The organism is Enterobacter cloacae complex sp. HYC003_NIDB, from assembly GCF_056673375.1.
In genome coordinates this window covers 3,611,604-3,664,037 of record NZ_CP114220.1, presented here as the reverse complement: position 1 = coordinate 3,664,037, position 52,434 = coordinate 3,611,604, and the positions used below count along the sequence as shown (strand labels likewise).

Genomic DNA, 52,434 nt, shown 5'->3' with positions numbered 1-52,434 from the left:
TGGGCTACAACTACGCCCGGGATCAGCACGACCTCAACTGGCAGCTCTCCGGCGGCGTGGTAGGGCATTCAGACGGCATCACATTCAGTCAGCCGCTGGGCGATACCAACGTCTTGATCAAAGCGCCGGGCGCGTCAGGCGTGAGCGTCGAAAACCAGACCGGCGTCAAAACAGACTGGCGTGGCTATGCGGTGATGCCGTACGCCACGGTGTACCGTTACAACCGCGTGGCGCTCGACACCAACACTATGAGCAACAACACCGACATTGAAAATAACGTTTCCAGCGTCGTGCCGACGAACGGTGCGCTGGTGCGCGCCAGTTTTGACACCCGCATCGGCGTGCGTGCGCTGCTCACCGTGAAGCGTGATAACCAGCCTGTACCGTTTGGGGCGGTGGTGCGTGAGACGCAGAGCGGCGTAACCAGCATGGTGGGAGATGACGGTCAGATTTACCTGAGCGGGCTGCCGCTGAGCGGAGAACTGCTGATTCAGTGGGGAGACGGGAAACAGTCCCAGTGTCGTGCGCCCTACAGCCTGCCAGAACAAAGCCTGCAACAGGCGATCACACTTAAGGGGATCCGCTGTGAATAAAATCCATTATCTGGGGCTATCCCTGCTGGCGTTTTTTCCGCTATCTGAGGCCTTCGCCACGGTCTGCGTCAATGAAAATGGCGTGCCGACGGAGGTGTATTACGACCTGACGGATAAATTTAACAGCTCCAATAACCAGGTGGGGCAGATTGTCACGCTCAGCGAGAAGTCCCAGTGGGTGGGCGTCAACGCCGTCTGCCCTAAGGGAACGTCCGGGAACACCACCAAGCGCAGCTATGTTACCGATTTCCCTGTTACGGGCACCAGCGATGGCTACCAATATCTGAAGCTAAACGACTATCTGGACGGGGCGATGAAAATTACCGACAGCTACGCTGGCACGTTTTATCCGCCCAAAAGCTACATTCAGATGGGGAGCCACCCGAATGTGTCTAAAAACAAACCGTTTGGCGTACAGGATTCCAGCCTCGTCTTCCGGCTTAAAGTGACCCGACGCTTTATCAATATGGTGGTGATCCCCCGGGCGACCATGTTCCGGGTTTACGTCACCACGACCTCCTCGGATCCGCTCACCACGCCGGTTTATACCATCAGCTACAGCGGGACTATTCAGGTGCCTCAGAGCTGTGAAATCAATGCCGGGAATGTGGTGGAGTTCGATTTCGGAGACATCGGCGCCTCCCTGTTCAGTAAAGCAGGCATCGGGAATAAGCCGGAGGGGATCTCAGCGCAAAGCAAAACCATCGCCATCAAATGCACCAACGTCGAGGCGAACGCCATGCTCACGATGCGTGTTGAAGCGGAGAAGGTTTCAGGCAGTGCGCTGGTTTCCGATAACGCGGATGTGGGTTTTGTGATTGCCAACAGTAATGGCGTGCCGCTGACGCCCAACAACCTGACCAGCAAAATCCCGTTCCGTCTGGACGACAGCGCTCAGGCGCAGGTGGGGATCCGCGCGTGGCCCGTCAGCGTAACCGGTAAAAAACCTGCCGAGGGGCGTTTTACCTCTCGCGGCTATTTACGCGTCGATTACGACTAAGGAACAGGTATGCGAAACGGAATGCGGTATTTAGCCGTCGCTCTCTTTGCGCTTTGCTCCCCTGCACACGCAGAGACGGCGCTTGGGGAAATTAACATTCAGCTCTACGGCAATATCGTGGATTTTACCTGCGTGGCGGAGGGGGACGACAGCAATAAAACCGTCACGCTCGGCACCTGGCCCACGAAACAGCTTCGCACAACGGGGAGCCGGACGCAGCCTGTACCGTTCACCCTGAAGCTGACCGGATGTCCGCCGGGGGCGGCTTCGGTCACATTTACGGGGAAGATGGACGGGCATGATAACAGCCTGCTGGCGCTGAATGATGCCAGCGCGGCCAGCAACGTGGCCGTGGAGATCCTCGACCGGGATAAAACGCGCCTCGCGTTGCAGCAGACCAGCCAGACGGTGGCGGTAGATGCGCAGGGAAATGCCGAACTGTCGTTTTATGCCAATTATATCGCCACGGCGGATAACCCGCAGCCGGGACGGGCTGACGCCGATGCAACTTTCATGATTAATTATAATTAATCGTATCCACTCTCCCTGTAACGGTTATATGTTGCAGGGAGAGGGTAGGATTATAGTAATTCGTGCGCTTTCGCGTAATCAATTAATTCAACGATACTTTGCACGCCCAGCTTGGAAAAGATATTAGACTTATGGGCGCTAATTGTTTTGTTGCTAAGTAATAATTGATCCGCAATCTCCTTATTAGATAATCCGTTCGCCAGATATCGCAGAACCGTCACTTCACGATTCGATAATGGCATATCCACGGCGGCGCCCGTCCGCGAGCCCAGATGGTTTATAAAACTCAATGTTTCTGAGGGGAAGAAGGAATAGCCCGTCAGGATCATTTCCACCGCGTTATAAATTTCCCCCAGATCTTTTCGCTTACTGACAAAACCATTTGCCCCGGCGCGGATGGCGCGTCCTGCGTAGAAGGCTTCAGATTTCGAAGAGAGGAAAAGAACCTTAATGTCTTTATTTAAGTTCCTGATTCTTTTCAGTAATACGAACCCATCCGTGCCCGTCATTTCAATATCGAGAATGACCAGGTCAATGGGGTGGTTGCGTATACAGTCAAGCACCTCGTGGCTGTCGCCTGACTTCAGTTTGACCTGGATGTTTTTATTTTTCTGTAGCAGGACTTCTATCGACATTCTGACGATAGGGTGTTCGTCCATAATGATAACGGATGCCGGTTTCATTTTTTATGCCTCAGATTGTTAAAAGCGTTATGCTGAGTTTTGTTAAAACTCTCGAAAAGCCGGAAGGATAATTGCGCAGATCCTTGTACGGTAAATGTCCCTGGGAAGAGCGAAAGCATCCTTGTTTACGTAGTGGTGATATCAATGCCTCAGCGCAGTTATCTCATAAGGCTGGTTATGGCAAAATGATTTTTCTTATTCGCGTGTCAAACACGTCTTATTATACCGTTTAAGTATTGTCCGAAAAGCCTGTAAATTAATATCCATATATTGCTGATTATTATGTTCTGGATCTGAATCACTAACTTTTTAAAATTAGCAAAAATGTCCTGATATTGCATTTACCACACACTTTCATCTTTATGTAATAACAAAAAATAAACGATTTTACTGTATGTTAAATGAATGTTAACAGCGAGCAGGCTGTGACAACCAGCATCCCGCCTGCCTGCCATCCCTGAAATCCGCCATTTCGTGCGTCATCTCTCCGTTTCAAACGCCTCCTGGCAAATTGCCGTTCCCAACAACAGAACAGTACTATCTGCTGTTTTCTTCACCTCTCATCGCATTCTTTTACAGGTGAATCGCTTGTTTTTACACCATTATCATCCTGTTAACTGAAGCGCCAGAACCTTAACGCATGGATAAAATCACTCTCGTTGAGCGTACCGGCAGCATTTCGCATGGTTTAAGACCTGGAATTAGGAATAGTTATAAAATCGAAAGTTTTGTTAAAAAACACAAAAATTTAACATATATCCTAAGTAATTTCCTAAAGGTCTTTAGGAATTAAGAAGTTACTGAATACGTTAATACGTGAAATCTGAGAGGTTGTTGAGAAGATGTAGCAACTCATGACGATGATTCAGCCCAAGTTTCGCCAGGATGCAGCTGAGACGGTAAATAATGCGGCTGTAGGGGCGGTTTTGTAACTGCGCGATCTGCCGCAAGGAGCTCCCCTGCGACAGCGCCTGTAAGATCGGCCATTCATCCCGTGAAAACCACTCTTTGCGGTTGCCGGCGGGTGACGGTGCTTCCAGCAAGGTTTGTTGCATAGCCAGCGCCGTTAGCTGGCGTTCAAGCACATGAAAAGGGCCAGCCGCTTTACAAAACAGGCGAGCATCATAATCATCGGCGCGGACGAGCAGGTAGGGTGTCAGGTAGGGGGCGAACAGGCTGTGGCGGCGTAATCGGTCCAGCAGGTCGATGAGCGGCGAGGCGCGGCTCTCAATGTCTATTACCAGACGCGATGAAGGCCAGTGATTTAAATCACTGAGGGCGGCTTCCAGCGTGGAATAGTCGCAGCAATTGCTCAGGGGCGACTGCCCGCTCAGTAAACCGGAACGGAAAAAATTATCCTGTGTGACCAGAATGATAAAGGGAGCATCGGTTTTGCGGGTCTGGTTGATTGACTGGCTCAAATATTCGAGACGATCAAAAAATGGGAGAGCAAAAGGCGAGTGCGTAGAACCCAGTGAATCACTTCCTGTCCGACGACGCCGGTAACGGCGCACTGTCATTCGCATAGCTTCCCTCTTGGCGATGACCGTTCAGTCCTCCTGCCATCTCCAGGATGGCCAATAATATCCCTGACCGAAGCGCGCGCCAGCATGAAGCGCGCAAGTACGGTCCCGTTCTGTTTCAATGCCTTCAATAAGCACATTCGCAGCGATTTTTGAACAAAGGGTGACCAGCTGTGTCAGCGCCGGCGTTTCACGTAAACGCCAGAAAGCGATCTTATCGATTTTTATTCCGCTTAATGGCAGGCGGCAGGATAAAAATGCTTGTCCTGACGCTTCATCAATATCATCCAGCCAGATCCGGTGTCCTCGCGCGGTCAACTGCTGAAGCGCACAACTCACCCTCAGACGCGCCGGGTCTGAGAGTGTAAAGAACGAGGCAGGCTCCACGAGTTCAATGTTCAGCGGTGGGCTGTTAAGTTGCAGTAAACGCTGAAACATTTCCGGTATGGTCAGAACGGTTATCGGCAAATTTATGAAAAGGTTGTCACAGGGGAAGGGGTTTTTTAACGCGGCGATCTGTGCTTCCAGCAGCATAAGCGCCCGGGCGGCGGACCAGTCCTGGAAAAAGCTTTCGTTTTGCTGATGCGGCGACAGCACGCTGAGCACTTCGGCCCCCACCGTGCGCGAAGATGAGAGGGCGACAATGGGTTCAAGCTTAATGCCTGTAATATCGTGTGAGATGTGCTGCACGCACGAGGGAAAACCTGTCTGGTCTGGCGCTGTCACTCCGTCGTCCTGTTCACTTCCAGCCTCCAGGCGGCCGGGTTACCGCTGGACAGTGTGAAGGTGAAGTAAACAGGAAAACAGCAGGCGTTACTTAAAAGCGGCTAAGCCTTTTCGCAGCCCGTAAAAGAGGGATAAATGTTGAAAAAACAGCCGTATTTACAATCAGCTAGTCATTATCGCCAGAGAAGGCGGAAAAGGCATTGACTCACTACGCATTGACCGTATAATTCCAGGCGTTTCACCACCGCGAAGTACACTCTTCTCCGTGCGCCCTTAGCTCAGTTGGATAGAGCAACGGCCTTCTAAGCCGTAGGTCGTAGGTTCGAATCCTACAGGGCGTGCCATTTAAAAACAGGCGCTTACGCCAGTTTCAAGCCAGCCTGATTTTCTCCTTGTGTCGTATTTGTGTCATGGTTGCCAAAAATGGCATCAATTTTCCGTGCGTGTTCGCTTAAGTGGTTCGGTGCCAGGTGAGCGTATCGACGTACCATTTCGATGGACTCCCAGCCGCCCATTTCTTGCAGAACGGACAACGGCACGCCGGACTGAATTAACCAGCTCGCCCAGGTATGCCGGAGGTCGTGAAAACGGAAGTCCTCTATACCCGCTCTTTCTAGTCCAATGCGCCAGGCGACATTGTCATCCACTCGCATTTTGCGGACAGCCGGAGTGACGGTTTTATCCGGGCGCGTTGATGGCTTCGTGTGAACGAATACCCACCTGGAACTTTTCCCGATCTGATCCCTTAACACCCTGCATGCGGTATCATTCAGAGCCACGCCGATAGCCTTGCCCGCCTTCGCGTTCTCCGGATTTACCCATGCAACCTTTCTCTGCATATCGACCTGCTGCCACTCCAGATCAATGATGTTGGAGCGGCGCAGGCCGGTTGCCAGTGCAAATATCACCACCGGCTTTATCGACTCCGGCATGCAGGAGATAAGCCGTTCTGCCTCGTCCCTGGTCAGCCATCGGATGCGTTTGCTGATCGGCTTTTTCGTTTTTATAACCGGGGCCGTTTTAATCCAGCCCCAGTCATTAGCCGCAGCCTTGAACAGAGATCGCATGAAAGAAAGGTGCTGACTCTTTGTGGCCTGGCTTACCGGTTTCTCAACATACGGAGGCGGTTCCTTCCCCCGGCGTATAGCCGCGTCCCTGCGCGACTCCCAGACCTGAATATGCTTACGGTTGACCATCTTCGAAACAGCCTCATGAACCTGATCAGCTGTGATGGTTGAAATATCCCGGCCGGAGAAATGCCGCAGGAAGTATTCGATTTTGGTCTTATCGTCATCGAGTGACCGCTTATGCTCCTTCTCACGGATCCACCTGATGCAACATTCCTCAAACGTCCTCGTCGGCAGTTCCCCGATTTTATCAACCCGCCACGCTTCTGCCTTCAGCTTGTCGTGCAGCTCCTGCGCTTGTTTCTTGTCCCCCGTACCAAGAGATCGTCTAATTCTTTTCCCTGACGGCGTAACGAAATGACAGTGCCAGACGCCGCCTCTGAGGGTGATTGACATAAAATTTCTCCTTTATGTTCACCCGCGCTCGCGGAAACAGGATCGCGCGGGTCATGTAAATACGCAATACAGGCGACGTCGGTCGTTCGGTATTTGTTCCCGATTTTCTTCCCGGCCAGCTGCCCCGAGTCGATAAGACGGTAGACAGTTCTCGGTGAGACTTTCAGGAGTTTCGCTGCCTTTTGCGCAGTGAGTGGCTCTGCTGTAACCATCTCCCCTCCTATGACATTGTTTTATAAAACTGCGGGCCGTCGGGTGTTGCCGCGCGTAATTCGTTTTCCGCGTGCACTGAATAATTGCCGTCATCCCATCGCACCCAGGCTTTCGGGTGAACGCCTTCCGGTTCCAGTTGGCTATCCACCACGCCATGTATACCGCCGGTCTTCTTCTGGACTAATGCGCCCACATTAAAAGCAGCCATTGCACACCTTCCGGTTCGTGAAGAAATGAGATGAGAGCGCCCAGCACCATAAGTGCGGCGATGAGCCAGATAACGGGATTACCTTGCATCTCTGACCTCTTTGTAAATGTCGTGAGTTTCGATGCAGGATTTGAAGGCCAGTGCGCCAGATAGGAAGTGATACCAACTGCCATCTGCATATAGCATCAGATATGCAGCGCAGGATGCAGTAATGCCAGGGCGGAGAATCAGCATAATTAGAAAGCCAATCCACTTCGGAAGAGTTATTTGCATGGTGAACTCCCAAAAAGTAGCCCGGCGCGTGGCCGGGCAAAAGGGATAACGGGCTTTCGCACCCAATAGCCAGCTCATAACTGGCTATCAGTTGCGTCAGTCGTCCTCTTCTTCGTCGGAATCTGGATCCCATCCTTTCAATTCAATGCAAAGGCGCTTTTCCATTTCGTGATGATTTTTGCGATCGTCTCCGTTGATGTAGCGATCTACTGCTAATGCACCAGCCTGATATGTTCGATCACCAAAGAACCATCCCCCTTCGTCATAAAACTCATGGAAGAACATCAACTCAGGGAACCAAGTGACTAATTCATTGATAATTGGCTCGGGGATGCTCCAGGCTGTATCGAATTTAATGACCAGTTTTGAGTCGGTGTGCTCGACAATAGACATGTCGTAGGCGTTCCACTTCGTACCCCATCGCTTAGAATTAAATTCGTACCAATTACGGCCGGTTGACTCTTCCCGACTACCACCTGTTAGAGCGTCGCCAGTAAAAATGAATGCAGGCGCTGGAATAATTCGGTTGAAGTCGAACACATCAAACGGCTCTTGAGCTTCGAGATCAGCGATGCGCTCAGACCACTCTTTACGACTTTTTTCGTCAGCTTCTACATCATTTGCTTTCTCGTGCCAGAAATCAGGAACCTCACGTTTTTGTTTTCGGAAGCAGGCATTAAAAAGTTCAGACAAAGACTTCTCGTCACCTGTGATTGTCAGGCGATTTGTTACGTGATTAGGCATTGTTTATCCTTATGCCGCACGCTGGGCGCGCAGCGTAAAATTACTTCCGCCAGGCGAAGCTAATCGGCTCTGGCGTAATCCACAGGTGGCGCATGTTCGCCACGTTCACCACATCAGAATCCCGCGGATAAATCTCCACGGCATCCCGATCCCCATATCCAACGGCTGACTTTATCTCCTGCAACGCATCCCAGCTGATGCCATCCTTCCACCGGCCTGAACCTCCAATGCTGGTGGTGTTCACCGTCAGACGGATGACGCCGTCGTCTTCCTGAAACTCCTGGACCAGAAAGTAAGAGTTAGCCCACACGTTGCTCCGTTTGGGGTCGTGGCACCGTACCGGCCATTGCGATTCCGGTACCGACTTGAGTATTCCGATCACCTTTAAACTCCACTCTGCTTATTTTTTAGTTCGATAACAATTTGGCACTCCGCGCACGTCTGGCAGCCGGGAACGGCAGCGCGCCGCGGAGCCGGGATATCCTCGCCGCATTCAGCGCAATGCTCAGCCGATACGGCGTTACGGTTGAGCCGGTGAGCGGAAAGGGCTGCGTTACGCTGAAGCTCTTCAATCTCTGCTGCGGTGTCGATGATATCGGCCATGGTCAATGCTCCCGGAACTGTCGGTTAATACGGTTGAATGTGAACGCCAGCAATAAAAAAGGCCGACTTAGCGACCTGGTGATTATTGCCTTCATGCGGCACCGCCTTCATTCTTTTCGGCTTCGACAGCCATCTGCTCAAGCCGTCGAGATAGCTCGGCGGCCAGCGTCTGGAATTCTTCCTCGGTAGCCACCGGGATCGGCACAAAGCGAATCCCGATGTGTGCGAGGTGGTTGGCGATTTCGAGGCCTTTTCTCAAATCGACTGGCGATGCCCTGTTCATGCGGCTTTCTCCCCGGGTAATGGTTTCAGACCGTCATTCAGCGTGCGCTCAAGGTTGGACAATATTCCTCGCAACCTCTTTATCTCTTCATCCTCGGTCAGTCGGCGCATTGCTTCCCATAGTGTCCTTGTCAGAACATACATAGGGACATTTGGGTCGAGGCCAAGTGCTTTCGCCAGATCTTGCTGAGCGTCGGTTAACCTTTCCTCCGATTCCTCCCGGCGCTTACGTCGGCGTTGCATCTCCTCTTCACCTTCCTGGCGCAGGTTCTTCAGCCTTTCTTCGTTATCCCTAACATACTGCTCAAGCCGCTCTTTCGATCTATGCGCTCGACAAACAAGATCGGCGATTTCGCTGCCATGTCGCTTCATAAGTTTTTGTTCGCTGAGGTAGGTGTTGATTACGCGGCTTTTTATTTGGGTTCTCTCTGCCTGCCGGGTCATGCCATCCATAAGCAGCTTCATCCAGGCATCGCGAGGAAGGGTATCAATCTGGCGCATTGTCGGCCCCTTGAGGGTATGCCATCCAGTTTCCTTCCGGATCATCAAGCCGCAACCATCTGGGATGTCGCTTTTCTTGAGCATGCCTTCAGGAACTGCAAAAACAACGCCGCCTGCGTAGTTGAAGTATTTGGTGTATTTGCCTGCTGTAACGTCAGCCCGGAAATCACTTACGCTGACTTTTACCTCATAGACGACAGGGCAGAATTTGCTGTAGCTGTGAGCAATAGAGTAGACGTCCGGTCGACACGTACCGGCGGGCCCTAGTTGCATGTCCTCCCAGCAGATGCGCGCTGTGTTCTGGCGTAAATGCTCTGCAAGGTCATGAGCAAGTTCGTTATGACCCCATTTCTTTTCGATCATTGGGTTGCTCCTTTGAAAGCAAGAAAGGTTCCCATCGCCTTGTCGACCAGCTTTGTATTGTGGTATTTGGAGATCGACCAGGTGATGGCAAAGAGTATCCAGCGGAAGTGGCTGGTGTAGGTCTTGAATGTCAGCCCGTCGCAGACGTCCCACGCACTCCAACTTTCGGGCCAATCAGCGTTATAAACAGCCTGGTATGCTTCCCAATCATTGCTAAACCCACCGCGGCATAATTCACGGACTATCTCACGAACTTTGGCTTTATCACTGTCTGGAGTATCGTCTTCATCATCCCAGTCTTCGTCTTCCTGCTGGTCTTCTGGGGTATCTTCCAGATACTCGCTCATTGATTCCTTCAGGCTTCGGCAAAAAGCATCGTGATCGTACTCTTTCGCCAATAGCTCACACGCCGAATAGCCAGCGCCAGCCTCGAGCTTTTCAGACCAGTAACCGGTGTTAATCCCGTCTTGCCACGGACCGAAAAAGTCGAACATGTCCGCTATGCGAGAAAATGTCCAGGTGCCCATGTCGCCGGTAACAGTCAGATATCCCGGCCAGGTGATAATGTCGAAGTAATAACATGACGTGCCGGGCTGCTTCATTCGCAGGTGGCGGTAGAGCCCATCATCACGGATTATCTCCATTCGATGAAAGGCGGTATCAAGCAGAAATCGGGTTGATGTATCGATTTTTCGGCGAATCATTGTTCGGCTCCAAACCGCCCGTTAAGGCGGCCTGCGTAAGAGATGAACTCCAGGAGGCTAACCCCCAGAGGCGCAATTTGTTGGTGGTGTTTCCGGATGATGGGCGTCACTGTGGCGTTCCAGTTCGGCTTTGGCTTTTTGCGCATGGCCTGCTTAATTTCTTCGGTGCAGCGGCGGCAGGCTGCGCGGATGGCGTTTTCATTTGCTGGCGTCATGCGGCCTCCGTTTTCACAACATCGATGGCGTAGCCGGGTAGCAATTCAACCGCGGCGGTGTCGCACTGATTTCCCCAGTGATCCCAGCCCGGCGCCGCGCTGCGGCTAAATAGCTCAATGCGCGGCACATCACCGTAAAGCAGCTCCAGCCGGTGGCGAACTTCCCACGGCTTTTCGCTGTGTGCGCCGAGCGGGCTGTATACCACCTGCTTAATCCCGGCGTGCTGTCGCTCCAGCCCGGTGCCGCGGGTGGCAATCAGCAGGTCTTCAGTATTGGCCCGGGTGTGGTTGCCGCCGTTCATGCGCGTCTCGGCGTTAAGCAAATCGAGGAAGTAGTAAAAGTCGGTGACTTCACCCTCGGCCAGCGCCTTGTTGATGCGCAGTTCCGCGTTCTGATTCAGCTTCACCCAGGTAAAGCCCTTCATCGTGCGAACGGTAAAGCCCCAGGCCTCGGCCAGTTCGATAGCCTCCTGGTTATGCGTGCCGGTGTACCACATCGCCAGCACCGCGTTTTCGGCGGCAAGCTCCCACACAGGCAGGCGCTTGATGTCGATGAGTTTCATGGTGGGGTAGTGGTCGGCAGCGGCGCCGTTGCTGATGGTGTTGCCGTAAGACCAGGGCGGATCAGCGTATATAAGAGCGTATTTTCCGGTCATGGAATTACACCTCGAAAGCAAGTTGTGGTGTGAACCGATCGCGTTCTGCGTCGTAATTCAGCGAACTTGCAGAGTTAAAGGCTTCAATGCGTTCGACCAGCACCGCAGCGCGTGTTTCTTTGCTTGCCGGTGCGTAGGCTGATTTATCCCACGCCTTGTCGATTCCGATGTTGCGCGCAACGTTTGTACTATCGGCTGACGACAGCGGGATATGGCGGAAGATATCGGCGTTCAGCATGCGCAGGCCGTGAAGCTTTGTTATCGGATAACCGTTTACATCGACAATGTGACGGATGAGATCGCGTAACTTTGCCCGACATGAGCGCGGGCGCTTCGCGTCGTATTCACCCATGCTACCGATGCATACGCGCGGAAATTCCCGACACAGGCGGAAGAAACGTTCATCGGGCTCGTTCATGTGCCACACCGGCGCGCCGACTACTTTGCCGTGCGGCCACTCGGCGATTAACGCATCGTTCTCTTCACTGGTCCCGCCTATCACGTCAGGGATAACAGCAAAAGCAAAGCGAGGGTGATTCATCCAGCGACCTACAAACGCGTAGTAGTCATTCCAGTTAACAACGCGCTTTTTCGTCCAGAAGCTGAATGCGCCGTTATCCAGCGCGAAAGACTGGGTGACTTCGCTGGCCAGGGATAATTGGCCTGGGTTGGCGAAGGAGATGAAAGCGTGCCTGCCTTTCCATGCCTTCAGGGCGCATGTGTCCGGCGTGATTGGTCCACCATGGAAATGTATCAAGCCGCCTCCTGCCTTTCCCGATATTCCTCAGCGAGCCGCTGCGCCTTTAATGGATTGCTGACCACTTCACCCCATGGCATTAGCCAGCCGTTACCAATGAAGGGAAGGCACAGCGTGCCAACACTGATTTCGTCGTGAGCGTGAGTCATAGGATGGACTCCATTTCGTCGATGTAGAGGCCTTGAGCAATCAGGCGGCTACGGCGGGCGGCACGTTGAATGCACTCCTGCCGTCTGCCTTCCTGCGATTGCTCTATGGCGCGCCGGGTGAACAGGCGGGATTTACCCTGCGGCGTTACAACCTTCGGCTTCGTGACGAGGTCGAAAGTGCGGTCGCAGATGCCGTCCTCGTTGAGCCATTTTTCCGACTCAACGATCTGCGCAATCTGCCCGGTGCCGCGGGTGATGCCGTTAGCGACCCGGTTAAACTCGATGAGCGTTACGCCAAACTTCTCAGCGATTTCGCTACCGGTGACCGGGCGGCCGCGCGTCTGAATCATCCAGATAACGCGCTCACGGAGGCCGGAGAATTTCCCGGTTCGCCCGGGCCTGCGGTAGAAGGGGGTGCGTTTCATGGCGGCACCTACTTAATAAGGAGTGAAGGTTTGCCGAGTTTTATTTGCGCGCCAGGTACATCCACGCCAGCTTCGATTTGGTGTTTGATAGCCAATTTATCTGGCTTGATGCTCGTCTCGTATTCGACGAATTCAGGAGGAAGCGCACTGGCATCCGTAATTTCAACTGACTTAGACGGCGCGCGAACCGTTACCTGATGAATGCCTGCCTTCAGTGATTTCTTCCCTGCTGTTTCGAGGGAGGTGGCTACATAATCTTTCATGCTCGCCACACGGTTTTCTGCGGCTTTTGCGCGCTCTGCAAGGCGCTTGCTTTCTTCTTTCAGCGCCTCGGCATAAGCAGATTCGTTTTTGCAGACAGCAAGGATCTGCTCGACCTTTGCTTCCAGCTCCCACTCAATCCCATCGAGAGTGTCGGCTATCATTTCAGGCTCCATTCCTGAATCAGTCAGCTTTGCGAAATCATTGGCGATCTGGTAAAGGGCTGTCATTGCGTAACCTCTTCGAATTTTGCTTTGCACTTGGCATAGACGGCCTGAACCTCTTGTTGAAGCTGCATTCCGACCGTCATTTTGTAAGCTGCCTGGAAGTGAGTTTTGAGAGCATGCATATTTTTCGCCTGCTTCATGTCCTCACATAGCGACTGGATGGTGTTGATAAGTTCCTGTTTTGCGTTTTCTTCCGACTGGATGATTTCGCTTTCAGGGGTGTAGGGCATAACTGGCTCGGTGTATATGCCTTCGCTCTCGTTGAGCACATCGACGGCATTATCCAGACGGTCAGCACGCGGCCAGTATTTATATGCTCTTTTGACGATCGTCTTCCTGGCCATCTCAGACCAGAAGTTGACCCATGGGCCTTTTGGTGATGTTCCCGCTTTGCTCACTTTCCTGATTTCTTCTATCTCAGCGAGACTCATCTCTTCAGTGAGATAGTCGCCATCAGCGGTTTTAACTGTGCAGTAGCCACCGATAACGGCGCCGCGATCGTCAGGTGTAGCAAATGGGTTGTATTTGTGAGCTGGCGCCTTATCGAGACCCAGCGTCTCGTAGTCGTCGCCAGCATGAACGAGCTTGCACTGGCCCCACCTGATGACGCCAGCCGACTGGGCAATGTGCAGAAGGCCCATGTAGCTGATATCGAGGCAGACCATACCGTCGCGCGGAACCAGATAAGCCAGTTTGCTGGCAGGGTTCAGGCTTATGCCGACCGCTGCAACGTTGATGATCGCGTTCTGGGCGCTGGTGGGGTTGGCAATCGCCGTTTCTGCCAATTTTTGATTGCGCTGGAATAACTGGATAGCGAACTGGCATTCCTTTGCCCATGTCAGAGACTGGTCGGTAAGTGCGCCGACAAACAGCGGCTCCTGCTCCTTAACGAACTGAATCAGATCGAAGCTCATAATAACTCCTTAAAACGGGCAGGGCGCTTGGCGCCGCCATTCTTCTTCGGCGCGGGCATATGCGCAGGCCGTTATGTATTCGTTGTATGCCTCTTCGGCCTTTTCTCCGATAAGCGCAAACTGGGCTTCCTGGGGCAGGAACAAACTGCTCATTTCCAGAGGTTTCGCAGGGAACATGGCAATCAGCTCTTTCGCCCGATCGTCGATCCACTTTTCTTTCTCGTCTGTGAGTTGCTGTTCAACCCAGCGCCGATCTTCGATGCGGTCGTAAGTGAGGTATGCGTTCATGGCTGAACTCCTGAAATTTGGATGTGCAGATCCCGCCCGCGTAATGCCAGGCCGATCGGTTGAATAGGTTGGTTGGTATCAGTGAACCATTGGCTCGCCGCGCTCATTCAGCAGCACAACGACGGAATCACTTTTGATGATGGTTTTTTCGAAGATGTTGAAGGCGTACAGGCCTTTCTCAACGTTCGCAGAGGCGCGATAAGTTTTACCGTGGTGTTGCAGCATTGTGCCCGGTAAAACCTCGCCACGTGGCACTGATGCGGTGCCGTAGTGCATTCCAATCATACCTTCACCTCAACCTGTTCCAGGAGGCCAGCGATATGCATCTGCCAGCGGTTAAGAGTCAACTTGTCGCGCGGTGCCGATACCGACGTCAGCTGCCACTCGTTATCGTTGAGCTTTTTGGCGGTGTACTGCTTGCCGTTGTGGGTGACTGTCATATCAGAACCTCTTAAGTATTATCCAAGCAAAAAGCGCCATGAAAGTGACAATCACAGGCTTTGAACACGAGAACCTGGCAAGAATCAAAACTATTTCCTCAATGGATAAGCGATTCTCTTTTTTTACAAAAAGGTTGAAAGTAAGGACAAAAATCGCCGTCGCCACTCCCACCGATATGTATAAAATCACGACATTTTCCGTTGTACTCATAATCATCTCCGCGCTTAAGGCCGCGCCGCCGAACGTTAAACAAGACTTCTGCGCTTGCAAAAAATGTGAAGGCGGTGGATGGCCGCCGGTTGTCATAACTAACCGCACTCATCGAGAACGGTGAGGTATGAAAAAAAGCCGCTGGTTAGGCGGCTCTGAGTTTGTTGACGTAATTCATGCATGCTGTAGGGCTGCATGTTCGCCATGTGGTTTTATGCTGCATCCGCTTGCTTGGCGGGTAATAAGCAACAGTTCCTTGCGGCGTGCGAAATATGAGGGTGTTCTCTCCCTCTTCGAACTCAACGCCATTACGCTGAAAGAATGCCTTCATCCCTTCATGCGCTGAGTTGCGCGCTATCCTGCGCCGCTCTTTAAGTTCTGGCTTCATGTCTCGCCAAAACTCGCCCATCGTATAATCGTCGTCTGCCATAAAACCCTCTGTCGTTACCCGCTGATGCGGGAGAAATGCTTTGTGGTGCAGCGCCGGGTGCTTATCTTCCGGTTGCCGCCGATGCAGCTGCAATTCACTGCACTACAAAACATTCCAGTTGGTGCCGGGATATTTATCCGCGCCCGGCGCGCGCTTTCCCGCTATTCCCCAACAGCAAGAAATCGCTTACTCTTTAATCTCCCCAACAGTAGAAAGGATATATTCATGCAAACCATGCGGACCGTGTGCCCTGACTGCGGAAGTGAGATGTTCAACCAGCCCGATGATTTTGACTTTGAGACAAATTTCACCGGCGTCAGTTGTGCTGACTGTGGTCGCGAAATCACTAAGGACGATGTTGTCAATCAGGCCACGGACACGGTCAAAAAACAGATCGATGACATGCTCAGGAATTCCCTGAAAGGAACTGGCTGGAAGTTCAAGTAACTTTAAAAGCTCCCCGAACTGAGTGAGAACCTCACTGGCGTCTACGTTAAGCAGTAGTGGCGCCGTTTTTTTATCTGCCATACACACTCCTCTCTTTGTTTACCGTCAGCCCCTCGCAAAGAGCTGCTGGTAAAGCTTCCCCGATGTTCGGGAACTGAGCAGCAAACCATTCCGGTGCGGAGTCCTCTTCGTGTGCTATACCCGCCACGCGTTACACACCTGCCTCAATCCCATTGGGCGCCATTTCAATTTGCCAGGAGCGCTCCGGGTGATTTGCTGCTTGACTGAATTCTTAATGAGCAGGCGACTTGCTGTCCGCCGCTGGCTAACTTCGCTCAGCTGTCGATGTTTCGTTTCGATGGGTTAACAATACTAGCGGTATTAATATATAGCAATACCGCCAGTATTAATAAATCTTTGATTAATACTAAGAGTATGAATTTGATGTGATTTTATTTTTGTAAATACCAGTGCTACGCTTAAAAAAACAGCAGGAGGGATGTGCATGGTTCTGGATGAAGAGCGTATAAGCATGAAAATTCAGGCGATGGGGCGGGCGGTGATGGAATTGTCACTGGCTGATTTACCCATGACCCAGCAAAACATCATCGACAAGCTGAAGCAGTACCGGAAGGAAACAGGAAACGTGATAGGGAAGGGAGCTAACAGGGATGCTGCGGAGTTGGTGAGGAAGGGGCAATAAAAAAGCCCGCACGGGCGGGCAGGTAGTGTTGCGATAGTTATTGTTATCAGCTTCAGGCTGGATAGTTATCGGCAGAATGGGGGATAGCTTTATGGGTGGGCAATAAAAAACCCGGCGCGGTGGCCGGGTTAGTTTAGGCGACGAGTGATTCTATCCAGGTGTCCCTGCTGTGGAAAGGGAGCACTAAAGCTGTGTCATTGAAAAGCAATGATAACTGCTGTAATTCAGGTGTTAAGCCATCACTATCAACAATCACAAATCTATTGCTTATGGCTGGGACTGCCTGGCTTAAATCCACTATTTTCCCCACAGTTGAGTGAGCAGTATTCCAGCCTTTACTGCTGGATAAGCTGACTGTAAACCCTCGCTTTGGAGCTACAAGTGGAGACTCATTTCTTAAGGTTAATGGAACGGTGATGTTATGCCCGCTAATGCCCCGCACCTTCTCTTTTAGTGCCAACCTTGTACCAAGTCCTACGGATTTTAGATAACTAATCACGCATTTTTCAAACTTATCATCTTTAACTTCCGCATACCAATCAGCGGTTTGAGCAGATGCCAGCAGTCCACCTCTTATGACGCTAGCCGTAACCTGCCCAACAGAAAGCTCATCGGCCCAGGCGGATATTTCGCCAGAATCATTCAGAGTGATGCCCTGCGATGCGAGAGATGACCTTATCAAGTCAATTTTCTTTTTCGTCAGGTGGATGCCTCTAGCCTCAATGTTCATTAACGTGTCGCAGTAATCGGTGATCCTATACTGACCACTCATTTCCTGAACAAATACGCTTATATGCTCACTATCGTCATAGTAAGTAAATGGGCTAACAACGCGCAGCAACGTGTCGCTCATTGGGTGGCATTCAAACCCGAGCTTAGATATTACTGTTGAACACGTTACATTTCCCATGATAGCTGACCTGATTTGTCTTGATTTGGTAAAGGCGGTTGGCCTTCATAAGTGATATTAAGCGCCCGACAGAAATAATTCCAGTAGCCCAAAAAGTCATCCGGGCTGATGTCGGTATCGAGTTTTAGTGCTATCTCCTCACCGGCCGCTTCGAAGTACATGTGATAGTGCGGGCCGCGAGCAACCTCAACAAAGTCCGGATGATTAATTATAGATCTATTGCGGTGAGGCTTGTTATCAGCTGGGTATGGGTCGAGAGCATAAATTCGCTTATCATGAAAAAACATGACAAAAGAAAGCTTCACGATATCAACACCTTCAACGATAGGTGCGCGCCAATGCAGCATGAATCTTACGCCAGTTATTGGATTGCCATTATCATCAAAAGCCTTGAGATCCAGCTTAAACCAGATCGGAGTGCGGCCCTCGCTACCATTCCAAGTAACACCATTAAAGGTTACTTTTTTGGGACGAGAAATGGCCTGATCAACCTCTTTCTGAGTAGGCTTAAAGTCACCTTTTTTAGCCACTGATTGATATCATCCTGAATATTATTGTCATGTGAGCGCTTATAGACGCTCAATATCTACTCACCAACCATGCGCTGACCAGAACATCTTTCCGCTCACACCAGCCGCATCTTCGTCTCTACTGCAACACCGATAATTCGACAGTTACCATTCACCGCTACCAATGGCCACTGTGGATTTAAACCCTTCAGGTACTTCTGCGCACCGTCGATCACTAACTTCTTAAATGTTGCCTCGTTCGAATCGGATAGCTTTGCTATTACTAGGCTGCCGTTGATCGCCTCGCGCCCAGTATCGAAGAGGACAAAGGTTCCTTCTGGGATGCTAAGACCCGCCGGTGCTGTCATTGAGTCACCATCTACCTGTAGCCAGAATGCCTCACCTTGAATGTGAGCATCTGATTCAAGCCAAAGGTCTATATCCTTTAGGGTGTACGGCTCAACCGCTTCACACCAGGCGCCCGCCTGAACTTTGCTAATCACCGGATATTTTGAGCCAGGTGAATAATGCCCTGCGAAAGAAGTATTTTCCGACGCCACCGAGCTCATATCAGAGATATCCTTCGCAAGTGACGGGCTGAAATCAGAGACACTAACCCCAAGAAGCCTGGCAAAGACCGATGCTACCGCTGTATTTAAGGCATTCCTTCCATTGAGGTAATGGCCGACGGCACCCTGAGAAATGTCCAGCGCGTCCGCAATGGATTGCTGAGTAATACCCAGTTCTTTTTTCTTCGCTTCGTAAAGGGCTTTTAAACGCTGTGAATCAGCCACTTGAGCGGGGGTGAGAATCTTTTTCTTTTCCATTATCAGATATTAATACCAAAGCTCATATTTTAAAAATACCGCAAGTATTGATTTGTGTAATACTTCTGGTATTGTTTGGTTATGCACTCAATGGAGCAACCACATGAAAATTTCTTTAGCTGAGTTTGTTGGCGAGGTAGGTCAGGCCAAAGCAGCTGATGCCATCGGCGTTCACCAAACGGCAATTAGTAAAGCGATCAGGGTTGGTCGTCAGATTTTTATCAACAAGCTTCCTACTGGCGAGGTGAAGGCGGTCGAATACCGCGATTTTCCTCATAGCAAGAAGCAGGAACATCAGGAATAGCACATGCAATCACTTACTTATCAACACAATACCGGATTACACCCGGGAGCGATGATAAACCGCGCTCAAGCTAAAGCGGCGCCAGACCACGAAAAGATCCGCGATGCGGTCCGGGCATGGTCGTCGGCGCTGGACAATCAGGACGTCGTTTCGGCGCTGATCATTAACGAATACCGGGAGCAGGGCGGTACCGCCATCAGCTTTCCGGAAGACATCAGCCGGGCGCGCCAGAAACTGTTTCGCTTCCTGGATAATCGCTTCGACTCCGAGCAGTACCGCGAGAACGTGCGCCAGCTGACGCCCGCAATCATGGCCGTGCTGCCTGTTGAGTATCGCACTCGCCTTATCGGTGCCGATTGCAAAATGTCTCGTCTGGCTGAAGCCGAGAAAGAACTCGCTGAGGCTAAACAGGCCGTGCTGCTGGACGCTCCAGAGCATCAGAAGCTGAAAGAGGTAAGCGAGGGTATAGCGTCGCTGTTCCGCCTCATGCCGGAGCAGGTAGGCCCTCTGATGACGATGGTTACGTCGATGCTGGGGGTTATGTGAGAACTACAAAAATGGCGAAAGCCGGTCTGCGCGAACAGAACCGACTTTCAGGTGCAAATGCAGATAACAAGTGCGAGGTCATTATGACAAATGCTAATCCAAAACGCCAGGCGCAGGAGGTTTAACTGTGTCGAACGTCGCTTACGCAAATTTCGCGGCGCACTCAGCCGCAAGGAGCAACAGGATGGAGAACCAGAAATCTGGTTACGTCCCGTTGTACCGGAGCATCAAGAAGAAGTCCTGGGCTAAGGATGTTTTCCTGCGCGCGCTGTGGGAGAACCTGCTCATTGACGCAGCCAGACAGCCATACACGGCATTCTTCAAGGGCAAGCAATGGCCTCTGCAACCCGGTCAACTGGTCGTCACTGCTGCGGATCTAGGCCTTCAGTTGTGTGACCGCCAGGGCAACCCGACAAGCCGCGACGCAGTGGAGAGAATGCTGTCTGTTTTCGTCCGCGAAGGGATGATTTCCATCGAAGGAGAGAAGCGAAAAGGCAGGGTGATCACCATCACGAACTACGTCGAATATGCTCAAAAAATGGACGATTTACCCGCACATAAAGCCGCACATACAGGCGCACATGATGAAGCCAGTAACGGCGCGGGTTCAGATGGGTATACCGCACATAAGGCCGCACAATTCCCCGCACATCATGAACAAGAAGGTAATAACAAGAATATAAATAACTTATCGTCCGAGAATTCTGACGAATCCTCTGACGCACGTCTCAAGAAATTTTTATCAGCTCATCCAGAAGCTGCGATTTACACACCATCCGGTGCTAAGTGGGGATCGGCTGAAGACCTCAAAACCGCCCAGTGGATATCTGCCAGGGTGAAGCAGATTAACCCAACCTGCAAAGCCCCGGACATGACCTCCTGGTCTAACACCGTTCGCCTGATGCGCCAGATAGACAACCGGTCGCACCAGGACATCTGCGCGCTGTATGACTGGGCAAGCAAACACCACTTCTGGCAGACCAACATCCTGAGCCCTGAAAGCCTGCGTAAGCAGTGGGACAAGCTGACGATGCAGCGCAATGCTGGTGCCGAGCAGCGCGCCGCTAAGCCGGATCTGGACTTCAACAACACTGACTGGGCTTATGGGGTGATTCGATGAAATCTCTTGCAGAGCAGATGCGTAACCACGACCGCGAGCAGATGAGCCGCATGGCTCATAACCTGCCAGAGCAGTACCAGGAACGCGCACCGGTCGAGCAGGTGGCTCAAGTGTTCAACGGGCTGTTCAACCAACTGCGTGCCGCGTTCCCGGCTAGCATGGCGAACTTCCGCACCCAGGGCGACCTGAACGAATTCCGCCGTCAGTGGCTGCTGGCGTTTCAGGAGAACGGGATTCACACCATGGCTCAGGTCGATGCCGGCATGCGTGTAGCTCGCCGCCAGGAGCGTCCATTCCTGCCGTCTCCGGGCCAGTTCGTCGCCTGGTGCAAACAGAGCGGCGGGGTGCTGGGCGTCAACGTTGACCAGGTGATCTCCGAATACTGGGACTGGCGTAACCGTTCGTTCGAGTTCACTTCCAGTGAGCATTTCCCCTGGTCGCAGCCGGTCATGTACCACATCTGCGTTGAACTGCGCCACCGCAGCACAGAGCGTCAGTTAACTCATGGTGAGCTGGCGCGTGAAGCCGGTGACCTGCTGGACATGTGGGAGAAGCGCGTCACCGAGGGTAAACCAGTGCCGCCGGTACGCCGGGCAATTGCAGCTCCGGCTGCCGAGCATGGGCCTACGCCGATCCAGCTACTTCAGGCCAAGTACAACCGCAACAAGTCGAACGGGATGGTGTGAGATGACCATAACAATCCGTGGGCAGATTCTTGCAGCCCTGCGTAATAACCCGGGCCTGAATAGTGCTCGCATTGCCACCATGATCGGCATGACCACCAAAAAGATTTCCGGCCCGCTAAGCATGTTGTTTGCTGACGGTCTGATCGAGTTCGAAGGCAAGCACGGCCAGCGGCTGTATCGGCTGACCAGCTACGGCATGAAATACGCACCGGAAACCATACCTGCCATGCCGAAGGGTAATTCGAAGCTGGTGCAGCGTACAGAGGCAAACGTGATCTGCCAGGAGTGCCGCAACAGTCCGGCGATGAGAAGGGTATTGATGGTTTGGGGGAGAGTGACAGCATGATTACCGAAAAAGACAATGTTTTTTACTGCGATTGCGGATTTTCTTTCCAGAGAGGTCGCAGTGGCGCGCATGACTGTGCTGATGGTCTGCGCAATAAATTGGTCGAGTCTGAATCCAGATGCGCGGCGCTGGCTGCGGAGAATGCGGGGCTGAAGGCTGCCTTGCGCCCATCAGACATCCCAAGTGAGTGGACGGACGCATTTGGCGACACTGCAGTAATTGAGCATGACTCAACAGGAGACAATCAGTGGCATTCAGTCTCATGGTCATGGGTTGGGAATCAGGAAGAGGTTATCAAATCCGTTCTGCTTGCTGTCGATAAAGGCATCGAGACCCCTGCGACGGACGCTTTCCTGGCTGAAGTGCGGGCGCAGGCCCACAAGGAAGGCGCTCACTTTGTTGCTAACAGGATGCTGGCCGCATGGGAGTCTGGGTTTATCGATGACACGGCGAAGAACGCGGCAGACATCGCACGGATGATTCTCACATCTACAGAGTTTATGGATGATGCGCCAGAGGGGGATTTCGATCGCTCGTTCGCTGATGGAGTACTCGAAGACATAGCTGCCCAACTTCGCCAGGAGGCCGCCAAATGAGCAACATCGACAAACAGGCGCGTGATATGGAACGTGAATATTTCATTCTGAGCACTGCTCACACCCATCGCGGCGACCCGTATATCACTCTGTGGGCGGCAGATGATAGCGGCTACCGGTGTCGATGCCACACGGCAGGCCGCTATGCCGAAAGCCATGTGTTATCAAACCTCGGCTACTACAACAACGGCGTACAGACGGTTGCGGTGCCGTGTGATGTAGCCGAGCCACTGTCTCACTCAGTCGCTAAAGGCTTCTTTGACGATAATGATGGGCGCTGGCTTCGCAATAACGCAGCGACCTGGAAAGAGCTGCTGAAGCATGCCATTGCCGCGCCTAAGCACGTTCCGGCACCAGAATATCGCGGAGCGCCGCGTAAGGTTGAGGACTAACCCATGAGCACACTTACCAAAGAATGGCTGCAAAAGACTATCGCAGAGCTTGAAGAAGAGCGCGATGCTGTGCCCGGCGTTGTAAACGAAGATGCTGCCATGGCGCTGGCGGCGATGAAGATTGCGCTGGCATCGCTCGAAGCGGAGTCTGTGGCGTTCAGGTCAAAGTTAAAGCCACCATCTTCTATCGGTAGCGAGCACTGGGATTATACGGATCATCGACAGCCAGATGCTTTCGAACTTGAGAGCTGTGTGATTGAGCGACTCTTCACCGAACCTCCAGCGCCGGTAGCTGTGCCAGCTGGATACAGATTGCAGCCAATATCTGAATATGACGCCATGTGTTCCGCCATGCTTCAGGGTGTCGAAAACGCCGAGACGCTCACCACCATGCAGACCGCTTCAGCTCTGGATTCTTCGCCAAAAATTGCCGAGTCGCCCACCGGCATAAATCAGGGTAAATCCGAACCTGTAACGACGGCTTACAAGTTGCCTGAACCAATCAAAGACAATCGCCTCAATTCCGGGGAGGAGGCTGATGATTACTATTCTGGCTATCAGGCCGGGTGGAATGAATGCCTTGAAACTGTGCAAGTGATTTATGAGGGCAAACCAGATGCAAAATGAAATAATTTTTTACATGGATAAAGCTGTTGATTTGTTCAACTCGCTGCGAGAAGAGAAGGTTTCAGAGCGCATTGATAACGCTCATCTTGGAGCTATGGGGGCGGTTAACGTTCAGGTGTGGACATCTGTCTTGGGCGGGACGTTGCAATACGAAACTTCAAACGGCGGATGCACCTTGCGCGTAATTCACACATATCCTGCCCTGGAGGAAAATATTCAGGATGGCTGGGTGGCTTGCAGTGAGCGGATGCCGGAGCGTGAAATCGATGTTCAGGTTTATTGCTCTGACAAAAAAGAACAAATGGTCGGCTACATGGAGCGTAATGAGCGGGATGGTTATTTCCGCTTTGCCTCCCTGCCTAACGGTGGTGGTGTTTACTGTCAGCCAACCCACTGGATGCCCCTGCCAGAAGCACCGCGGCAGGAGGATAAATGACTCCACTACTCTGCCCATTTTGCGAATCGACAACGCTTAGCATTGGATACTCATTCAGTTTTCTTGGAAAGAAACGCTACGTCTCATGCAGATGTGGCGCTCAAGGGCCAGAGAAACGCACCAAATCTGAAGCAATTTCTGCATGGAATAGCCGAATGAAGGTGTGGTTTTACAGCCCCGAAACGCTGACATGTGCTGGCGAGCGCAGGAGAACTGCGGCTTACATTGATAGCCTTAAGCAAGATGGATTTATGCCTGAGCTAATTGCAGCGCCGCAGCAGGAGGTGAAGTGATGGACGAGCTCAAAAATTTCAGCGCGACTGACTGGTTATTTTTTGCAACGATGATTCTAGCCTGGCTTCATTTGGCAGCCAAAGCGTATGGCTGGTTTATTGGTTTTCTGTTTCGCCGTTGTTGGCGCTGGTGGAACCGGAAAGACGAGAAAACCCTAGCTATGGATTCGTTTTACGAGGCTTTTGATCTGGCTGATATCAATCCTGGGGATAGCATTGTGATCACCACCCACAGTGGAATGACGATCCGCATTCATCGGCCCGATGCTAAGCGCGACGTAAAACCGCTTTGACGCACAAAATTCAGGCCTCTTCGGAGGCCTTTCTCTTCAGTTGATTTTGTTGAATCAACCGTCCATACTTTCTTTGCTGATGGCCTGAACACCCATTGGTGACTTCTGCGCATTTAAGGGGACTTAAATGCGACCACAATCTGAACTCCTCACCTTGTCACAGATGCAGAAATGCACCTGCGATTTTCTGCATTCTGCGTTACCTCTCGGAGGTGGCGTATGAAGCAGCACTACTGCATCGTCAACGACACCGTTAAAGACAACCTCATCGCGTACATCCGCTCCCTTCCAGTAAACCCTCGCGCGCCGATGGTCGTTGAAGCCCGGGAAGAGACGCGCACTGACAAGCAAAACCGTCTGATGTGGCCGTTGTTGAAAGACCTGTCTGACCAAGTTGTCTGGCACGGCGAAAAGCTTACCCGCGAAGAATGGAAGGACCTAATCACCGTTCTGGTAAACCAGACTCAGGACCAGGAACAGAAATCCGCGCCGGGCATCAACGGCGGCCGCGTTTATTTCGGCGTCCGCACATCCAAATCCAGCAAACGCTATATGGTCGACGTGATCGAGGCGATTTACTGGTTCGGTACCGACCGCGGCGTGAATTTCTCCGAAGCATCCAGTAAGCGCATCACCTGGGCGCAAGAGTGGAGGGCTTCCCGTGGGTAGTCCTCTCGCGCGCGTCATCACAAATCACATCTTCAACGTTCCGGCGCGCCGCAAGCGTAAGGCCGCGGTTAAGCCGTCAGACATCCCGACCCTGAAAGGCTACACCGCCCGCCTGGTGGATCAGAAATGGCTGCGTCTCGCGGCACGGAGGAATCATGCGTAAACCATCCCGCCGTAAGTGCAAAGTATGCGGTGAATACTTCGTGCCGAAATTCCACGACATCCGGATCCGCTGGTGCTGCCCGGAGCACGGAGCAATTCTCGCGATGGAAGAACGCGAGAAGGAGAAGGTGAAAGCCGCTGCTAAGCGCATTAAAGAGCAGAAGGAGGCAGAGAAGGCCGGGCGCAAACGACGTAAGGAGAGGCTGGCAGAGCTACGGCCAGCAGGTTACTACAAAGCTCAGGCACAGCAGGCTTTCAACGCCTACATCCGTGCGCGCGACGCCGATTTGCCATGCATCAGCTGCGGAGAGACCAATACCCCGGATCTGCACGGCGGCCAGTGGGACTGCGGCCACTTCAAAACGGTCGGCGCTAACCCTGAACTGCGCTTTGAAGAGCGCAATGCCCATAAGCAGTGCAAATCCTGTAATGCCGGAGCGGGCAAATACACCGCCAAAGAGGCGACGGTAGCGCAGCAATACGAAGCTGGTCTGGTCGCTCGTTACGGGCAGGAGTACGTGGACTGGCTCAACGGCCCCCACGAAATGACCAACTACCGCCGTGAAGACTTCATTCGGATTCGCGATGAATACCGCGCCAAGCTCAAAGCACTGAAACAGCGGGAGGCCGCATGAACCAAGCCGATTTCCTGCGGTACCAGGCCGAAAGCGTAAAGCGCGCCAGCATGCCGCCAGTAGCAAAGCACAGCCAGACAAAAACAAACCAGCCACAGAAGGAAGCCGCATGATGAACAGTCAGCAACTGGAATACGTACGTCAGCAGCTCATGGTGGCGACCGCAGATTTAAGCGGGGCGACGAAAGGGCAACTGGTAGCTTTCGCTGAGAACGCGCAGTTCACTGCGACGGAACGCAGCCGGGGCCGGAAAAAGGTATTCGACAAGGATAAGCAGCGCATGGTCAACCCGGATGGTCCGCCGATGAGTGGCAGCCAGTCACGCGCTAAGGGTTCATCTATCGCGCTGGTAGGTCCGGTGGAGTTCGTGACAGCATCATGGCGCCGCGCTGTCCTGTCGCTGGAGGATCACCAGAAAGCTTGGCTGCTGTGGAACTACAGCGAGAATATCCGGTTCGAGTACCAGGTGGCGATAACCCACTGGGCGTGGGCCGAGTTTCGGGAGCAGCTCGGCGCGAAGAAGGTGGCGGGCAAGACGATGGAGCGCCTAAAGAAGCTGATATGGCTGGCGGCGCAGGACGTCAAAGCGGAGCTGGCTGGGCGTAAGACGTACGAATATCAGGCGCTGGCGTCGCTGGTTGGCGTAACACCAAAGAACTGGTCAGAGACGTTTACGGACCGCTGGGTGGAGATGCGCCGCATCTTCCTGCGACTGGACAGTGGTGCTTTGTTGCAGGTTACGCGATCACGTTCACAACAAAAGGCGACAAATTTAGACTCAAGTCTTGCAAAACTGGATTGAAACGCATATATTTCATGTAAATCTGATATCGTCGCCATAGCTTCGTAGGTCGACAAAAAATTACAAGCCTCGCCATCGTGCGGGGCTTTTTCGTTTCAGGGTCAGAAGCACTGCGGTTGTGCGTTCGGCTGTTAACCGAATGGTCGAAGGTTCGAATCCTTCCTGTCCCGCCAGATTCGCCGGTCTAGTTCAGTGGCAGAACGGCAGCCTTGTAAGCTGCGCGTCAGAGGTTCGATTCCTTTGCCCGGCACCAGAACCCACTACCTGGGACCCTTCGGCCAGAGAGCCGACATTGCCTTACCCTCATCTTCCCGGCCTGTCGCCGGGTTTTTTATTCCAGGCCCCGGGAACCATCCTCGACATGCCTTCTTGTTAAATCGTCCCGAGGGCCTGAACCAACTACACACGGAATAAATATGTCTGAGACCTTCACTATCGTAGGCGTTGGTCTTACATCGTCATCAGTCGGTGTAACCTTTGCCACGCTGTTTCCGGAGGCGACTCCAGCAGTGATGCTCGGATCACTCGCCGGAACGGCGCTATACGTTCTGACCTCAGATCCCCATCAACTCTGGAAGCAGGCTATCTTTGCGCTGATATCGTTTATCAGTGGCGTGTTCTTCTCCGTTCCCATGGCGAAAATCATGGCCGGAATCATCAACACGCCGTTAAGCCTGATGAAGCCACCGGCCAGCATTGAGGTATCGCCAGCTGTCGGTGCAATTGTCACTGCTTCCATTTCCGTGGCAGTCCTGCTGCGTATTCTCCGCAAATCCAAAAGCGGGAAGATGCCGGGACTGGGGGAGGAAGATAAATGACATGGCAGCTTCTTCTGATGGATGCAAACGCCATAGTTTGCCTGTTAATCATGGTCAGGCTGATGTTTTTCCGGAAAGAGGGAAAGCGTCATCGCCTGAGTGTCGCGGTGCTGGCCTATCTGGTCATTCTTGCCGCCGGATTCAATGCCTTCAACATTCTGCTCGGCCACTACGTTCAGGTTAACCTCGGCGATCTGCTGCTTAACTCCGTCATCTGCATGGCGGTGTGGCTGGCGCGCGGGAACCTGGCGAAGGTCGTTATAACGGAGTAGTCCATGCAAACCAGCGAAAAGGGGATAGCCCTGATCAAAGAGTTCGAAGGCTGTAGACTCACCGCCTACCAGGACAGCGTCGGTGTATGGACGATAGGCTATGGCTGGACTCAGCCTGTCGACGGCAAACCAATCCGCGCTGGGATGACGATTAAGCAGGAAACAGCAGAACGTCTGCTGAAGACCGGGCTGGTCAGCTATGAAAACGACGTGTCCCGCCTGGTCAAAGTTGGCCTGACTCAGGGACAATTCGACGCCCTGGTGTCGTTCACGTACAACCTCGGCGCCCGTTCACTGTCGACATCGACCCTTCTGCGAAAACTCAACGCCGGTGATTACGCTGGTGCTGCCGATGAGTTCCTGCGCTGGAATAAAGCTGGCGGCAAAGTCCTGAATGGGCTGATCCGTCGGCGTGAGGCGGAGCGCGCTCTGTTCCTGTCGTGATTGGCGCGCTGCTAAGGCGTTACTGGTTGCAGTTGCTGGTGGTGGCGGTAATCGGCGTGCTGGTGTTCTTCGTGAACCACTACCGCGACAACGCCATAACCTACAAAGACCAGCGCGATAAGGCTACCGAACAGCTCAGCCTTGCGAGCGCCACCATCAAAGACATGCAGACGCGCCAGCGTGATGTCACTGCACTGGATGCTAAATACACTGGAGAACTGGCTGATGCCAAAGCCACTATCGATCAGCTTGAGCGCGATGTTGCTTCTGGCAAACGTCGGTTGCAGCTCAACGCAAGCTGTCCCGCGAACAGAGCGACCAGCACCGGCAGCCTGGGCGATGCTTCCAGCCCCGGACTTACTGACTCCGCTGAACGGGATTATTTCACCCTCAGAGAGCGAATTGTCACAGTGACGAAACAGGTTGGATATTTGCAGGGCTATATCAAAGATCAGTGTATGAATTAACAAAATACTACTGAATGCCCAAACTGTCTTTTATCATTGACTGGCCTAATTTAAGAGGACTAAGTCAATGTCAGTAAGTCAGTTAATCTCAAAATCTACAGTTAGAATTGAGTGTGATGTAGTTGGAGGTGGCGTGTCGGTTGGTACGGGGTTTTGGTTTGGTTTTTCAACTACAGAAGATTCAGGTCTGCCATTACTCGTAACAAACAAACATGTGATTGCTAATTCCACTACAATTCGTATTAGATTAAACGTTTCATCAACTGCGAACCAACAATTAAAATTTTATGACGTAACAATTAACAATCCTAATGATTTCATACAGCACCCCGACCCAAATATTGATCTTTGTGCCTTACCTATAGGTCCTTTTCTAAACGAGTTAGGTTCGCAAGGGATCGAAGTTGATAAATTTTTCTTCACAGACCGTAATTTTCTTAACCAGCATTACGTTACTCCAGTTGAAGAAGTTTTTATGACTGGCTATCCAAATGGCTTATGGGATACGGTCAATAACAGGCCTATTACCAGAAAGGGGATCACTGCCTCATCATTGCTTGAAGATTGGCAGGGCAGGCCTGAATTCATGATTGATATGGCCTGTTTTGGGGGATCCAGCGGGTCGCCTGTGTACATTATGAATGAAGGCGGCTTTTCAACCTCAGATGGATGGGCGATCGGAAATAGATTTATCTTTTTGGGGGTGTTATATGCCGGCCCAACTCTTGATGTAAATGGAAGTATTAACATAGTAGATGTTCCTACTGTAGCTACGCCAGTGGTTAGCACAACGTTAATGATGAATTTAGGTATGGTGATTAAGGCAGAGCAGTTGAATGGACTCAGGCAGTTGCTAGGTATTTGAGATATTAGACAACCGCCTTCGGGCGGTTTTTTGTTGCCATCACCATGAGTATCCCCATCGAAATGGCAATATCCCCACAAGCGGATAAAGAGGCTCTCAATGTCCGACATCTACCAAATCACGCTAACAACCCAAACAGGCGAAACCTTCACGGGCAAGATGTCACGACGTCAGCCTGAGTTGGTAAACGGCTTCGTGCCTCTGGCGACGGAGACGGGATAGTGGCTTTACTTCGCTCCGGCCGATGTGAAGCGCGTGGAGTTCACGCCGGTACCGACAGAGGAAGACACCAATGGCGATGAGCAGACTGTCAGTTGAAATCAAAGGCAGGTGGTGGCTTCCCGTTTACATCAAGACGCTGACAATGTTCTGCTTGATGATGCGGTGCGAGCCTGATTACCAAAAGGTGGGTAACTTCATCGTTAAGTATGGCATTAGCCAGAAGTTGAAGTATGAGCCTGTAAAGAGATAACGGAGTAACCAATGGCTAACGATGACGAGCGCAGGCCTTATCCGCCAGTTAACTTCATCGCATCCGACAACTGGCAGCCATACACCAGGCTCATTCCCGCCAATGAAGTGCATGAGTGGGTAAGTCGCCAAATCATCAGCGATACCGGCAGCATCCATAACCCTGACCACGAACACCTTGCTGAGGCTGACCTCTGCTTCATGTGGGCTTCTGACTCTTTAGCGAAGAAAGGGCGCTATGTTCTCGGTCAGGCTGAACAGGTAATGCTCCGCGCAGGCGGTTGGCAGAAAGCCAGAATGGAACAGCAGATGCAGGAATGGTTCGGGCGAATCCCGAAGTTCATTATCACGCTGGCAGCTGACTACTGCTCGCAATGCAGCGACCTTGAGTTCTGCGCACTGGTAGAGCATGAGCTTTACCACATCGCACAGGCCACCGATGATTTCGGCGCTCCTAAGTTCAACAAAGAGACAGGGCAGCCAGTGCTAACTCTGCGCGGCCACGACGTCGAAGAATTCACTGGTGTCGTACGTCGATACGGTGCCAGCAAAGAAGTACAGGAGCTCGTTGATGCGGCCAACTCGCCAGCAGAAGTGGCTCACATCGATATAGCCAGGTCATGCGGGACGTGCATGCTAAAACTGGCCTAACAATATGACTGATTATGACAGGCAGGTAATCTATGGCGACACTGAAAGGTGAGGTCAAAGCCTTCATCGTTCAGTCTCTTGCCTGCTTCGATACTCCATCTCAGGTGGTTGAGCTGGTCAAAAAAGAATTTGGCCTGAGCATCACACGTCAGCAGGTCGAATCTCACGACCCGACGAAAGCAAACGGCAGGGGGCTGGCGCAGAAGTGGGTGGACATGTTCAATGCCACCCGCGAGCGATTCCAGAATGAAATCTCCGATATTCCGATCGCTAACAAGGCATACCGACTCCGCGTTCTCGACCGTATGGCAACGCGCGCCGAGGGCATGAAGAACCTCGCGCTTACGGCAGAGATTATCGAGCAGGCGGCGAAGGAATGCGGCGATGCCTACACCAATAAGCACAAGTTTGAACATTCCGGCCCGAATGGTGGTGCCATCCAGACGATCACCATGAGCAAAGAGGAATACAAATCCGCACGGCAGGAGATGATGGAGGATGACGACTGCTGAGCAAAGGGCATTTGCCCGTAAGGTTGAATGCGAAGAGGACGGGCTCTATTACGCTCGTTACTTCTTCAAGCAGCGCACCGGCGGAAAGATGATTGTCGCGCCTCACCACAAGGTGATTCAGCAAACGCTGGACCGCGTCATTGATGGTGAGATTCAACGCCTGATCATCAACGTACCGCCTGGCTACACGAAAACGGAACTGGCGACCATCAATATGATGGGCCGAGGGCTGGCGCTGAACTGCCGGGCTCGCTTTATGCATCTGTCCTATTCGCACAACCTTGCACTGCTGAACTCCTCAACCGCGCGCGGCATGATTAAGTCGCAGGCCTACCAGTCGATGTGGCCGATGGCGCTGCGCGATGACGCTGACAGCAAGGCCATGTGGTGGACTGAGCACGGCGGCGGCGTTTATGCGTCGTCAGCTGCTGGACAGGTTACCGGCTTTCGTGCCGGACACATGGAGCCGGGCTGGCAGGGCGCGCTGATTATCGATGACCCGGTAAAGCCTGATGACGCTTACTCTGAGATCGTCCGCGACGGGGTCAACAACCGTTTTAACGAGACAATCAAATCACGACTGGCGATCGAGACGACGCCGATGATTGTCATCATGCAGCGGATCCATTACCACGACCTGAGCGGCTATCTGCTGCGTGGCGGGAGTGGAGAGAAATGGCATCACCTGAATCTGCCGGTGATTATCGACAATAGTCAGCCATACGCAGCGCAGTACCCTGAAAACTCACACGCTATACCGATTGACCATGGCTTACCTGACGGCTGGCTGTGGCCTTTTAAGCATAATGAATCGCATCGTATATCGCTGTTCTCGCACCGGCGCACCGCAGAAGCCCAGTATATGCAGAAGCCTCGCAGGTTTAATGCAGAAGGCGCTCTGTGGACAGAGGAGATGATCAGCGCGGCACGCGAACTGCAAATTCATCACGATAAGGTTCGCACTGTCGTAGCCATTGACCCGCAGGCAACAAACAGCGACGAAAGCGATGAAACAGGCATTGTCGCTGCCAGCTCATATGGTTCCGGTGACAAAAAGCAGTTCTCTGTGGATGGCGATTACAGCGGCAAATATTCACCTGCTGGATGGGCCAAGAAAGCCATATCGGCTTATGAGCAACACGAAGCTGACGCGATAGTTATTGAGACGAACCAGGGCGGAGATATGGCGGAGGAGACACTACGCAACGCCGGGTTCAAGGGTCGCATCATTCGTGTCCATGCCAGCAAAGGTAAGTATGCCCGCGCGGAGCCGATATCGGCGCTCTACGAACAGGGGAGAGTGGCAAATCACGGCAATCTCTACGTATTGGAGAACCAGCTGATGGAATACATCCCCGCCACCGCGAAGAAATCACCTGACCGCCTCGATGCGATGGTTTACGCACTGACTGAACTGAATGGATCGCAACCTGTGGGGATGATGATTCCGAAACGCCTTCGCTAACCAAACGGACAAACCATGACTGACAAATTAACTCTCGCCGTCAACCATGCGTTGAACGATGCGCGGATGGCGCGCGCCCGTATGGGGCTGATGGCGCCAACGATGGGGCTGGATAATAAGCGCCATTCCGCATGGTGCGAATATGGATTCCCTGAGCAGGTAACCTACGAAAACCTCTATGCCCTGTACCGCCGTGGCGGTATCGCTCACGGTGCAGTTGAGAAGCTAGTGGGCAAGTGCTGGCAGACGAACCCGGAAATCATCGAGGGTGACGATGCCGACGAGAGCGAAAACGAAACCGCCTGGGAAAACAAGTCAAAGCAGGTATTCAACAACCGGTTCTGGCGTTCATTTGCCGAGGCGGATCGCCGTCGCCTTGTCGGTCGTTATGCAGGCATCCTTCTGCACGTCCGCGATGAAAAAGACTGGAACCTTCCGGTTACCAAAGGGCGAGGGTTGCAGAAGGTTTCCGTGGCATGGGCCGGATCGCTAACGGTGAGCGAGTGGGACACTGGGCTGAACTCGAAGACTTACGGTCAGCCGAAAATGTGGCAGTACGCCGAACGCTTGCCGAATGGTTCAAGTCGCCGCGTCAATATCCACCCCGATCGCGTTTTCATCCTTGGTGATTACTCAGACGATGCTATTGGCTTCCTTGAGCCAGCTTATAACGCCTTTGTGAGCCTGGAGAAGGTAGAGGGCGGGTCTGGTGAGTCATTCCTGAAGAACGCCGCTCGCCAGTTAGCACTTAGTTTCGACAAGGAAATCGACTTTGGCAGCATTGCATCTATGTACGGCGTTGAAGTAGATGAGTTGCAGGATAAATTTAATGACGCTGCACGCGAGATGAATCGCGGCAATGATGTGCTGCTTTCTCTCCAGGGGGCCAGCGTAACCTCCCTCGTTTCTCCGGTTTCTGATCCGTCTCCAACCTATAACGTAAACCTGCAAACAGCCGCCGCAGGAGTTGATATTCCTACGCGCATTCTGGTTGTAATCAGCAGGCCGAGCGCTCCAGCACCGAAGACCAGAAATACTTTAATGCTCGTTGTCAGTCGCGACGCGTAGACCTCTCTTTCGAAATAGAGGACTTCTGCGACAAGCTTATCGATCTACAAATCGTAGACTCAGTCAGCCAGAAGGCCGTTATCTGGGATGACCTTAACGAACAGACCGGTACAGAGAAGCTCACTAACGCCAAGACCATGGGCGAAATTAACCAGACCATGCAGGGCAGCGGCGATGAACCCGCGTTCACCCGTGAAGAGATTCGTACGGCTGCGGGCTATGACAATGATGACGAAGAGCTTTTAGGAGAAGAGGATGGCGACGAAGAAGACGAAGCCACCGATTCTGCCGCGTAACTATCAGGACCCGACCGGGGCCGATGCGCTGGAACGCCGGGCAATGAAAGACTTCGCCAGGCGGATGAATAAAATTGGCAAAGCGTACAAATCAGCACTCGAAAAAATACCTTCCTCCCTCGCAGTAAACGCCAGATACGAATACCAGCTAAACCCAACGCTACTCTCCATCATCCTGAACGATGCCAGTTACCTGGTTGATCAGGTGCTGCTTGAAGGTGGCGATTACGACCTGTGGTTTTACGAGTACATCGATCTGGCATCGGAGAAAGGTACAGGGCAGTCGTTCTACAACCTCAGCCAGCAATCTCCGGTGTACGCCGCTGGTCGTGAGTCGCTGGCGTCCATCCTCGCAAGCGACCCGTACCAGCAACGCATGGCGCTGGTGCATGCCCGTGTGTTTGAGGAAGTGAAGGGACTGACGGCTGACGTTAAGCGCGACATGGCGCGTGTGCTGACTGATGGCGTGGGCCGTGGTCTCAATCCGCTGGACATTGCCCGCAACCTGACAGAACAGACAGGAATCGAGAAGCGCCGGGCAAACCGTATAGCACGCACTGAAGTGACTACCGCGCTGCGCCGGGCTAAGTGGGATGAAGACCAGGAGGCGAATGAACTTTACGGCCTTAAAACGCTTCTGGTTCACATATCGGCTCTGTCACCGACAACGCGACATACCCACGCGGTGCGCCATGCCCATCTCTACACCAACGAAGAGGTGCGTGACTGGTATAGCAAAGATGGCAACTCCATCAACTGCAAATGCAGTCAGCAGTCGGTGCTGGTGGATGCGGACGGTAAGCCGGAATACCCGGGCACCATTACGAAACTAAAACAGGAATATAAATCGATGCAGGCGCGCGGTTACGCCTGGGCGGAGAAATAACTATGCCTATGCAGGTCAACATCACCACGAAGGTGAACAGCCAGTCAATCCGGCGCGAAACGTACAACGGGCGTGAGCACCTGGTGCTGCCGAGCTACACGCTGCCGGCGAACGTCGTCATGAATGGCGGCTTGTACACGGCGGAAGAAATCGACGCGCACTATCAGGGGCTAGAAGGAACCCTGGCACCGCTAGGCCATCCTCAGGTTAACGGTCAATTCGTGTCTGCATTCTCTCCAGAAGGGCTGTGCACAGGATTCGTTGGGGCGTGGAACCGCAATGTTAAGAAGTCCGGTAATCGCATCTACCTCGAAAAGTGGGTAGATGTTGCCCGTGCCAGCGAGTCGGAAGGTGGAAGGGAGCTTCTTGAGCGTGTCGCTGCCATTGAGCGCGGTGAAGACGTTCCGCCGATTCATACCAGTGTTGCCGCATTCCTCGACCAGCTTGAACCGAACGAGCAACAACGCGCTACCGGTGCTGACTGGGTAGCCAAGATCTACAGCATGGACCACGACGCAATCCTGCTGCACGAAGTCGGAGCCGCCACCCCTGAGCAGGGCGTTGGCCTGATGGTCAATGCCGATCTGGCTCAACCGCTCAAGGCTAACTCGGGCGCGCTGGTGGGTGAATCCTACCGGGAGCGCGAACAGCGTCTCGATCGCGCAGCCAAAGCGAAGTTTGCGGCTGGCGCGGATGAATACGCATGGGTTGCTGATTTCACTGACTCGCAAGCGGTAATCATCCGTAACGGCGGAACCGCTGAGGTGTTTGGCTACAAGTCTGATGGCGGCGTTATCAGCTTCGACGATACCGGCACCGCAGTAGCGCGCCAGGAGTCGTGGGTCGCAGTCGTCGCTAACAAATTCAAAGCTCTATTCACACCGCAGGAACAGCCTGCACCAAACCACAAAACGGAGGGCGACATGCCTTTAACCACTGAAGAGAAACAAGAGCTGATCAGCGAAATCGGTAAAGGCCTGGCCGCAAACTTCGCCGAAGCCCTGAACCCGATTAAGGATGCGATCACCGGCCTACAGGCCAATCAGGACAAGCTTACTGAAACGCTAACTGCAAACTCTCGTGCGGAAGAAAAAACAAAGCGTGATGCGGTTGCTGCGGTTCATGGTGACATCGTGGCCAACGCGCTTTCTGGCGATGCCCTGGACGCAATGTTCAAGTCGCTGGGCGAAGCTGCTCCGCTGGGTGCTAACAATGCACAGCAGCACAAAGAAACCGGCGCACCTGCCGCAGACGAACACTTCAAGTAAGGAGCCGGAATAATGCCTCGTTATCGTCGCGTTAATATCGACGGTCAGTCTCTGTACAAGACCGAAACCCGCACTACGGCCGCCGCGCTGCTTCCGGGCACCGCCGCAACCATCAACTCATCCGATAAATTCGCTCAGGCCACTGCGCTAACCGGACGCCTGTACATCATCGATGTCGGTTATCACCAGGGCCTGACTATCACCGAATCAATCCCTGCCGGTGATTCGGCTGTCGGCAATTACGTCGAAGAAGGTCGTGAACTGGCGCTGCGCTGCCTGCCTGGTGCGTATAAAAAAGACAGCCCGATCAAGCTGGGTACTGCCGGTCAGTTTACCCTGGCAACCGATGACACTGATTCAGTGATCGGATACAGCCAGGATGAATACACCATCGCGGCCAGCACCACCGACTTCATCCGCGTGCGCATGCGCGTTGGCACTGCCGCCGCTGCTGGCGCGTAACAAAAGGACAAAAACATATGTACTTCTCAAAAGAGACGCTGGCGACTAACTCCCGCCTTGGCGGGCACTGGAGTGAGCTGTGGGCAAACCGCAACATGTGGAACCTACAGAACGATTCCATCATTGCGGCTAACCGCGCAATCATGACGCCTGACATGCTGGCCTGTAACGCCGTTGGCGGTTTCTCCCGTGACTTCTGGGCTGAGATTGACAACCAAGTGCTGCAACTGCGGGATCAGGAAGTTGGCATGGAAATCGTGAACGACCTGATCGGCGTTCAGACGGTGCTGCCGGTCGGTAAAACCGCCAAGCTGTATAACGTGGTTGGCGACATCGCCGATGACGTGTCAGTAAGCATCGATGGTCAGGCGCCGTTCTCCTTCGACCACACTGACTACGCGAGCGACGGCGACCCGATTCCGGTGTTCACTGCTGGTTACGGTGTTAACTGGCGTCATGCTGCTGGCCTGAACTCTGTGGGCATCGATCTGGTGCTGGACTCGCAGATGGCGAAGATGCGCAAGTTCAACCAGAAGCGCGTCAACTACTACCTGAACGGCGATTCAAAAATTCAGGTTCAGTCCTACCCGGCGCAGGGCATTAAGAACCACCGAAACACCAAGAAGATTAACCTCGGTTCCGGCGCTGGTGGCGCGAATATCGACCTTACTACTGCCGACATGACCGCGCTCTTTGCGTTCTTCGGTAAAGGCGCATTCGGTACTACCGCCCGCACGAACAAAGTCGCCGCATACGATGTAATGTGGGTTTCCCCGGAAATCTGGGCAAACCTGGCTCAGCCGTACGTGGTGAATGGCGTTGTAAGCGGTACTGTATTGCAGGCGGTTCTGCCGTTCGCGCCGGTGAAAGAAATCCGCATGAGCTTCGCGCTGACCGGTAACGAGTTTATCGCGTACGTTCGTCGCCGTGACGTGATCTCTCCACTGGTGGGTATGGCTGTAGGCGTTGTTCCGCTGCCGCGCCCACTGCCTAACGTTAACTACAACTTCCAGATCATGTCTGCTGAAGGTCTGCAAATTACCGCAGACGATCAGGGCCTGTCCGGAGTTGTCTACGGCGCTAACCTGGCGTAAGGAAACAGCATGGCTAAATACGAAGTTGTGCGCCCATGGTTCGGCGTGAAGGTTGGCGACGTGGTGGAGTTGAAAGAGCTTCATCCGGCGTTGAAGTCTAACGTTCGGCTGATGAAAGGCGAAGCTGGTGGCGAGCTGAAACCAGCAACACCTGATGCCGGTACTGGTGAGAAATCTCGCAAAGAGATTATTCAGGACCGCCTTACTGAGCTGGGCATTGAGTTCAAGGGCACCTTGGGCGCTGAAAAGCTCAGTGAGCTGTTGCCAGATGGCGAACTCGAAAAGCTTTTCCCTGCTGAATAACAGCCGCCGCTAAGGCGGTTTTTTTATGCCCCGCTCCGGCGGGGTATTTCACGGAGTCGATAATGGTAACTCTCGAACAGGCGAAGGAGTATCTGGAGAGCCAGGGAATTACCATTCCCGATTTTGTTCTTCAGGCTCTCGTCGACCAGGCCAACAGCATCCAGGAGTGTCTTGATGCGCATTATCCGGCATCGACCGCGCTGCTGATTCAGCTCTATCTGCTGGCGCTTATGGGGCTCGGGCAGGGGGATAAATACATCTCCAGCCAGACGGCTCCAAGCGGAGCGTCGCGCTCTTTCCGGTACCAGTCGTTTACCGATCGCTGGAAAGCATCAGTGAACCTGCTGCGCGGGTTGGATAAGTACGGCTGCGCCACTGCCCTTATTCCTGCTGACCCTACCGCCGCCCCGGCATTCGCTGGTATCTGGATCGGGAAGGGCGGCTGCATGTGCGGGGGTAAGTGATGAAGTACAAATCAGTAACTGAAGGCAAGCCGAAGCCGCTCACCCGCGTATGGGTCGAAACCGACACCGGGCGTGAGACTACCGGCTACGTGAAATCGGATGGCGAGTGGTTCATCAACTGCCCTCGCATCCGGGCGACTGGCGCGAAGGTGCTGAGGTGGAAGGATGGCTGAAAGATACGTTGTGCATGCCTTTAAGTGTGAAGACAACTGGTCGCTGTTCATCTGGATAAACGACTCCGGAGTTAAGTTTATTGGCCGACATGCTGAAACTTACGAGAAAGCCAAAGTTGACTTTCTGGAGCAGGCTGACGCTAAGCGCCTCGCCAGTCAATCAGGCTCGATGCGGCCTCTTGATGATTTCAAAATCGTTGAGAAGGTGGAGGTATTCACTCTATGAGCAGCGTTGCCAACTGGTCTTACACCGCCACGGCGACCATCTGGCGCAAACTGGAAGGTAATGACGAATACGGCGATCCGCTGGGTTATGCCGAACCTGAGCAAATCCTCTGTGATTACGAGGGCGGGCTCAGGAAGAAGTTAGCCAGCCTGGGCGCCGAAATCGGCGTGAAGAATACCGTCTGGACGGAGTTTGCGCTGGCCGCCGCGGGTGATTATCTGCTGATCGGCGTGTCTACCGAACCCGACCCGGTTGTGGCCGGTGCCGACGAGGTGAGGCAAGTTATTCGCTATGCCGACACGTTTGAGCGCCTGGCGGATGATTACGCCATCCTGACGGGGGTGTAGCCATGAGCATCAAAGTACGCGGCGTTAAGCAGTCGAAAGCCGGGCTCAACCGCATTATCAACGACGTGAAAGGGCGCAAGGTTGTCCGGGCATTACAGTCAGCGATGATAATCGGCAGCTCACAGGCCGCACTTTACACGCCGATCGACACCTCAACACTGCTTAATAGCCAGTATCGGGAGTTGATAAACAACGGAGTTCGGCTGACAGGTCGGGTGGGATATACGGCCAACTACGCTGTTTTCGTGCACGATCCGAACGTGCCGCAAACCTTCCGCCGCGCAACCGCGCAGAAAGAGTTCCTCACTAAAGGCTTTGAAGACACCCGCAGCCAGATTGATGCCGTAATGCGCAAGGAGCTTTCAGTATGAAACGAGAGACATTCCACCATTTTGCAGACGGCCGCGGTCGTCGCCAGATTTTCGTTAATGGAAATAGAATTAGCCGCGTAATTTGGGCTGACGAAGAGAAGGGGGTGTTGTGTTTTCATCCTTATCCGCTAAGGCGTCATCGTAAAGAACCTTTCAGTGTTTACTACCGGAAGCTGCGCGGGAAAATCACTGTTCTCTTTGAAAAAGAGGGCTTGAAAGCATGACACCAGCCATGTACGAGCGCGTGCGTAACTATTTCGTTGATGCTGGGCTTACGACTGGCTTCATCGTTCAGCTGCTGGCTTGGGACGACACAACCAAGTTAACCGACGCATTCATCGTGTTCCGACCTAACGGCGGTACCGACATCCGAAATGACCTCGGATCTGATCACTACGTGCTGGTGGATGTCATTTCCGCCAAAGATAAGCGCCGCGCAGCCGCTGAGAAGGCTCAGGAAATCATCAATTATGTCGAACAGAACGACATTAACGACGAATGCCTTGGCCTTATTCAAAACCTCGGCAATATGCCTGCACCCATCCTGACCGAAGAGGGGCGCCTGGTCTTCAGACTCCAGTTCATGTGCGTTTACGGCGAATAACCCAATCACCAACCCATCAGGCTGCCATCCGGCGGCCTTTTTTATTTGAGAGGTACACATGCAAGGCTGTGCTAATGATTTTGGCAAGCTGATCGGGAAAGTAGCTGTGCTACGCATGGCCTTTGGCTGCCCCGACGCAGTGCCAGCGCTTTCCGAGTGGAAGCGTCTCGGCGCTATGACGACCAAGGGCATCGACTATTCGATGAACACCATCAACTCCGAGGCAGATGATGCTAAAGGGCTGGTGGAGAACCTGGTCAACAACATGGATCTGACGATCTCAGGCGAAGGTGAGTTTCGCAAGTCTGATAAAGATAACGAGATCGGCGCGTGGCGTCTGTCGAAGTATATCTTTGACGAAGTCCAGGCTGGCCGTCAGCCTAATCTGTGGGTGCGTTTCGACTTCGCTGGTGAGAACGCCGGTACTTATATCCAGGGTTACATGAACACCACTTCATGGTCTGGTGACTTCGGTACCAACGATATCTCCACTTTCTCCGGCGAGTGGAAGGTCTACGACGCCGACACTGTCGTGTTTGAAGTCGCTGATTCTATCGCGGCCACTGGCGTTGAAGTTACTCCTGCAACTGCATCTCTGGCCGTTGGGGCAACTCAGCAGCTGAGCGGTGCAGTTCAGCCAACCGATGCTACTAATAAAGCAATCACCTGGACGACTTCGGCGCCATCCATTGCCACCGTCAGTTCAACCGGTCTGGTGACCGCAGTTTCGGCCGGCACTGCGACAATTACGGCCACCACTGCTGATCGTGACTTCACTGACACCTGCGCTGTGACCGTGACTGCCGCACCGTAATCACTACAAAGGGCGGCGTGCTGCCCTTGATAATGGTTATGGAGAACGATATGACCCCTTTGAAAGAAATTGGCGAGTGCCTGATTGGTGCTGGCGGCCGTGAATACTTCTTCCGACCATCGTTCCGCAATATGACGCGAATCGGCGAGCCTGAGCATATCGTCCGCACTTTTTATGCGCTGTTCAATGACGATGTGGCAAAGATGCTTGAAGCGGCGCGAGAAATTCATAGTGCGATACCAGAGCATCAGCGTAAATTTTACGCCTACTACTTCGGGGACATTTCCCTGCCGCGGTGGGCTCTGGATGCGGCAGGTTCTGCCGCGTTTGTGCGTGAGGCATTATTCTCGGCTATTAATGTCATTCAGTCATGCTGTGACGAGGACGTTTCTGAATTGACAGGCTGGCACGAGCCATCACGCACTGGAAGGCGAACGTTTGTATGGCGCCGTGGCGCTCTCCCGCCTGAGAACCTGATTCTGATAGCTCAGTCGCTGATCATGCATGGCGTTATCGGACGGGCCAAGGTTCGTAAGTTGCAGAAGCACGAAAGCAAGGAAACGACGCCGGAGTTTCATGCGACTGAATACATCATGGCGGCGCGAAACCATTTCGGGATCAGCAGGGAAGAGGCTGAAAACCTTACCATGACCGAATTCGCTATGATGCTTAACGCCAAATACCCTGACCAGAAGGGCTTCACCAGGGAAGAGTATGACGCTGTTATGGACGATGACGATCGGCGTTGGCAGGAAATGATTGAGCGCGAAAAATCAGCAAAGAAAGCGGCCTGAGTTAATAATGGATGTACCTTAATCGCCTGACCGGGCGTAATATGGCTCGACAATAAAACTCAGGGGATAAGAGTGAAAAAAATACTTTTGGCTTTGGTGATTCCACTGGTTCTGGCTGGCTGCAAGCCGGGCGAGGAAAAGGCAATTTCGCTGGCACAATCTGAAGTGTCCGCCAATCTACTGGATCCTGACAGCGCACAATTCCGTAACGTGAAAGTCGTGAAGATGACAGATGCCGATGACGGTCATGTTAATGCTGTTGTTTGCGGGGAAATTAACGGAAAGAACGGTTTCGGTGCCTATGCAGGGTTCCATCCTTTCTTTGTTGAGCTGAAAATGAAATCGAAGGGGATGTTCTCAAAAGGCGTCGACTACACCCTTGGTGATCACTTCCTCAGTTCGAAAGATACGCCTCCACCACCGGCCTACACAGAACGATGCCAATAAACGACACGAATAACTAACCCACCACTCGGTGGGTTTTTTTATGCCCGGAGAAAACTGATGTCTGAGAAAGCAGGCGAGATTTATTACGACATCGAGGCCGATGTATCTGGCTTGCTCAAGGCCCAGGGAAAGGCCAATAAGTCGCTCGACTCCATCGGCAACTCGGCGACCAATGCAGCCAAAAAGATGGATGAGTTGCAGACGAACATCAACCGCGTCGCCGGGGCAATTGCCGCCTCACTCGTTGTTGACTGGGGAAAGGCGTTTCTCGTAGCGGCTGACAACATGAGCCAGCTCAACGCTCGTATAGAGAGACTTACTGGTAGCGCAGCGACAGCCTCGCAGACTATGCAGAGTCTGATGCGCATCAGTTCGGCAACGGGTGGTTCGCTACAGGATACAGCAAAGCTGTGGGAGACTCTCAGCACGGCGTTGCGCGATACCGGTGCGACGAACGGCCAGGTCATCCAGCTCACCGAAACACTTCAGAAAATAGGTCGCATTGGCGGATCCTCGACAGAAGAAATGGCGAATGCTCTTCGTCAGTTCGGTCAATCAATTTCCTCCGGCACTGTCCGGGCGGAGGAGTTCAACTCCATCCTTGAGCAAATGCCTGAACTGGCGCGGCAGATCGCCGCCGGGATGGGCGTAAGTATCGGAGAGCTTCGTCAGCTGATGCTGGACGGGAAACTGACGGCAGAAGATGCCCTCAACGCAATTCAGAAGCAAACCGGTTCAGTTAATGCAGAGTTCGAGAAACTACCGCGCACGCTTTCACAGGCTAATACCGCGCTGACAAACTCATTCCTGTCGATGATCGATTCAGTTAACCAGGCAACAGGAGCCAGCAATGGCCTGGTTGCGGTTATCGACTCGATGACGGCGGCACTGGACAGACTGGTGGGGAAGGCAATCTCAGCGGATTCGCAAATTTCAGATCTGAACAGCACAGCAGAAATGTTTACCCGCCGGGCACGCACCTGGTCATGGCTTGGGCTTGATGGCTGGGAGGCGCAAAACAAAGCGCTGGCTGGGCTGAGCAATAAAGCCGCCATGCTGGTTGGCGATTTGGCTGCTGTAACAAAAGCATCTCAGACCGCGGCCAATACCAAGCCCATTGAGATAAAGACCACTGCAACGACCACTGGTAGCAAGTCGAAAGGCGGGGCTTCGGCAGCTCAGAAAGAGGCGGAGCAGTACGCTAAAGCCCAGGAAACTGTTAACCAAAAACTGGATGAGTTGCGGCAGAAGGCCGAGTTGTCAGCCGGGAGTGTAGGTGAGTTATCGCGAGCGCAGGCCGTGCTTAATGCACAGCAGTCTCTCGGCAATACCGCCACGCAGGAGCAACTCATGCTTGCCGGGCAACTTGCCGGGAAAGCCTGGGATAATGCTAATGCACTGCGTGAGCAGGCCAAAGCAGAACGAGAGCGCACAGACGCGGCCAATAAGTTCAGCACTATTCAGGGTAAAACCAGTAAAACCGCCGGGCTTGATAGCCAGTATCAGAAAGACGTTGCTGATATCCAGCTTTACGCCCAGCTTTACCCGCAGAAGATCGGGGAGGCTGAGGCAGCGCGCGCCTCTATCGAGCAGCAGTATCGTGACCAGCGTAACGCTGCCATGTGGGAAGAATGGGCGCAACAGAACGCAGCCACTCAGGCAGCGGCGGCGGCTTTCGACTCTCTTGGTTCGGTGGCCAGCAATGCGCTGACCGGCATTGTCACCGGAAGTATGTCGGCCAGCGATGCGATGAGAAGCATTGGCATGACCGTCCTGAACAGCGTGGTTAACTCTTTCGTGCAGATGGGCCTCGAGTGGGTTAAGTCGGCGATTATGGGTCAGACCGCTACGACATCAGCTGTGGCAGTTTCGACAGCAGCTCAAACCGCAGGCATTGCCACCACTACGGCAGCAAGTACTGCGGCGGCGGCGACACAAACGGCGGCATGGACACCTGCGGCAATGCTGGCGTCTATCAGTACACTCGGTGGAGCAGCTGTCATAGGAATTGGTGCTGTTCTCGGTGCGCTGGCTATGGGAGTTGCTGGTAAGCGTAAGAATGGCGGGCCTGTATCGGCTGGCGGGATGTATCAGGTCGGTGAAGGTGGCATGCCTGAGATTTACCAGGCCAGTACCGGTAAGCAGTACATGATACCGGGCGACAACGGCAAGGTTATTAGCAACAAGGATATGCAGAGCGGAAGTGGCATTCAGGTTAGCGTCATATTCAATGATATGTCATCAGGACAGCACATGTATGACGCGAGAGCCACGCAAACTGGGAATGCGCTGACTGTCGAGGCGTTCGTTGCCGATATGAACAATGGTGGTGTTATGAGCCAAGCAATCATAGGAAATACTACTGCCAAACGCACGCCAAGGGGGCAGGGCTGATGCCAATTATCGACTATCCCGACTGGCTGCCGCTGGCGCAGAAGGCCAGCAAAAACATGACGCTCGATACCGGGTTCCAGACCGATCAGCCAGCGGTCGGCCCGGCAATCTTCGAGAATCAAACCGACGACCTGAAAGTGACCTGGTCGCTGACGTGGATATTCACGCTGGCGCAGGAGCGCGCATTCCAGCAGTGGTTGCGCAGCCCGAACTATCTCAACCGTGGCCTGAACTGGTTCCGGATGAATATCAACCTGGGCGGCAGCGGTCTGCAACTCCAGGAACTTCACTTCACGCAGATGCCAGTGCAAACCAGTATCGACGGCGGTGTGGTAACCTGGACAGGAACGGTTGTTGCCAACCACCTCTACAACGCCGACGACGAGTTTGACGACGTAATTATTGAGTTGCCGCCGCCATGGCCTTCACTGCTGGATATCGTTGTCACGGGTTATCCGGACAACAGGGATCCAGAATCACTGCCGAGGGTGCCGTAATGCCGAGCTTCAGGGAGTATAAGCAGCAACGCCCCACGCGCGGACTGTACGACACCATCACGTTCTACCATCCATCCTTTGGCTATGTCCGCCTGGTCGATAAGCAGTTCTTCCCGAAGACGCTTGGCGGCCAGACGTACACACCCGCCCGTTTTGAAATCGAAGAGAGCCAGCAGAGCGGCACGCCGGTAATCGACGCGACGGTGAAATTAGGGCGGCTGTCGTCTGACATCAAAGCGCTGATGAAGCAGTGGAAGGGGGCGGCCCGGCTAACAGCTATCACGGCCACCCGGCAAATCTTCGACAGCGGAGACGTGTCTGTGCCGATTAAGTCCTGGCAGCTTTACGTAAAGACGGTGGATATCGATGCCGACGCCGCATCGGTCACTCTGTCTGTCACCAACCCGCTGAACAACAACATCGGAAGGCTCTATGACCCAACGGAATACACTGGCCTTCAGTACCTCTGATTTTATTCGCAAGGTGATCGGCGTGCCGTGGGCTAATCGGGCCTGTTCTTTCGAGAAAGTCGATTGCTGGGGGCTGGTGGTCCTGTATTACCGTCACGTCCTCGGCATTGAGCTGCACCAAACTCCGGACTACGAAGCCGGGGCCGACTTCTTCACCTGCTATCAGGGCGACGTCATCTTTTGGCGCCAGGTCGATAAGCCGGTCGAGGGCGGGATATTCGTTGGATACCGCGGCTCGCAACCGGCGCACGTTGGCCTGGTGCTGAACCGGATGGCGCTGCATTCACGCGGCGAGAACGGAAGCGTACGCATGGACTCGTTGCTGGTCATTCAGCGGGCATTCACCAAAGTGGAGTTTTTCGAATATGGCGCTGGTTGAGATATCGAATTTTCCAGGAACGCCTAAGCTGCGTTGTAGGGTGCCAAACGGCACCCTTTTTTATGACTGGCTGGCGGCCAATGACGCTACTTTTCACCGCGATCTGCTGATCGTCCGCAACGGCGTAAAGCTGGGCGACGATGATGAGCTGGCGTTTAAACTGAGTGAGCTGGACCACATCCAGATATTCGACCAGCCAAAGGGTATTGTCGGCGACATCCTGAGCCCGATCTTTAAAGTGGTTGGCCAGGTGTTTTCGTTCCTGGCGCCGAAGCCGGCAATCGCTAACAACGGCGGTAATACCGTCGACTCACCGAACAATAGCCTGACCGGTCAGACAAACACTGCGCGCGTTTACAAGGCCAAGCCGGACATTTACGGCCAGATTCGTTCGTTCCCGGATCTAATTCAGGAGTCTGTATTCGAATACGTTCACCAGACGTCTACCGACGGCGGCCTGAAGTACGTTACAGAGTGGATGTGCATCGGGATCGGCAAATACGATTACGAGTCCGTGCGCTACTCAGAATCCAGCCTGGGCTCTCTGGCCGGTGCCGAATTCCAGTTCTTCCAGCCTGGCGAAGTAATCCCGCAGATCGTAGAAGGTTACGGGTTCGATGACGTCGACGGGCAGGAGGTTCCCGGGCAGAACGAAGCCAGCGACTTCCCTATCGAAACAGCAACGGCAAACACGGTGGTCAGCGGAACGTATTCCGGCGGACAGATAGCGATGAAAATCGTGAAACAAGCCGAGTTCGACTATTTCATGGGGCTGGTTCTGCCGCATGCGGTTACCTTCACCATTAACGTTACGTATAGCACGGCCTCCGGCAACGTGACTACCGATGCGACATTCTCCGGCACGCTGATCTCCGCCGTTGAAACAAACGATGGCGCGGTGGTGAATCCGGTGCGCTGGTACACGTTCACGATGAACCAGTTGGAGGGGCCGCAGGACATCCCGGCGAATGCCACGATCAACACCACGAAATTCATCCTCAACGATAACGAGGCCCTGGTGGTTGGCCCGTTCTTCTCCCCTGTCGAGTCAACTCAGCTGTGGCTGCATACCCAGTCCAGCCTCGGCGGGAAGAAAGAGACCAACTGGAAGGTGGTCATCTGGAAGATCGACGACGATTACAATCAGGTTCCTGGCACGCAGCAGACTTTCACGTACCGGCAGACGACGCCGCACCAGTCGACGAGTGAGGTTTTCTACCGCACCGACAAAATAACGCCCACAGGTGGCTTTGGGAAATACGCGGTCAGCTTCCAGCGCACGGATAACTCCGGCGATGCGTCACTGCTGAAGGTTGAAGAGATCCACAGCATCAACATCAGGACAAACGTCGTTCACCCGACCGACACGTTGGTGCGCGTAAAAGTCCGGGCGACCGAGAATGCCCTGGGCAGCCGCGAGCGCAAATATAACGCACTGGTGACTCGCCACACAATCACCTATGACCTGGACACGCAGGCGGTGGATTACACGCTGCGGCCGTCTCGCTCATTCGCTGATGCGGTGGCCCACACCTGGCTCATCATGGGTGATCAGCCGGTAAGCAGTATTGACCTGTACGGTCTGTACTCTATTGCTGAAAGCTTGCCTGACGAGCGCCTGGGCTACTTCGATTACACGTTTGATGACGAGAACGACTCTCTCGGCGACCGCGTGCAGGCGATCTGCAATGCGGCGTCGGTTGTGGCGTACTGGGACGACGGCGTGCTGACGTTTACCCGTGATCAGAAGGTTGACTACCCGGCGGCCGTATTCAACCGGGCCAACATGAAGACGGACGAGTACAAAATGACGTACGAGGCCACGCTTCCTGGCGGCTACGACGGCGTACAGGTGTCCTACGTCCACCCGACCACGAACAATAAGACGTACATCAACTACCGCGTGCTGAACGGTGCCATCGTCGAGCAGGAAGCGGAAAACCCGAACAAGCTGGAGATAGTCGGCTTCCGTAACGAGTATCAGGCCCGGGAGCGCGCATTACGCGAAACCAAACGCCTGGTCTACTCGCGCGTGAAGATGAACGCCAAAGTGTTTGAGGACGGCATTATCCAGGTCGGTAGCGTCATTCAGATGCCCGACATCTACGACAGCAACCAGCAGGGTGGTTACGTCACCGGCCGCTCCGGGAATGACTTCGATACCAGTGAGCCGATCACGTTTACCGGCTCGATGTATGTGCTGGTTACCGACAGCTTGGGTAACCCAAGTCTGCGCTATCCGGCCACCGCCCGCAGCGACACGAAGTACGGATTCACCGCGGCTATCCCCAACATTCAGCTCAATATCTGGAACGGAGACACTGTGCAGCTCCCGTCGCGCTATCTCATTGCGACAGTGGAGGAACTGGACAGCCAACTATGGACAGTCAACAGCATCAAACCGAACACAGATAACACGGTATCTCTGACTGTCGCGGAATACAGCGACGCCATCTACCAATAAGAACCGTCCCCGACCAACCCCAACCCGGCCACCGTGCCGGGTTTTTTATGGAATAATTATGGCTACGACACCTACCAACCTGCCAGTACCGAGCGAATCACCGCGCGATCTGAAGTTTAACGCTGGGAAAATTGACGAGTTCGTTACCTCACTGGTAAACACTTATGTCGACCGGTTCGGGAATGAGCATTACACAATCGAAGGCTTGCGATGGCTGGCGCAGCAGGCTATTTCTGCGTTTGGATACGTGACGCTAGATAGCTTTGAAGATGGTAATACATTGTCGCTGCCTAATCAGGTTCTTCGATTTGAAGCTACTGGCGAATATTATCGCTGGGATGGGCCTCTTCCGAAATCGGTTCCATCAGGATCAACACCTGAAACTTCCGGTGGGATAGGTCCTGGTGCATGGTTGAGTGTAGGCGATGCGGTGCTGCGATCCATGCTTAGCAGCCAATACCTTATCAGAACGCCAGAATCTTTTGGTGCTAAGGGTGATGGCATAACTGACGACACAGCGGCAATGCAATTAGCCTTTACTTGGGTGGCGGCGGTAACTGGCAGGCAGCTAGTATCAGGGCCAGGTACTCTTTACCGCATCACGTCTACGGTTACAGCTGATTTCAAAGGCAGAAAAAACTGCTCAATTTTATTTTCGACTCCTATATTTGCTGACACCAACGCTGGAATTTGCCTAAAGATTTTAGACACGCTCATGTCGGACTTTAAATTTAGTTTCCAAGGAGGGGGTGTTTGGTCTGGAGGAACTCCAACCTATGGCACAAGTACAATGCCGACAGGGGCGCAAATTGGAGTGTTCATTCAAGCGTGCCGTCAATGCGGGTTTGACATTCAAGCGGAAAACTACAAAGGCCGTGTCATCCATGTTACCGAACGTAATTCTGATGGAGTAACCGGGCAGACTTGGAAAACCTCCGGGCTTATGTTCCACAGGATTAGCACAGGCACTGCGGTTGCTACACAGTGCGGTCAGTCATTGTGGGCCGATGGTCGTTCTGGAGATCTGTCTAACTTCGGAGAGATTGTAACCTGGTATTCGCTGTGGGATATGTTTGGGCCGGTGTTTAATAAGGCTCTAGATTTAACTATCCACCACATGGAAGCTGGATGGCAAACCAATAATGGAATGATCTTTAAAGGTTGCGGTTCGCTTCATCTAATTGCCCTAAACTTGGGGGATGAGTCTGCGGGAACTGTTGAACAGGTTAGATTCCAGGCGGCAGATGATGGTACAACATGTGATACAGTGCACATCGTTAGCATGCATGTTGGCAGCAGTTACAGGGCGATACATATCGCCGCAGGTGCATTCCTTCCTGGAGAGTCAAGTTCATGGATAAACCTTGACTCGAGCAATACCAGGGACGTTGGCGTATTTGTTGAAGGCTGGGGAATGGGTAAAATTACTCATTATTCCCGTAACGATAATCAAAGCATGCGCATTTCCAACAGTACCTATGGATTTGACGTAGAGCTGCACAGCGTTAGCGCCAGAACAGTACCAGTTACCATCGCCTCTACAGTTAGCCGCATTCGCTTTGTCGGCGGGGCAATTATAAACCCGGCAAGCACCGCATCAGGTTCACTTGTGCAAATTTCAACTGGCTCAAGTGGGTTTGTATTCATGGGAATGCACTTCCGCATCTCTGCGGTCAACAGTTCTATCTTCAGTGCTACATCTACCTTGTACAGGGTAATTGGTTGCTCGTTTGATATGACAGATAACCCAACCGCTCCAGTCTTTGCTGGCGGCCTTATCCCTAAGGTTACAAACAATGGTGGGTTTGTTTCTGAGAATCATGGGTCAGCAGTTATTCCGGCCGGTTCAACCTCAATAACCGTTAACCATGGGCTTGCGCTGACACCTTCAGCAGTAAATGTTTCAGCCGGGGCAAACGCTACATCGCAAGTCAGAGCTACAACCCTAGGCGCTACAACTTTCACCATAACCATCGCAACCGCTCCCGGTTCAGATGCGACAGTTTATTGGGAAGCCAAAATATGATAAGTGCAGGTGCATATATTTGCACCTGCACTATGTTTTTATTTCTTTTCCAATACCATCACCCAGCCTCTTGGGTTTATAGGGAGGCTTACTTCCTCACCAGCGGGTGCATTTTCAAACGCATTCACGCTTTCTATCCATTTATTATCTGGAAGGGTTTTTAATTTATATGTATGGTGCGACATCACCAGTATCACCACCAGAAAAGCAGAGTGCAAATACTTAGACCAGGAATTAAAGCCGCCTAAAAAAGAAAGCAATATTGAAGCCCAGAATACATTTGGGATAACAAAATACCTCTCTGCACCACCACTCATTATTATAGGCCATTGTGGGTCTGTATTGCTAATCATTGGCTTGGCAAGTGCAAACCCAATCATCAGCGCGGGAAAAATGACCATGGACCACTCTCGCCATGTTCCTTTTATCAGGACGCAGCATATGATAGCAATTGAAATAATACATATCACGTAATTGTATATGCCAGAATTCCAAAGCTCAATTGTCTTGGCTGTAGTTAAAGCAAAGCCAGCAAATATTTTAGATGATAGTATTCTAATGAGCAGGTCAAGGCTTGCTCCAAGCGGAGCCTGGCTTCTATCAGCAGTTGAAGAAATCAAAATTGCCACAACCTGTATAAGACACACAAAGATAAACGCTATAGAAAAAGCGTCTAAATTTCTTACAGCATTACGTATTGTTTTGAATGGATTTTGGAATACTCTTCCATCAACCAATTTGAGGGCTACAACCGGCGCCAGAAAAACAATAAAAGGACCACTTAGTCCTGATAATAACAAGATTAAAAAATCATGCATTTTCCAGTAGGTGCCGTCAGGCTTGTTCGAGATTATAACCATAAATAGCCACATTGATAAATACCAGTGTGCATTGGTTATGTTTGCATGAACCTCACTAACATGAGGCATTGCAATAATGAATATAGCCAGAATAAACCTTGGTAATAGTTTGTATGAACTCATTCTTGATGAGAGTAAAAACATTACCACAAAGCATCGGATGGAGATTGCTATAACATTGAAAAATATAGGTGCGCACCACAGAGGCAGTGCAAGAGAGAGTGATGCAGTAATTTTGGAGATAGACTGGTAATATCCATTCTGGGGAAGAATAATAGAATGGAGTGGACCAAGTGTATATGCTTGATGGTACCAATACCTTCCATCTTCAGCCCAAAACTGAGGGTTAGTGATTAGATCTGGTCGACGCAAAACGAACAGAATGAAAGTCACCGCAAATATAGCGAAAAATAAGAAAACCTTATCCGTTTTTATGTATCCGTTCATTTCTTATCACTCTTTAATAAGTATCTAGGTCTGTTTTTCACTTCCACATAAATCCTGCCAATGTACTCACCAAGAACCCCAACCCCTATAAGCTGAATGCCGCCAAGGAAAAGAATTGAAACGAGGAGAGAAGGGTAACCTCGCACAGCATTACCAAAGGCGAGGGTGTCTATAATCATCCACGCACCGTAGATGAACGCAACGCCAGCAACCAGTAAGCCTATGTAGGTCCACATGCGGAGAGGGAATGTTGAGAAGCTTGTGATCCCCTCAAGTGCCAGGTTCCAAAGCTTCCAGCCGTTGAATTTCGTGCTGCCGGCCACTCGTTCTGCGCGGGCATATTCAACAACATCAGTGCGGCCACCAACCCAGCTCAGCACGCCTTTCATGAACAGGTTTCGTTCCGGCATGAGTTTAATGTTTTCCACTACCTCGCGGGACATCAGACGGAAATCGCCAACGTTTTCCTCGATCTTTGGATTGCTGATTTTGTTGTGCAGCTTATAGAACCATTCAGCGGTCTTGCGCTTCAGTCTGCCATCTGTAGAGCGATCAGAGCGTTTGGCCAG

At 52.8% G+C, this 52,434-nt stretch carries 79 protein-coding genes, 3 tRNA genes and 2 pseudogenes (2 of these 84 running past the window's edge); 55 read left to right on the top strand and 29 right to left on the bottom strand.

The window, feature by feature from the left end; genetic code table 11:
* The 3 genes in view from O1722_RS17625 to sfmF are tightly spaced (at most 9 nt apart) and all read left to right on the top strand, a layout consistent with a single transcriptional unit that may run on beyond the window.
* A protein-coding gene (locus O1722_RS17625; protein WP_033486631.1) for a fimbrial biogenesis usher protein crosses the window boundary here: on the top strand, positions 1-593 show its final stretch. The gene continues 1,966 nt to the left of window position 1, outside the view; 593 of the gene's 2,559 nt are visible here — the last part of the coding sequence; its start codon lies off the left edge, out of view; its stop codon occupies positions 591-593.
* Complete coding sequence (fimH, locus tag O1722_RS17620; protein ID WP_032670441.1) at positions 586-1,593, top strand: type 1 fimbria D-mannose specific adhesin FimH; 1,008 nt, start codon at positions 586-588, stop codon at positions 1,591-1,593. The genes O1722_RS17625 and fimH overlap by 8 nt, the downstream gene beginning before the upstream one ends.
* Before the next feature lie 9 nt (positions 1,594-1,602).
* The gene (gene sfmF, locus O1722_RS17615; protein ID WP_017383239.1) at positions 1,603-2,124 is read left to right on the top strand and encodes a fimbria assembly protein; all 522 of its coding nucleotides are present in this window, start codon (positions 1,603-1,605) and stop codon (positions 2,122-2,124) included.
* 50 nt (positions 2,125-2,174) lie between these two features.
* On the opposite strand, the gene fimZ is transcribed toward sfmF, so the two are convergent.
* From fimZ to O1722_RS17600, 3 genes are all read right to left on the bottom strand, one after another.
* Complete coding sequence (fimZ, locus tag O1722_RS17610; protein WP_003858901.1) at positions 2,175-2,807, bottom strand: fimbria biosynthesis transcriptional regulator FimZ; 633 nt, start codon at positions 2,805-2,807, stop codon at positions 2,175-2,177.
* A gap of 809 nt (positions 2,808-3,616) precedes the next feature.
* Positions 3,617-4,333, bottom strand: a complete 717-nt coding sequence (locus O1722_RS17605) for a helix-turn-helix transcriptional regulator (protein ID WP_017383240.1) — start codon at positions 4,331-4,333, stop codon at positions 3,617-3,619.
* Between the two features lie 24 nt (positions 4,334-4,357).
* Positions 4,358-5,020, bottom strand: coding sequence for an EAL domain-containing protein (locus O1722_RS17600; protein ID WP_033486630.1), 663 nt, complete (start codon positions 5,018-5,020; stop codon positions 4,358-4,360).
* A gap of 303 nt (positions 5,021-5,323) precedes the next feature.
* Here O1722_RS17600 and O1722_RS17595 point away from each other — a divergent pair.
* A tRNA-Arg gene (locus O1722_RS17595) sits at positions 5,324-5,400 on the top strand.
* Positions 5,401-5,415: 15 nt separating this feature from the next.
* Here O1722_RS17595 and O1722_RS17590 read toward each other — a convergent pair.
* The 21 genes from O1722_RS17590 to O1722_RS17490 all read right to left on the bottom strand — a co-directional run bounded on the left by O1722_RS17590 (position 5,416) and on the right by O1722_RS17490 (position 15,443).
* Complete coding sequence (locus O1722_RS17590) at positions 5,416-6,573, bottom strand: tyrosine-type recombinase/integrase (protein ID WP_226879358.1); 1,158 nt, start codon at positions 6,571-6,573, stop codon at positions 5,416-5,418.
* Positions 6,456-6,791 (bottom strand): helix-turn-helix domain-containing protein, encoded by a 336-nt coding sequence (locus O1722_RS17585; protein ID WP_071888795.1) that lies wholly within the window; start codon positions 6,789-6,791, stop codon positions 6,456-6,458. Before O1722_RS17585 ends, O1722_RS17590 begins: the two co-directional genes overlap by 118 nt.
* A gap of 8 nt (positions 6,792-6,799) precedes the next feature.
* The gene (locus O1722_RS17580; RefSeq protein ID WP_045341128.1) at positions 6,800-7,000 is read right to left on the bottom strand and encodes a hypothetical protein; all 201 of its coding nucleotides are present in this window, start codon (positions 6,998-7,000) and stop codon (positions 6,800-6,802) included.
* Between the two features lie 369 nt (positions 7,001-7,369).
* On the bottom strand, positions 7,370-8,017 hold the full coding sequence (locus tag O1722_RS17575) for a DUF1281 family ferredoxin-like fold protein (RefSeq protein WP_058686588.1): 648 nt from the start codon (positions 8,015-8,017) through the stop codon (positions 7,370-7,372).
* 40 nt (positions 8,018-8,057) lie between these two features.
* Positions 8,058-8,327: a DUF7694 domain-containing protein gene (locus O1722_RS17570; RefSeq protein ID WP_230200640.1), complete on the bottom strand. Its 270-nt coding sequence runs from the start codon at positions 8,325-8,327 to the stop codon at positions 8,058-8,060.
* A 74-nt stretch (positions 8,328-8,401) separates the two neighbouring features.
* Positions 8,402-8,620: a TraR/DksA family transcriptional regulator gene (locus O1722_RS17565; protein WP_058686590.1), complete on the bottom strand. Its 219-nt coding sequence runs from the start codon at positions 8,618-8,620 to the stop codon at positions 8,402-8,404.
* Between the two features lie 91 nt (positions 8,621-8,711).
* Positions 8,712-8,903 (bottom strand): DUF1382 family protein, encoded by a 192-nt coding sequence (locus O1722_RS17560; protein ID WP_058686591.1) that lies wholly within the window; start codon positions 8,901-8,903, stop codon positions 8,712-8,714.
* Entirely contained in the window at positions 8,900-9,766 is an 867-nt protein-coding gene (locus O1722_RS17555) for an MmcB family DNA repair protein (RefSeq protein WP_058686592.1), read from the bottom strand. Before O1722_RS17555 ends, O1722_RS17560 begins: the two co-directional genes overlap by 4 nt.
* The gene (locus tag O1722_RS17550) at positions 9,763-10,470 is read right to left on the bottom strand and encodes a hypothetical protein (protein ID WP_058686593.1); all 708 of its coding nucleotides are present in this window, start codon (positions 10,468-10,470) and stop codon (positions 9,763-9,765) included. The genes O1722_RS17555 and O1722_RS17550 overlap by 4 nt, the downstream gene beginning before the upstream one ends.
* Complete coding sequence (locus O1722_RS17545) at positions 10,467-10,685, bottom strand: hypothetical protein (RefSeq protein ID WP_058686594.1); 219 nt, start codon at positions 10,683-10,685, stop codon at positions 10,467-10,469. Before O1722_RS17545 ends, O1722_RS17550 begins: the two co-directional genes overlap by 4 nt.
* The gene (locus O1722_RS17540; RefSeq protein ID WP_058686595.1) at positions 10,682-11,341 is read right to left on the bottom strand and encodes an MT-A70 family methyltransferase; all 660 of its coding nucleotides are present in this window, start codon (positions 11,339-11,341) and stop codon (positions 10,682-10,684) included. Before O1722_RS17540 ends, O1722_RS17545 begins: the two co-directional genes overlap by 4 nt.
* Positions 11,342-11,345: 4 nt before the next feature.
* Complete coding sequence (locus tag O1722_RS17535) at positions 11,346-12,098, bottom strand: hypothetical protein (RefSeq protein WP_058686596.1); 753 nt, start codon at positions 12,096-12,098, stop codon at positions 11,346-11,348.
* Positions 12,095-12,247, bottom strand: coding sequence for a DUF1317 family protein (locus O1722_RS17530; RefSeq protein WP_058686597.1), 153 nt, complete (start codon positions 12,245-12,247; stop codon positions 12,095-12,097). Before O1722_RS17530 ends, O1722_RS17535 begins: the two co-directional genes overlap by 4 nt.
* Complete coding sequence (locus O1722_RS17525; RefSeq protein WP_058686598.1) at positions 12,244-12,672, bottom strand: hypothetical protein; 429 nt, start codon at positions 12,670-12,672, stop codon at positions 12,244-12,246. The genes O1722_RS17530 and O1722_RS17525 overlap by 4 nt, the downstream gene beginning before the upstream one ends.
* An 8-nt stretch (positions 12,673-12,680) precedes the next feature.
* Entirely contained in the window at positions 12,681-13,163 is a 483-nt protein-coding gene (locus O1722_RS17520) for a siphovirus Gp157 family protein (protein WP_022650962.1), read from the bottom strand.
* The gene (locus O1722_RS17515) at positions 13,160-14,074 is read right to left on the bottom strand and encodes a recombinase RecT (RefSeq protein WP_058686599.1); all 915 of its coding nucleotides are present in this window, start codon (positions 14,072-14,074) and stop codon (positions 13,160-13,162) included. Before O1722_RS17515 ends, O1722_RS17520 begins: the two co-directional genes overlap by 4 nt.
* 9 nt (positions 14,075-14,083) lie before the next feature.
* Complete coding sequence (gene gamL, locus O1722_RS17510) at positions 14,084-14,362, bottom strand: host nuclease inhibitor GamL (RefSeq protein WP_058686600.1); 279 nt, start codon at positions 14,360-14,362, stop codon at positions 14,084-14,086.
* Between the two features lie 78 nt (positions 14,363-14,440).
* On the bottom strand, positions 14,441-14,647 hold the full coding sequence (locus O1722_RS17505) for a cell division protein FtsZ (RefSeq protein WP_044856894.1): 207 nt from the start codon (positions 14,645-14,647) through the stop codon (positions 14,441-14,443).
* Positions 14,644-14,802, bottom strand: a complete 159-nt coding sequence (locus O1722_RS17500; RefSeq protein WP_023294196.1) for a hypothetical protein — start codon at positions 14,800-14,802, stop codon at positions 14,644-14,646. The genes O1722_RS17505 and O1722_RS17500 overlap by 4 nt, the downstream gene beginning before the upstream one ends.
* A gap of 1 nt (position 14,803) precedes the next feature.
* Positions 14,804-15,109 carry a hypothetical protein gene (locus tag O1722_RS17495; RefSeq protein ID WP_479954365.1) on the bottom strand — a complete coding sequence of 102 codons (306 nt, stop codon included), beginning with the start codon at positions 15,107-15,109 and terminating at the stop codon, positions 14,804-14,806.
* A 49-nt stretch (positions 15,110-15,158) separates the two neighbouring features.
* Positions 15,159-15,443: a hypothetical protein gene (locus tag O1722_RS17490; protein ID WP_059512313.1), complete on the bottom strand. Its 285-nt coding sequence runs from the start codon at positions 15,441-15,443 to the stop codon at positions 15,159-15,161.
* A 24-nt stretch (positions 15,444-15,467) separates the two neighbouring features.
* Here O1722_RS17490 and O1722_RS17485 point away from each other — a divergent pair, with 24 nt between their 5' ends.
* On the top strand, positions 15,468-15,890 hold the full coding sequence (locus O1722_RS17485) for an ECs_2282 family putative zinc-binding protein (protein ID WP_423740170.1): 423 nt from the start codon (positions 15,468-15,470) through the stop codon (positions 15,888-15,890).
* Positions 15,891-16,395: 505 nt separating this feature from the next.
* A complete protein-coding gene (locus O1722_RS17480) occupies positions 16,396-16,593 on the top strand; it encodes a hypothetical protein (protein ID WP_023313997.1) in 198 nt (65 codons plus the stop codon).
* A 133-nt stretch (positions 16,594-16,726) separates the two neighbouring features.
* On the opposite strand, the gene O1722_RS17475 is transcribed toward O1722_RS17480, so the two are convergent.
* The 3 genes from O1722_RS17475 to O1722_RS17465 all read right to left on the bottom strand — a co-directional run bounded on the left by O1722_RS17475 (position 16,727) and on the right by O1722_RS17465 (position 18,839).
* Positions 16,727-17,503 (bottom strand): DUF1828 domain-containing protein, encoded by a 777-nt coding sequence (locus tag O1722_RS17475; protein ID WP_026080590.1) that lies wholly within the window; start codon positions 17,501-17,503, stop codon positions 16,727-16,729.
* On the bottom strand, positions 17,491-18,033 hold the full coding sequence (locus O1722_RS17470; protein WP_017383046.1) for a hypothetical protein: 543 nt from the start codon (positions 18,031-18,033) through the stop codon (positions 17,491-17,493). The genes O1722_RS17475 and O1722_RS17470 overlap by 13 nt, the downstream gene beginning before the upstream one ends.
* A gap of 95 nt (positions 18,034-18,128) precedes the next feature.
* Positions 18,129-18,839, bottom strand: a complete 711-nt coding sequence (locus O1722_RS17465) for a LexA family protein (RefSeq protein ID WP_017383045.1) — start codon at positions 18,837-18,839, stop codon at positions 18,129-18,131.
* 103 nt (positions 18,840-18,942) lie between these two features.
* Here O1722_RS17465 and O1722_RS17460 point away from each other — a divergent pair, with 103 nt between their 5' ends.
* The 49 genes and pseudogenes from O1722_RS17460 to O1722_RS17220 all read left to right on the top strand — a co-directional run bounded on the left by O1722_RS17460 (position 18,943) and on the right by O1722_RS17220 (position 50,558).
* Complete coding sequence (locus O1722_RS17460) at positions 18,943-19,143, top strand: Cro/CI family transcriptional regulator (RefSeq protein ID WP_017383044.1); 201 nt, start codon at positions 18,943-18,945, stop codon at positions 19,141-19,143.
* A gap of 3 nt (positions 19,144-19,146) precedes the next feature.
* On the top strand, positions 19,147-19,689 hold the full coding sequence (locus O1722_RS17455) for a toxin YdaT family protein (RefSeq protein ID WP_032666797.1): 543 nt from the start codon (positions 19,147-19,149) through the stop codon (positions 19,687-19,689).
* A gap of 184 nt (positions 19,690-19,873) precedes the next feature.
* Positions 19,874-20,809, top strand: coding sequence for a replication protein (locus O1722_RS17450; protein ID WP_058686603.1), 936 nt, complete (start codon positions 19,874-19,876; stop codon positions 20,807-20,809).
* Positions 20,806-21,495: a replication protein P gene (locus O1722_RS17445; RefSeq protein WP_058686604.1), complete on the top strand. Its 690-nt coding sequence runs from the start codon at positions 20,806-20,808 to the stop codon at positions 21,493-21,495. The genes O1722_RS17450 and O1722_RS17445 overlap by 4 nt, the downstream gene beginning before the upstream one ends.
* Before the next feature lies 1 nt (position 21,496).
* Positions 21,497-21,841 (top strand): ArsR/SmtB family transcription factor, encoded by a 345-nt coding sequence (locus O1722_RS17440; RefSeq protein ID WP_058686605.1) that lies wholly within the window; start codon positions 21,497-21,499, stop codon positions 21,839-21,841.
* Positions 21,838-22,437: an ead/Ea22-like family protein gene (locus O1722_RS17435; protein ID WP_230200639.1), complete on the top strand. Its 600-nt coding sequence runs from the start codon at positions 21,838-21,840 to the stop codon at positions 22,435-22,437. Before O1722_RS17440 ends, O1722_RS17435 begins: the two co-directional genes overlap by 4 nt.
* The gene (locus O1722_RS17430; protein ID WP_058686606.1) at positions 22,434-22,829 is read left to right on the top strand and encodes a hypothetical protein; all 396 of its coding nucleotides are present in this window, start codon (positions 22,434-22,436) and stop codon (positions 22,827-22,829) included. Before O1722_RS17435 ends, O1722_RS17430 begins: the two co-directional genes overlap by 4 nt.
* Before the next feature lie 3 nt (positions 22,830-22,832).
* Positions 22,833-23,456 carry a hypothetical protein gene (locus O1722_RS17425; RefSeq protein ID WP_058686607.1) on the top strand — a complete coding sequence of 208 codons (624 nt, stop codon included), beginning with the start codon at positions 22,833-22,835 and terminating at the stop codon, positions 23,454-23,456.
* Positions 23,446-23,892: a DUF551 domain-containing protein gene (locus O1722_RS17420; RefSeq protein ID WP_058686608.1), complete on the top strand. Its 447-nt coding sequence runs from the start codon at positions 23,446-23,448 to the stop codon at positions 23,890-23,892. The genes O1722_RS17425 and O1722_RS17420 overlap by 11 nt, the downstream gene beginning before the upstream one ends.
* On the top strand, positions 23,889-24,185 hold the full coding sequence (locus O1722_RS17415) for a Lar family restriction alleviation protein (RefSeq protein ID WP_072209414.1): 297 nt from the start codon (positions 23,889-23,891) through the stop codon (positions 24,183-24,185). The genes O1722_RS17420 and O1722_RS17415 overlap by 4 nt, the downstream gene beginning before the upstream one ends.
* Positions 24,185-24,478 (top strand): DUF4752 family protein, encoded by a 294-nt coding sequence (locus tag O1722_RS17410; RefSeq protein WP_058686609.1) that lies wholly within the window; start codon positions 24,185-24,187, stop codon positions 24,476-24,478. Before O1722_RS17415 ends, O1722_RS17410 begins: the two co-directional genes overlap by 1 nt.
* 219 nt (positions 24,479-24,697) lie before the next feature.
* The gene (locus O1722_RS17405; protein WP_032671038.1) at positions 24,698-25,147 is read left to right on the top strand and encodes a recombination protein NinB; all 450 of its coding nucleotides are present in this window, start codon (positions 24,698-24,700) and stop codon (positions 25,145-25,147) included.
* Entirely contained in the window at positions 25,140-25,310 is a 171-nt protein-coding gene (locus O1722_RS17400; RefSeq protein ID WP_058686610.1) for a NinE family protein, read from the top strand. The genes O1722_RS17405 and O1722_RS17400 overlap by 8 nt, the downstream gene beginning before the upstream one ends.
* The gene (locus O1722_RS17395; RefSeq protein WP_058686611.1) at positions 25,303-25,944 is read left to right on the top strand and encodes a recombination protein NinG; all 642 of its coding nucleotides are present in this window, start codon (positions 25,303-25,305) and stop codon (positions 25,942-25,944) included. The genes O1722_RS17400 and O1722_RS17395 overlap by 8 nt, the downstream gene beginning before the upstream one ends.
* The gene (locus O1722_RS17390) at positions 25,941-26,057 is read left to right on the top strand and encodes a hypothetical protein (protein ID WP_089557750.1); all 117 of its coding nucleotides are present in this window, start codon (positions 25,941-25,943) and stop codon (positions 26,055-26,057) included. Before O1722_RS17395 ends, O1722_RS17390 begins: the two co-directional genes overlap by 4 nt.
* Positions 26,057-26,746: a bacteriophage antitermination protein Q gene (locus O1722_RS17385; protein ID WP_058686661.1), complete on the top strand. Its 690-nt coding sequence runs from the start codon at positions 26,057-26,059 to the stop codon at positions 26,744-26,746. Before O1722_RS17390 ends, O1722_RS17385 begins: the two co-directional genes overlap by 1 nt.
* Before the next feature lie 98 nt (positions 26,747-26,844).
* Positions 26,845-26,919 (top strand) — tRNA-Asn (locus tag O1722_RS17380).
* A gap of 5 nt (positions 26,920-26,924) precedes the next feature.
* Positions 26,925-26,999, top strand: a tRNA-Thr gene (locus O1722_RS17375).
* Between the two features lie 163 nt (positions 27,000-27,162).
* Positions 27,163-27,564 carry a putative holin gene (locus O1722_RS17370; protein ID WP_001514183.1) on the top strand — a complete coding sequence of 134 codons (402 nt, stop codon included), beginning with the start codon at positions 27,163-27,165 and terminating at the stop codon, positions 27,562-27,564.
* Positions 27,561-27,836, top strand: a complete 276-nt coding sequence (locus O1722_RS17365; RefSeq protein WP_001514184.1) for a phage holin family protein — start codon at positions 27,561-27,563, stop codon at positions 27,834-27,836. Before O1722_RS17370 ends, O1722_RS17365 begins: the two co-directional genes overlap by 4 nt.
* A 3-nt stretch (positions 27,837-27,839) precedes the next feature.
* Complete coding sequence (locus O1722_RS17360) at positions 27,840-28,280, top strand: lysozyme (RefSeq protein ID WP_058686612.1); 441 nt, start codon at positions 27,840-27,842, stop codon at positions 28,278-28,280.
* Positions 28,277-28,747, top strand: a complete 471-nt coding sequence (locus O1722_RS17355) for a lysis protein (RefSeq protein ID WP_058686613.1) — start codon at positions 28,277-28,279, stop codon at positions 28,745-28,747. The genes O1722_RS17360 and O1722_RS17355 overlap by 4 nt, the downstream gene beginning before the upstream one ends.
* Before the next feature lie 67 nt (positions 28,748-28,814).
* Positions 28,815-29,612: a S1 family peptidase gene (locus O1722_RS17350; RefSeq protein ID WP_058686614.1), complete on the top strand. Its 798-nt coding sequence runs from the start codon at positions 28,815-28,817 to the stop codon at positions 29,610-29,612.
* A 99-nt stretch (positions 29,613-29,711) separates the two neighbouring features.
* Positions 29,712-29,930: pseudogene (locus O1722_RS17345) on the top strand (hypothetical protein).
* A 165-nt stretch (positions 29,931-30,095) separates the two neighbouring features.
* On the top strand, positions 30,096-30,734 hold the full coding sequence (locus O1722_RS17340; RefSeq protein WP_058686616.1) for a putative metallopeptidase: 639 nt from the start codon (positions 30,096-30,098) through the stop codon (positions 30,732-30,734).
* 32 nt (positions 30,735-30,766) lie between these two features.
* Positions 30,767-31,246, top strand: a complete 480-nt coding sequence (locus O1722_RS17335) for a DUF2280 domain-containing protein (RefSeq protein ID WP_022651005.1) — start codon at positions 30,767-30,769, stop codon at positions 31,244-31,246.
* Positions 31,233-32,711, top strand: a complete 1,479-nt coding sequence (locus O1722_RS17330) for a phage terminase large subunit family protein (protein WP_058686617.1) — start codon at positions 31,233-31,235, stop codon at positions 32,709-32,711. The genes O1722_RS17335 and O1722_RS17330 overlap by 14 nt, the downstream gene beginning before the upstream one ends.
* 15 nt (positions 32,712-32,726) lie before the next feature.
* Positions 32,727-34,075 (top strand): annotated as a pseudogene (locus O1722_RS17325) (anti-CBASS protein Acb1 family protein).
* Positions 34,035-34,961: a phage minor head protein gene (locus tag O1722_RS17320; protein WP_058686619.1), complete on the top strand. Its 927-nt coding sequence runs from the start codon at positions 34,035-34,037 to the stop codon at positions 34,959-34,961. The pseudogene O1722_RS17325 and the gene O1722_RS17320 overlap by 41 nt, the downstream one beginning before the upstream one ends.
* A gap of 2 nt (positions 34,962-34,963) precedes the next feature.
* The gene (locus O1722_RS17315) at positions 34,964-36,229 is read left to right on the top strand and encodes a hypothetical protein (protein ID WP_058686620.1); all 1,266 of its coding nucleotides are present in this window, start codon (positions 34,964-34,966) and stop codon (positions 36,227-36,229) included.
* Between the two features lie 12 nt (positions 36,230-36,241).
* Entirely contained in the window at positions 36,242-36,691 is a 450-nt protein-coding gene (locus O1722_RS17310; protein WP_032104699.1) for a gp53 minor capsid family protein, read from the top strand.
* A gap of 17 nt (positions 36,692-36,708) precedes the next feature.
* Entirely contained in the window at positions 36,709-37,785 is a 1,077-nt protein-coding gene (locus O1722_RS17305; RefSeq protein ID WP_039273327.1) for a major capsid protein, read from the top strand.
* A gap of 9 nt (positions 37,786-37,794) precedes the next feature.
* The gene (locus O1722_RS17300) at positions 37,795-38,088 is read left to right on the top strand and encodes a hypothetical protein (RefSeq protein ID WP_023296439.1); all 294 of its coding nucleotides are present in this window, start codon (positions 37,795-37,797) and stop codon (positions 38,086-38,088) included.
* A gap of 62 nt (positions 38,089-38,150) precedes the next feature.
* Entirely contained in the window at positions 38,151-38,552 is a 402-nt protein-coding gene (locus O1722_RS17295; protein WP_023330661.1) for a DUF7370 family protein, read from the top strand.
* Positions 38,552-38,725, top strand: coding sequence for a hypothetical protein (locus O1722_RS17290; protein WP_045896307.1), 174 nt, complete (start codon positions 38,552-38,554; stop codon positions 38,723-38,725). The genes O1722_RS17295 and O1722_RS17290 overlap by 1 nt, the downstream gene beginning before the upstream one ends.
* Entirely contained in the window at positions 38,718-38,951 is a 234-nt protein-coding gene (locus O1722_RS17285; RefSeq protein WP_058686621.1) for a hypothetical protein, read from the top strand. Before O1722_RS17290 ends, O1722_RS17285 begins: the two co-directional genes overlap by 8 nt.
* Complete coding sequence (locus tag O1722_RS17280; RefSeq protein WP_058686622.1) at positions 38,948-39,298, top strand: hypothetical protein; 351 nt, start codon at positions 38,948-38,950, stop codon at positions 39,296-39,298. Before O1722_RS17285 ends, O1722_RS17280 begins: the two co-directional genes overlap by 4 nt.
* Before the next feature lie 2 nt (positions 39,299-39,300).
* Complete coding sequence (locus O1722_RS17275) at positions 39,301-39,669, top strand: hypothetical protein (protein WP_058686623.1); 369 nt, start codon at positions 39,301-39,303, stop codon at positions 39,667-39,669.
* Complete coding sequence (locus O1722_RS17270) at positions 39,666-39,893, top strand: hypothetical protein (RefSeq protein ID WP_058686624.1); 228 nt, start codon at positions 39,666-39,668, stop codon at positions 39,891-39,893. Before O1722_RS17275 ends, O1722_RS17270 begins: the two co-directional genes overlap by 4 nt.
* On the top strand, positions 39,890-40,273 hold the full coding sequence (locus O1722_RS17265) for a phage tail termination protein (RefSeq protein WP_032619446.1): 384 nt from the start codon (positions 39,890-39,892) through the stop codon (positions 40,271-40,273). Before O1722_RS17270 ends, O1722_RS17265 begins: the two co-directional genes overlap by 4 nt.
* Positions 40,274-40,331: 58 nt before the next feature.
* Positions 40,332-41,087: an Ig-like domain-containing protein gene (locus tag O1722_RS17260; RefSeq protein WP_058686625.1), complete on the top strand. Its 756-nt coding sequence runs from the start codon at positions 40,332-40,334 to the stop codon at positions 41,085-41,087.
* 50 nt (positions 41,088-41,137) lie between these two features.
* Positions 41,138-41,881, top strand: coding sequence for a DUF6246 family protein (locus O1722_RS17255; RefSeq protein WP_058686626.1), 744 nt, complete (start codon positions 41,138-41,140; stop codon positions 41,879-41,881).
* A gap of 72 nt (positions 41,882-41,953) precedes the next feature.
* Positions 41,954-42,328: a membrane lipoprotein lipid attachment site-containing protein gene (locus tag O1722_RS17250; RefSeq protein ID WP_032619448.1), complete on the top strand. Its 375-nt coding sequence runs from the start codon at positions 41,954-41,956 to the stop codon at positions 42,326-42,328.
* 57 nt (positions 42,329-42,385) lie between these two features.
* Entirely contained in the window at positions 42,386-44,722 is a 2,337-nt protein-coding gene (locus O1722_RS17245; RefSeq protein ID WP_058686627.1) for a tape measure protein, read from the top strand.
* A complete protein-coding gene (locus O1722_RS17240; protein ID WP_058686628.1) occupies positions 44,722-45,219 on the top strand; it encodes a hypothetical protein in 498 nt (165 codons plus the stop codon). Before O1722_RS17245 ends, O1722_RS17240 begins: the two co-directional genes overlap by 1 nt.
* On the top strand, positions 45,219-45,689 hold the full coding sequence (locus O1722_RS17235) for a hypothetical protein (protein WP_032680736.1): 471 nt from the start codon (positions 45,219-45,221) through the stop codon (positions 45,687-45,689). Before O1722_RS17240 ends, O1722_RS17235 begins: the two co-directional genes overlap by 1 nt.
* Entirely contained in the window at positions 45,652-46,068 is a 417-nt protein-coding gene (locus tag O1722_RS17230; protein WP_058686629.1) for an NlpC/P60 family protein, read from the top strand. The genes O1722_RS17235 and O1722_RS17230 overlap by 38 nt, the downstream gene beginning before the upstream one ends.
* Positions 46,055-48,532: a host specificity factor TipJ family phage tail protein gene (locus O1722_RS17225; protein WP_058686630.1), complete on the top strand. Its 2,478-nt coding sequence runs from the start codon at positions 46,055-46,057 to the stop codon at positions 48,530-48,532. The genes O1722_RS17230 and O1722_RS17225 overlap by 14 nt, the downstream gene beginning before the upstream one ends.
* A 58-nt stretch (positions 48,533-48,590) precedes the next feature.
* On the top strand, positions 48,591-50,558 hold the full coding sequence (locus tag O1722_RS17220) for a tail fiber/spike domain-containing protein (protein WP_058686631.1): 1,968 nt from the start codon (positions 48,591-48,593) through the stop codon (positions 50,556-50,558).
* A 38-nt stretch (positions 50,559-50,596) separates the two neighbouring features.
* On the opposite strand, the gene O1722_RS17215 is transcribed toward O1722_RS17220, so the two are convergent.
* Positions 50,597-51,865 (bottom strand): hypothetical protein, encoded by a 1,269-nt coding sequence (locus O1722_RS17215; RefSeq protein WP_063862606.1) that lies wholly within the window; start codon positions 51,863-51,865, stop codon positions 50,597-50,599.
* Positions 51,862-52,434, bottom strand: partial view of a glycosyltransferase family 2 protein gene (locus tag O1722_RS17210; RefSeq protein ID WP_058686633.1) — the 3' portion only. 348 nt of this gene lie beyond the right edge of the window; only the last 573 of its 921 coding nucleotides appear in the window; its start codon lies off the right edge, out of view; its stop codon occupies positions 51,862-51,864. The genes O1722_RS17215 and O1722_RS17210 overlap by 4 nt, the downstream gene beginning before the upstream one ends.

Bases quoted from the DNA above. Each gene is read 5' to 3' on its own strand.
- sfmF (WP_017383239.1), top strand. From the start codon at position 1,603: ATGCGAAACGGAATGCGGTATTTAGCCGTCGCTCTCTTTGCGCTTTGC.
- fimZ (WP_003858901.1), bottom strand. From the start codon at position 2,807: ATGAAACCGGCATCCGTTATCATTATGGACGAACACCCTATCGTCAGA.
- O1722_RS17605 (WP_017383240.1), bottom strand. From the start codon at position 4,333: ATGCGAATGACAGTGCGCCGTTACCGGCGTCGTCGGACAGGAAGTGAT.
- O1722_RS17585 (WP_071888795.1), bottom strand. From the start codon at position 6,791: ATGGTTACAGCAGAGCCACTCACTGCGCAAAAGGCAGCGAAACTCCTG.
- O1722_RS17580 (WP_045341128.1), bottom strand. From the start codon at position 7,000: ATGGCTGCTTTTAATGTGGGCGCATTAGTCCAGAAGAAGACCGGCGGT.
- O1722_RS17575 (WP_058686588.1), bottom strand. From the start codon at position 8,017: ATGCCTAATCACGTAACAAATCGCCTGACAATCACAGGTGACGAGAAG.
- O1722_RS17565 (WP_058686590.1), bottom strand. From the start codon at position 8,620: ATGGCCGATATCATCGACACCGCAGCAGAGATTGAAGAGCTTCAGCGT.
- O1722_RS17560 (WP_058686591.1), bottom strand. From the start codon at position 8,903: ATGAACAGGGCATCGCCAGTCGATTTGAGAAAAGGCCTCGAAATCGCC.
- O1722_RS17555 (WP_058686592.1), bottom strand. From the start codon at position 9,766: ATGATCGAAAAGAAATGGGGTCATAACGAACTTGCTCATGACCTTGCA.
- O1722_RS17550 (WP_058686593.1), bottom strand. From the start codon at position 10,470: ATGATTCGCCGAAAAATCGATACATCAACCCGATTTCTGCTTGATACC.
- O1722_RS17545 (WP_058686594.1), bottom strand. From the start codon at position 10,685: ATGACGCCAGCAAATGAAAACGCCATCCGCGCAGCCTGCCGCCGCTGC.
- O1722_RS17540 (WP_058686595.1), bottom strand. From the start codon at position 11,341: ATGACCGGAAAATACGCTCTTATATACGCTGATCCGCCCTGGTCTTAC.
- O1722_RS17530 (WP_058686597.1), bottom strand. From the start codon at position 12,247: ATGACTCACGCTCACGACGAAATCAGTGTTGGCACGCTGTGCCTTCCC.
- O1722_RS17525 (WP_058686598.1), bottom strand. From the start codon at position 12,672: ATGAAACGCACCCCCTTCTACCGCAGGCCCGGGCGAACCGGGAAATTC.
- O1722_RS17520 (WP_022650962.1), bottom strand. From the start codon at position 13,163: ATGACAGCCCTTTACCAGATCGCCAATGATTTCGCAAAGCTGACTGAT.
- O1722_RS17515 (WP_058686599.1), bottom strand. From the start codon at position 14,074: ATGAGCTTCGATCTGATTCAGTTCGTTAAGGAGCAGGAGCCGCTGTTT.
- gamL (WP_058686600.1), bottom strand. From the start codon at position 14,362: ATGAACGCATACCTCACTTACGACCGCATCGAAGATCGGCGCTGGGTT.
- O1722_RS17505 (WP_044856894.1), bottom strand. From the start codon at position 14,647: ATGATTGGAATGCACTACGGCACCGCATCAGTGCCACGTGGCGAGGTT.
- O1722_RS17500 (WP_023294196.1), bottom strand. From the start codon at position 14,802: ATGACAGTCACCCACAACGGCAAGCAGTACACCGCCAAAAAGCTCAAC.
- O1722_RS17495 (WP_479954365.1), bottom strand. From the start codon at position 15,109: ATGACAACCGGCGGCCATCCACCGCCTTCACATTTTTTGCAAGCGCAG.
- O1722_RS17490 (WP_059512313.1), bottom strand. From the start codon at position 15,443: ATGGCAGACGACGATTATACGATGGGCGAGTTTTGGCGAGACATGAAG.
- O1722_RS17485 (WP_423740170.1), top strand. From the start codon at position 15,468: ATGCGGGAGAAATGCTTTGTGGTGCAGCGCCGGGTGCTTATCTTCCGG.
- O1722_RS17480 (WP_023313997.1), top strand. From the start codon at position 16,396: ATGGTTCTGGATGAAGAGCGTATAAGCATGAAAATTCAGGCGATGGGG.
- O1722_RS17475 (WP_026080590.1), bottom strand. From the start codon at position 17,503: ATGGGAAATGTAACGTGTTCAACAGTAATATCTAAGCTCGGGTTTGAA.
- O1722_RS17465 (WP_017383045.1), bottom strand. From the start codon at position 18,839: ATGGAAAAGAAAAAGATTCTCACCCCCGCTCAAGTGGCTGATTCACAG.
- O1722_RS17460 (WP_017383044.1), top strand. From the start codon at position 18,943: ATGAAAATTTCTTTAGCTGAGTTTGTTGGCGAGGTAGGTCAGGCCAAA.
- O1722_RS17455 (WP_032666797.1), top strand. From the start codon at position 19,147: ATGCAATCACTTACTTATCAACACAATACCGGATTACACCCGGGAGCG.
- O1722_RS17450 (WP_058686603.1), top strand. From the start codon at position 19,874: ATGGAGAACCAGAAATCTGGTTACGTCCCGTTGTACCGGAGCATCAAG.
- O1722_RS17445 (WP_058686604.1), top strand. From the start codon at position 20,806: ATGAAATCTCTTGCAGAGCAGATGCGTAACCACGACCGCGAGCAGATG.
- O1722_RS17440 (WP_058686605.1), top strand. From the start codon at position 21,497: ATGACCATAACAATCCGTGGGCAGATTCTTGCAGCCCTGCGTAATAAC.
- O1722_RS17435 (WP_230200639.1), top strand. From the start codon at position 21,838: ATGATTACCGAAAAAGACAATGTTTTTTACTGCGATTGCGGATTTTCT.
- O1722_RS17430 (WP_058686606.1), top strand. From the start codon at position 22,434: ATGAGCAACATCGACAAACAGGCGCGTGATATGGAACGTGAATATTTC.
- O1722_RS17425 (WP_058686607.1), top strand. From the start codon at position 22,833: ATGAGCACACTTACCAAAGAATGGCTGCAAAAGACTATCGCAGAGCTT.
- O1722_RS17420 (WP_058686608.1), top strand. From the start codon at position 23,446: ATGCAAAATGAAATAATTTTTTACATGGATAAAGCTGTTGATTTGTTC.
- O1722_RS17415 (WP_072209414.1), top strand. From the start codon at position 23,889: ATGACTCCACTACTCTGCCCATTTTGCGAATCGACAACGCTTAGCATT.
- O1722_RS17410 (WP_058686609.1), top strand. From the start codon at position 24,185: ATGGACGAGCTCAAAAATTTCAGCGCGACTGACTGGTTATTTTTTGCA.
- O1722_RS17405 (WP_032671038.1), top strand. From the start codon at position 24,698: ATGAAGCAGCACTACTGCATCGTCAACGACACCGTTAAAGACAACCTC.
- O1722_RS17395 (WP_058686611.1), top strand. From the start codon at position 25,303: ATGCGTAAACCATCCCGCCGTAAGTGCAAAGTATGCGGTGAATACTTC.
- O1722_RS17390 (WP_089557750.1), top strand. From the start codon at position 25,941: ATGAACCAAGCCGATTTCCTGCGGTACCAGGCCGAAAGCGTAAAGCGC.
- O1722_RS17385 (WP_058686661.1), top strand. From the start codon at position 26,057: ATGAACAGTCAGCAACTGGAATACGTACGTCAGCAGCTCATGGTGGCG.
- O1722_RS17370 (WP_001514183.1), top strand. From the start codon at position 27,163: ATGTCTGAGACCTTCACTATCGTAGGCGTTGGTCTTACATCGTCATCA.
- O1722_RS17365 (WP_001514184.1), top strand. From the start codon at position 27,561: ATGACATGGCAGCTTCTTCTGATGGATGCAAACGCCATAGTTTGCCTG.
- O1722_RS17360 (WP_058686612.1), top strand. From the start codon at position 27,840: ATGCAAACCAGCGAAAAGGGGATAGCCCTGATCAAAGAGTTCGAAGGC.
- O1722_RS17350 (WP_058686614.1), top strand. From the start codon at position 28,815: ATGTCAGTAAGTCAGTTAATCTCAAAATCTACAGTTAGAATTGAGTGT.
- O1722_RS17340 (WP_058686616.1), top strand. From the start codon at position 30,096: ATGGCTAACGATGACGAGCGCAGGCCTTATCCGCCAGTTAACTTCATC.
- O1722_RS17335 (WP_022651005.1), top strand. From the start codon at position 30,767: ATGGCGACACTGAAAGGTGAGGTCAAAGCCTTCATCGTTCAGTCTCTT.
- O1722_RS17330 (WP_058686617.1), top strand. From the start codon at position 31,233: ATGACGACTGCTGAGCAAAGGGCATTTGCCCGTAAGGTTGAATGCGAA.
- O1722_RS17320 (WP_058686619.1), top strand. From the start codon at position 34,035: ATGGCGACGAAGAAGACGAAGCCACCGATTCTGCCGCGTAACTATCAG.
- O1722_RS17315 (WP_058686620.1), top strand. From the start codon at position 34,964: ATGCCTATGCAGGTCAACATCACCACGAAGGTGAACAGCCAGTCAATC.
- O1722_RS17310 (WP_032104699.1), top strand. From the start codon at position 36,242: ATGCCTCGTTATCGTCGCGTTAATATCGACGGTCAGTCTCTGTACAAG.
- O1722_RS17305 (WP_039273327.1), top strand. From the start codon at position 36,709: ATGTACTTCTCAAAAGAGACGCTGGCGACTAACTCCCGCCTTGGCGGG.
- O1722_RS17300 (WP_023296439.1), top strand. From the start codon at position 37,795: ATGGCTAAATACGAAGTTGTGCGCCCATGGTTCGGCGTGAAGGTTGGC.
- O1722_RS17295 (WP_023330661.1), top strand. From the start codon at position 38,151: ATGGTAACTCTCGAACAGGCGAAGGAGTATCTGGAGAGCCAGGGAATT.
- O1722_RS17290 (WP_045896307.1), top strand. From the start codon at position 38,552: ATGAAGTACAAATCAGTAACTGAAGGCAAGCCGAAGCCGCTCACCCGC.
- O1722_RS17285 (WP_058686621.1), top strand. From the start codon at position 38,718: ATGGCTGAAAGATACGTTGTGCATGCCTTTAAGTGTGAAGACAACTGG.
- O1722_RS17280 (WP_058686622.1), top strand. From the start codon at position 38,948: ATGAGCAGCGTTGCCAACTGGTCTTACACCGCCACGGCGACCATCTGG.
- O1722_RS17275 (WP_058686623.1), top strand. From the start codon at position 39,301: ATGAGCATCAAAGTACGCGGCGTTAAGCAGTCGAAAGCCGGGCTCAAC.
- O1722_RS17270 (WP_058686624.1), top strand. From the start codon at position 39,666: ATGAAACGAGAGACATTCCACCATTTTGCAGACGGCCGCGGTCGTCGC.
- O1722_RS17265 (WP_032619446.1), top strand. From the start codon at position 39,890: ATGACACCAGCCATGTACGAGCGCGTGCGTAACTATTTCGTTGATGCT.
- O1722_RS17260 (WP_058686625.1), top strand. From the start codon at position 40,332: ATGCAAGGCTGTGCTAATGATTTTGGCAAGCTGATCGGGAAAGTAGCT.
- O1722_RS17255 (WP_058686626.1), top strand. From the start codon at position 41,138: ATGACCCCTTTGAAAGAAATTGGCGAGTGCCTGATTGGTGCTGGCGGC.
- O1722_RS17245 (WP_058686627.1), top strand. From the start codon at position 42,386: ATGTCTGAGAAAGCAGGCGAGATTTATTACGACATCGAGGCCGATGTA.
- O1722_RS17240 (WP_058686628.1), top strand. From the start codon at position 44,722: ATGCCAATTATCGACTATCCCGACTGGCTGCCGCTGGCGCAGAAGGCC.
- O1722_RS17235 (WP_032680736.1), top strand. From the start codon at position 45,219: ATGCCGAGCTTCAGGGAGTATAAGCAGCAACGCCCCACGCGCGGACTG.
- O1722_RS17230 (WP_058686629.1), top strand. From the start codon at position 45,652: ATGACCCAACGGAATACACTGGCCTTCAGTACCTCTGATTTTATTCGC.
- O1722_RS17225 (WP_058686630.1), top strand. From the start codon at position 46,055: ATGGCGCTGGTTGAGATATCGAATTTTCCAGGAACGCCTAAGCTGCGT.
- O1722_RS17220 (WP_058686631.1), top strand. From the start codon at position 48,591: ATGGCTACGACACCTACCAACCTGCCAGTACCGAGCGAATCACCGCGC.
- O1722_RS17215 (WP_063862606.1), bottom strand. From the start codon at position 51,865: ATGAACGGATACATAAAAACGGATAAGGTTTTCTTATTTTTCGCTATA.